This window comes from Pseudomonas sp. PsB (genome assembly GCF_043658375.1).
Lineage (GTDB): Bacteria > Pseudomonadota > Gammaproteobacteria > Pseudomonadales > Pseudomonadaceae > Aquipseudomonas > Aquipseudomonas putida_Z.
In genome coordinates, this window is record NZ_JBIGLU010000016.1 from 1 (window position 1) to 56,389 (window position 56,389).

51 protein-coding genes and 2 tRNA genes (1 of these 53 cut by a window edge) are annotated in these 56,389 nt (G+C 58.4%); 21 read left to right on the top strand and 32 right to left on the bottom strand.

Going from position 1 to position 56,389, the window contains the following annotated elements; translation table 11 throughout:
- Positions 1 to 76: transfer RNA gene (locus tag ACGLHT_RS18690), tRNA-Lys, on the top strand.
- A 175-nt stretch (positions 77 to 251) separates the two neighbouring features.
- Here the strand turns inward: ACGLHT_RS18690 and ACGLHT_RS18695 are convergent.
- The 3 genes from ACGLHT_RS18695 to ACGLHT_RS18705 all read right to left on the bottom strand — a co-directional run bounded on the left by ACGLHT_RS18695 (position 252) and on the right by ACGLHT_RS18705 (position 2,568).
- Entirely contained in the window at positions 252 to 1,547 is a 1,296-nt protein-coding gene (locus tag ACGLHT_RS18695; RefSeq protein ID WP_025337608.1) for an NAD(P)/FAD-dependent oxidoreductase, read from the bottom strand.
- A gap of 84 nt (positions 1,548 to 1,631) precedes the next feature.
- The gene (locus ACGLHT_RS18700; RefSeq protein WP_013970765.1) at positions 1,632 to 1,805 is read right to left on the bottom strand and encodes a DUF3094 family protein; all 174 of its coding nucleotides are present in this window, start codon (positions 1,803 to 1,805) and stop codon (positions 1,632 to 1,634) included.
- A 133-nt stretch (positions 1,806 to 1,938) separates the two neighbouring features.
- The gene (locus ACGLHT_RS18705; RefSeq protein ID WP_013970766.1) at positions 1,939 to 2,568 is read right to left on the bottom strand and encodes a DUF1780 domain-containing protein; all 630 of its coding nucleotides are present in this window, start codon (positions 2,566 to 2,568) and stop codon (positions 1,939 to 1,941) included.
- A 133-nt stretch (positions 2,569 to 2,701) separates the two neighbouring features.
- On the opposite strand from ACGLHT_RS18705, the gene ACGLHT_RS18710 reads away from it, so the two are divergent.
- Positions 2,702 to 3,409: an energy-coupling factor ABC transporter permease gene (locus ACGLHT_RS18710; RefSeq protein WP_274119798.1), complete on the top strand. Its 708-nt coding sequence runs from the start codon at positions 2,702 to 2,704 to the stop codon at positions 3,407 to 3,409.
- Between the two features lie 237 nt (positions 3,410 to 3,646).
- On the opposite strand, the gene yacG is transcribed toward ACGLHT_RS18710, so the two are convergent.
- From yacG to ACGLHT_RS18730, 4 genes are read right to left on the bottom strand one after another with little or no spacing between them, the layout of a single operon-like run.
- A complete protein-coding gene (gene yacG / locus ACGLHT_RS18715; protein WP_003260624.1) occupies positions 3,647 to 3,847 on the bottom strand; it encodes a DNA gyrase inhibitor YacG in 201 nt (66 codons plus the stop codon).
- Positions 3,844 to 4,467, bottom strand: coding sequence for a dephospho-CoA kinase (gene coaE, locus ACGLHT_RS18720; RefSeq protein ID WP_274119797.1), 624 nt, complete (start codon positions 4,465 to 4,467; stop codon positions 3,844 to 3,846). The genes yacG and coaE overlap by 4 nt, the downstream gene beginning before the upstream one ends.
- A complete protein-coding gene (locus tag ACGLHT_RS18725; RefSeq protein WP_274119796.1) occupies positions 4,467 to 5,333 on the bottom strand; it encodes an A24 family peptidase in 867 nt (288 codons plus the stop codon). Before ACGLHT_RS18725 ends, coaE begins: the two co-directional genes overlap by 1 nt.
- 2 nt (positions 5,334 to 5,335) lie before the next feature.
- Positions 5,336 to 6,544 (bottom strand): type II secretion system F family protein, encoded by a 1,209-nt coding sequence (locus ACGLHT_RS18730; RefSeq protein ID WP_274119795.1) that lies wholly within the window; start codon positions 6,542 to 6,544, stop codon positions 5,336 to 5,338.
- A 216-nt stretch (positions 6,545 to 6,760) separates the two neighbouring features.
- Here ACGLHT_RS18730 and ACGLHT_RS18735 point away from each other — a divergent pair, with 216 nt between their 5' ends.
- The 3 genes from ACGLHT_RS18735 (at position 6,761) to mobV (ending at position 8,622) form a co-directional block, all read left to right on the top strand.
- The gene (locus ACGLHT_RS18735; protein ID WP_085693101.1) at positions 6,761 to 7,171 is read left to right on the top strand and encodes a pilin; all 411 of its coding nucleotides are present in this window, start codon (positions 6,761 to 6,763) and stop codon (positions 7,169 to 7,171) included.
- A gap of 71 nt (positions 7,172 to 7,242) precedes the next feature.
- Positions 7,243 to 7,318: transfer RNA gene (locus ACGLHT_RS18740), tRNA-Thr, on the top strand.
- A 338-nt stretch (positions 7,319 to 7,656) separates the two neighbouring features.
- Positions 7,657 to 8,622, top strand: a complete 966-nt coding sequence (mobV, locus tag ACGLHT_RS18745) for a MobV family relaxase (protein ID WP_394520048.1) — start codon at positions 7,657 to 7,659, stop codon at positions 8,620 to 8,622.
- 1,071 nt (positions 8,623 to 9,693) lie between these two features.
- Here the strand turns inward: mobV and ACGLHT_RS18750 are convergent.
- The 4 genes from ACGLHT_RS18750 to ACGLHT_RS18765 all read right to left on the bottom strand — a co-directional run bounded on the left by ACGLHT_RS18750 (position 9,694) and on the right by ACGLHT_RS18765 (position 12,713).
- A complete protein-coding gene (locus ACGLHT_RS18750; RefSeq protein WP_274119793.1) occupies positions 9,694 to 9,978 on the bottom strand; it encodes a hypothetical protein in 285 nt (94 codons plus the stop codon).
- A gap of 182 nt (positions 9,979 to 10,160) precedes the next feature.
- Positions 10,161 to 10,373: a hypothetical protein gene (locus tag ACGLHT_RS18755; protein ID WP_274119792.1), complete on the bottom strand. Its 213-nt coding sequence runs from the start codon at positions 10,371 to 10,373 to the stop codon at positions 10,161 to 10,163.
- Between the two features lie 548 nt (positions 10,374 to 10,921).
- Positions 10,922 to 11,647 carry a hypothetical protein gene (locus ACGLHT_RS18760; RefSeq protein WP_274119791.1) on the bottom strand — a complete coding sequence of 242 codons (726 nt, stop codon included), beginning with the start codon at positions 11,645 to 11,647 and terminating at the stop codon, positions 10,922 to 10,924.
- A 49-nt stretch (positions 11,648 to 11,696) separates the two neighbouring features.
- Positions 11,697 to 12,713, bottom strand: a complete 1,017-nt coding sequence (locus tag ACGLHT_RS18765; protein ID WP_274119790.1) for a phage major capsid protein, P2 family — start codon at positions 12,711 to 12,713, stop codon at positions 11,697 to 11,699.
- A 356-nt stretch (positions 12,714 to 13,069) separates the two neighbouring features.
- On the opposite strand from ACGLHT_RS18765, the gene ACGLHT_RS18770 reads away from it, so the two are divergent.
- Positions 13,070 to 13,282, top strand: a complete 213-nt coding sequence (locus ACGLHT_RS18770) for a DUF4224 domain-containing protein (protein WP_274119789.1) — start codon at positions 13,070 to 13,072, stop codon at positions 13,280 to 13,282.
- Positions 13,283 to 13,801: 519 nt separating this feature from the next.
- On the opposite strand, the gene ACGLHT_RS18775 is transcribed toward ACGLHT_RS18770, so the two are convergent.
- From ACGLHT_RS18775 to ACGLHT_RS18795, 5 genes are all read right to left on the bottom strand, one after another.
- A complete protein-coding gene (locus ACGLHT_RS18775; RefSeq protein WP_274119788.1) occupies positions 13,802 to 15,586 on the bottom strand; it encodes a DUF927 domain-containing protein in 1,785 nt (594 codons plus the stop codon).
- Positions 15,583 to 16,593, bottom strand: a complete 1,011-nt coding sequence (locus ACGLHT_RS18780; RefSeq protein ID WP_274119787.1) for a toprim domain-containing protein — start codon at positions 16,591 to 16,593, stop codon at positions 15,583 to 15,585. The genes ACGLHT_RS18775 and ACGLHT_RS18780 overlap by 4 nt, the downstream gene beginning before the upstream one ends.
- A 462-nt stretch (positions 16,594 to 17,055) precedes the next feature.
- Positions 17,056 to 17,295, bottom strand: coding sequence for a hypothetical protein (locus ACGLHT_RS18785; protein ID WP_274119786.1), 240 nt, complete (start codon positions 17,293 to 17,295; stop codon positions 17,056 to 17,058).
- A complete protein-coding gene (locus tag ACGLHT_RS18790; RefSeq protein ID WP_274119785.1) occupies positions 17,292 to 17,423 on the bottom strand; it encodes a hypothetical protein in 132 nt (43 codons plus the stop codon). The genes ACGLHT_RS18785 and ACGLHT_RS18790 overlap by 4 nt, the downstream gene beginning before the upstream one ends.
- Before the next feature lie 252 nt (positions 17,424 to 17,675).
- A complete protein-coding gene (locus ACGLHT_RS18795) occupies positions 17,676 to 17,876 on the bottom strand; it encodes a helix-turn-helix domain-containing protein (protein ID WP_274119784.1) in 201 nt (66 codons plus the stop codon).
- Positions 17,877 to 17,992: 116 nt separating this feature from the next.
- On the opposite strand from ACGLHT_RS18795, the gene ACGLHT_RS18800 reads away from it, so the two are divergent.
- Positions 17,993 to 18,526, top strand: coding sequence for a hypothetical protein (locus ACGLHT_RS18800; protein WP_274119783.1), 534 nt, complete (start codon positions 17,993 to 17,995; stop codon positions 18,524 to 18,526).
- Here the strand turns inward: ACGLHT_RS18800 and ACGLHT_RS18805 are convergent.
- Positions 18,519 to 19,727 (bottom strand): site-specific integrase, encoded by a 1,209-nt coding sequence (locus tag ACGLHT_RS18805; protein ID WP_274119782.1) that lies wholly within the window; start codon positions 19,725 to 19,727, stop codon positions 18,519 to 18,521. The two genes, ACGLHT_RS18800 and ACGLHT_RS18805, sit on opposite strands and share 8 nt — an antisense overlap.
- Positions 19,728 to 20,060: 333 nt before the next feature.
- Here ACGLHT_RS18805 and ACGLHT_RS18810 point away from each other — a divergent pair, with 333 nt between their 5' ends.
- From ACGLHT_RS18810 to ACGLHT_RS18840, 7 genes are all read left to right on the top strand, one after another.
- On the top strand, positions 20,061 to 21,350 hold the full coding sequence (locus tag ACGLHT_RS18810; protein WP_274119781.1) for an integrase arm-type DNA-binding domain-containing protein: 1,290 nt from the start codon (positions 20,061 to 20,063) through the stop codon (positions 21,348 to 21,350).
- A gap of 272 nt (positions 21,351 to 21,622) precedes the next feature.
- The gene (locus tag ACGLHT_RS18815; RefSeq protein ID WP_274082495.1) at positions 21,623 to 21,856 is read left to right on the top strand and encodes a pyocin activator PrtN family protein; all 234 of its coding nucleotides are present in this window, start codon (positions 21,623 to 21,625) and stop codon (positions 21,854 to 21,856) included.
- Between the two features lie 300 nt (positions 21,857 to 22,156).
- Positions 22,157 to 22,363 (top strand): AlpA family transcriptional regulator, encoded by a 207-nt coding sequence (locus ACGLHT_RS18820; protein ID WP_253168138.1) that lies wholly within the window; start codon positions 22,157 to 22,159, stop codon positions 22,361 to 22,363.
- Complete coding sequence (locus tag ACGLHT_RS18825) at positions 22,360 to 22,695, top strand: hypothetical protein (protein WP_046854179.1); 336 nt, start codon at positions 22,360 to 22,362, stop codon at positions 22,693 to 22,695. Before ACGLHT_RS18820 ends, ACGLHT_RS18825 begins: the two co-directional genes overlap by 4 nt.
- Positions 22,696 to 23,063: 368 nt before the next feature.
- Entirely contained in the window at positions 23,064 to 23,222 is a 159-nt protein-coding gene (locus tag ACGLHT_RS18830; protein WP_274119780.1) for a hypothetical protein, read from the top strand.
- 289 nt (positions 23,223 to 23,511) lie between these two features.
- Entirely contained in the window at positions 23,512 to 26,385 is a 2,874-nt protein-coding gene (locus tag ACGLHT_RS18835; protein WP_274119779.1) for a DUF927 domain-containing protein, read from the top strand.
- An 88-nt stretch (positions 26,386 to 26,473) separates the two neighbouring features.
- Positions 26,474 to 27,328: a hypothetical protein gene (locus ACGLHT_RS18840; RefSeq protein WP_274119778.1), complete on the top strand. Its 855-nt coding sequence runs from the start codon at positions 26,474 to 26,476 to the stop codon at positions 27,326 to 27,328.
- Positions 27,329 to 27,529: 201 nt separating this feature from the next.
- Here the strand turns inward: ACGLHT_RS18840 and ACGLHT_RS18845 are convergent, their stop codons facing one another.
- The 4 genes from ACGLHT_RS18845 to ACGLHT_RS18860 form a co-directional block, all read right to left on the bottom strand.
- Positions 27,530 to 28,900, bottom strand: coding sequence for a hypothetical protein (locus ACGLHT_RS18845; protein ID WP_274119777.1), 1,371 nt, complete (start codon positions 28,898 to 28,900; stop codon positions 27,530 to 27,532).
- A gap of 431 nt (positions 28,901 to 29,331) precedes the next feature.
- Entirely contained in the window at positions 29,332 to 30,780 is a 1,449-nt protein-coding gene (locus tag ACGLHT_RS18850) for a hypothetical protein (RefSeq protein ID WP_274119776.1), read from the bottom strand.
- On the bottom strand, positions 30,725 to 33,319 hold the full coding sequence (locus tag ACGLHT_RS18855; protein ID WP_274119775.1) for a hypothetical protein: 2,595 nt from the start codon (positions 33,317 to 33,319) through the stop codon (positions 30,725 to 30,727). The genes ACGLHT_RS18850 and ACGLHT_RS18855 overlap by 56 nt, the downstream gene beginning before the upstream one ends.
- A gap of 628 nt (positions 33,320 to 33,947) precedes the next feature.
- On the bottom strand, positions 33,948 to 35,174 hold the full coding sequence (locus ACGLHT_RS18860) for a hypothetical protein (protein ID WP_274119774.1): 1,227 nt from the start codon (positions 35,172 to 35,174) through the stop codon (positions 33,948 to 33,950).
- 723 nt (positions 35,175 to 35,897) lie between these two features.
- On the opposite strand from ACGLHT_RS18860, the gene ACGLHT_RS18865 reads away from it, so the two are divergent.
- Positions 35,898 to 36,125, top strand: coding sequence for a hypothetical protein (locus tag ACGLHT_RS18865; protein ID WP_274119773.1), 228 nt, complete (start codon positions 35,898 to 35,900; stop codon positions 36,123 to 36,125).
- Between the two features lie 312 nt (positions 36,126 to 36,437).
- On the opposite strand, the gene ACGLHT_RS18870 is transcribed toward ACGLHT_RS18865, so the two are convergent.
- Positions 36,438 to 37,517 carry a hypothetical protein gene (locus tag ACGLHT_RS18870; RefSeq protein WP_274119772.1) on the bottom strand — a complete coding sequence of 360 codons (1,080 nt, stop codon included), beginning with the start codon at positions 37,515 to 37,517 and terminating at the stop codon, positions 36,438 to 36,440.
- Positions 37,518 to 38,096: 579 nt separating this feature from the next.
- Between ACGLHT_RS18870 and ACGLHT_RS18875 the strand changes: the two genes are divergently transcribed.
- Positions 38,097 to 38,324 (top strand): hypothetical protein, encoded by a 228-nt coding sequence (locus ACGLHT_RS18875; RefSeq protein ID WP_015268870.1) that lies wholly within the window; start codon positions 38,097 to 38,099, stop codon positions 38,322 to 38,324.
- 171 nt (positions 38,325 to 38,495) lie between these two features.
- Entirely contained in the window at positions 38,496 to 38,708 is a 213-nt protein-coding gene (locus ACGLHT_RS18880; protein ID WP_274119771.1) for a hypothetical protein, read from the top strand.
- An 89-nt stretch (positions 38,709 to 38,797) separates the two neighbouring features.
- Here ACGLHT_RS18880 and ACGLHT_RS18885 read toward each other — a convergent pair whose 3' ends face one another.
- Positions 38,798 to 40,075: a flavohemoglobin expression-modulating QEGLA motif protein gene (locus tag ACGLHT_RS18885; protein WP_274119770.1), complete on the bottom strand. Its 1,278-nt coding sequence runs from the start codon at positions 40,073 to 40,075 to the stop codon at positions 38,798 to 38,800.
- A 174-nt stretch (positions 40,076 to 40,249) separates the two neighbouring features.
- Here ACGLHT_RS18885 and ACGLHT_RS18890 point away from each other — a divergent pair, with 174 nt between their 5' ends.
- Positions 40,250 to 41,179, top strand: a complete 930-nt coding sequence (locus tag ACGLHT_RS18890) for a malate dehydrogenase (protein ID WP_274119769.1) — start codon at positions 40,250 to 40,252, stop codon at positions 41,177 to 41,179.
- A gap of 59 nt (positions 41,180 to 41,238) precedes the next feature.
- Here the strand turns inward: ACGLHT_RS18890 and ACGLHT_RS18895 are convergent, their stop codons facing one another.
- The 5 genes from ACGLHT_RS18895 to ACGLHT_RS18915 all read right to left on the bottom strand — a co-directional run bounded on the left by ACGLHT_RS18895 (position 41,239) and on the right by ACGLHT_RS18915 (position 48,835).
- A complete protein-coding gene (locus ACGLHT_RS18895) occupies positions 41,239 to 41,556 on the bottom strand; it encodes a DNA-binding transcriptional regulator (protein ID WP_075043684.1) in 318 nt (105 codons plus the stop codon).
- A 1-nt stretch (position 41,557) separates the two neighbouring features.
- On the bottom strand, positions 41,558 to 41,785 hold the full coding sequence (locus tag ACGLHT_RS18900) for a type II toxin-antitoxin system RelE/ParE family toxin (protein WP_394520010.1): 228 nt from the start codon (positions 41,783 to 41,785) through the stop codon (positions 41,558 to 41,560).
- 530 nt (positions 41,786 to 42,315) lie between these two features.
- Positions 42,316 to 43,269, bottom strand: a complete 954-nt coding sequence (locus tag ACGLHT_RS18905; protein WP_274119767.1) for an arsenic resistance protein — start codon at positions 43,267 to 43,269, stop codon at positions 42,316 to 42,318.
- Positions 43,270 to 43,554: 285 nt separating this feature from the next.
- Positions 43,555 to 44,808 (bottom strand): serine hydroxymethyltransferase, encoded by a 1,254-nt coding sequence (gene glyA, locus ACGLHT_RS18910; protein WP_003256308.1) that lies wholly within the window; start codon positions 44,806 to 44,808, stop codon positions 43,555 to 43,557.
- Between the two features lie 196 nt (positions 44,809 to 45,004).
- Positions 45,005 to 48,835 carry a GGDEF and EAL domain-containing protein gene (locus tag ACGLHT_RS18915; protein ID WP_274119766.1) on the bottom strand — a complete coding sequence of 1,277 codons (3,831 nt, stop codon included), beginning with the start codon at positions 48,833 to 48,835 and terminating at the stop codon, positions 45,005 to 45,007.
- Between the two features lie 248 nt (positions 48,836 to 49,083).
- On the opposite strand from ACGLHT_RS18915, the gene ACGLHT_RS18920 reads away from it, so the two are divergent.
- From ACGLHT_RS18920 to gdhA, 3 genes are all read left to right on the top strand, one after another.
- Positions 49,084 to 49,485, top strand: coding sequence for a hypothetical protein (locus ACGLHT_RS18920; RefSeq protein ID WP_024086234.1), 402 nt, complete (start codon positions 49,084 to 49,086; stop codon positions 49,483 to 49,485).
- Positions 49,486 to 49,775: 290 nt separating this feature from the next.
- The gene (gene ettA, locus ACGLHT_RS18925) at positions 49,776 to 51,443 is read left to right on the top strand and encodes an energy-dependent translational throttle protein EttA (RefSeq protein WP_015268893.1); all 1,668 of its coding nucleotides are present in this window, start codon (positions 49,776 to 49,778) and stop codon (positions 51,441 to 51,443) included.
- A gap of 315 nt (positions 51,444 to 51,758) precedes the next feature.
- Positions 51,759 to 53,099, top strand: coding sequence for an NADP-specific glutamate dehydrogenase (gene gdhA / locus ACGLHT_RS18930; protein WP_015268894.1), 1,341 nt, complete (start codon positions 51,759 to 51,761; stop codon positions 53,097 to 53,099).
- A 122-nt stretch (positions 53,100 to 53,221) separates the two neighbouring features.
- Here gdhA and ACGLHT_RS18935 read toward each other — a convergent pair whose 3' ends face one another.
- The 4 genes from ACGLHT_RS18935 to ACGLHT_RS18950 form a co-directional block, all read right to left on the bottom strand.
- Positions 53,222 to 53,719 (bottom strand): GreA/GreB family elongation factor, encoded by a 498-nt coding sequence (locus ACGLHT_RS18935; protein ID WP_024086235.1) that lies wholly within the window; start codon positions 53,717 to 53,719, stop codon positions 53,222 to 53,224.
- A gap of 67 nt (positions 53,720 to 53,786) precedes the next feature.
- Positions 53,787 to 54,143, bottom strand: a complete 357-nt coding sequence (locus ACGLHT_RS18940) for a hypothetical protein (protein ID WP_274119811.1) — start codon at positions 54,141 to 54,143, stop codon at positions 53,787 to 53,789.
- Positions 54,144 to 54,393: 250 nt separating this feature from the next.
- A complete protein-coding gene (locus tag ACGLHT_RS18945; protein ID WP_031324531.1) occupies positions 54,394 to 56,247 on the bottom strand; it encodes a DUF4105 domain-containing protein in 1,854 nt (617 codons plus the stop codon).
- A gap of 74 nt (positions 56,248 to 56,321) precedes the next feature.
- On the bottom strand, positions 56,322 to 56,389 hold the 3' end of the coding sequence (locus tag ACGLHT_RS18950) for a DUF3015 domain-containing protein (protein WP_003256313.1). The gene runs 421 nt beyond the window's last position; only the last 68 of its 489 coding nucleotides appear in the window; the start codon falls outside the window, past its right edge; the stop codon is at positions 56,322 to 56,324.

Below are 56,389 nucleotides of genomic sequence, written 5' to 3' on the forward strand. Positions count from 1 at the left end.
GGGTCGTTAGCTCAGTTGGTAGAGCAGTTGGCTTTTAACCAATTGGTCGTAGGTTCGAATCCTACACGACCCACCATGAAAAAAAGGGCATCTCCAATGAGATGCCCTTTTTTTTGCCAGAATTTTGGGCCTGCGTTGCAGGCCATCGCGACACAAGGCCGCTCCTACAGCAAGCAGATACTGCGCGGTCTTTTGTAGGAGCGGCCTTGTGTCGCGAAAGGGGCGCAAAGCGCCCCCAGCAATCTTAAGCGTCAGTGCAACTTCAACCTAGGCTCGGTACCCCGGCCAATCTTGCTACCCAGCATCATCAACGCCGTACGGAAGAACCCGTACAACGCCATCTGGTGCATCCGGTACAGCGACACGTAGAACATCCGCGCCAGCCAGCCCTCCAGCTTCACGCTGCCCATCAGGTTACCCATCAGGTTGCCCACCGCCGAGAAGCGCGACAGCGACACCAGCGAACCGTAGTCCTTGTACTCATAGGTCGGCAGCGCCTTGTTCTCCAGCCGCGCCTTCAAGCTCTGCGCCAGCATCGAAGCCTGCTGGTGCGCCGCCTGGGCACGTGGCGGTACGTTGCGGTCGCTACCCGGTTGCGGGCAGGCGGCGCAGTCACCGAAGGCAAAGATATTGTCGTCGCGCGTGGTCTGCAGGGTAGGGCGCACCACCAACTGGTTGATGCGGTTGGTTTCCAGGCCATCGATGTCCTTGAGGAAACCCGGCGCACGGATACCGGCCGCCCACACCTTCAGGCTGGCCTGGATCACTTCACCGTCCTTGGTTTTCAGGCCATCCTCGGTCACTTCACTGACGGCGGCGTTGGTCATCACCTTCACCCCGAGCTTTTCCAGGGTCTTGTGCACCGGCACGCTGATACGCTCTGGCAGCGCCGGCAACACGCGCGGGCCCGCCTCGATAATGGTGATGTGCATGTCCTTGGGCTGGATGCGGTCCAGGCCATAGGCCGCCAGTTCGTGGGCCGCGTGATGCAGCTCGGCGGCCAGTTCCACACCGGTGGCACCGGCGCCGACGATGGCCACGCTGATCTTCTCGCTCGCCACATCACCGGCATGGGCACGCAGGTAGTGGTTGAGCAACTGCTGATGGAAACGCTCGGCCTGCTTGCGGGTGTCGAGGAACAGGCAGTGCTGCGCCGCGCCCAGGGTGCCGAAGTCGTTGGTGTTGGAACCCACGGCAATGACCAGGGTGTCGTAGCCCAGGGTGCGCGCAGGCAGCAGCTCGCGGCCCTCTTCGTCGAGGGTGGCGGCCAGTTGAATCTGTTTGCCTTCACGGTCCAGGCCGCTCATGCGCCCCAGCTGGAAGTTGAAGTGGTTCCACTTGGCCTGGGCCACGTAGTTCAGTTCGTCTTCCGAGGAGTTCAGCGAGCCGGCGGCCACTTCGTGCAGCAGGGGCTTCCAGATGTGCGTGAGGTTGGCGTCGACCAGGGTGATCTCGGCCTGCTTGCGCTTGCCCAGGCTTTTACCCAGGCGGGTCGCCAGTTCCAGGCCGCCGGCGCCGCCGCCGACAATCACGATGCGATGAGTCATGGGGATATCTCATAAGGTTTACGGAATTCGTGGCCCCGGGGGCCGGCCGCAAACTGCACGAGGGGAGGGCGAGCGCGAAGCAGCTCATAGCACCAGTCCACTGAGCAGGCGGCTGATGAGACCCAACCCGATGGTCACGGCCACCACCAGCACAAGGAGCAGCCACGGCCGGAAGGGCCTGCGCTCGACTTGGTGCTGGGGGGCTCGCAGATACTCATCGACACGACGCTGATCTTCCGGATTCAGGCGGCTGGTCATGGTAGGGCCTCGTCAGGTAGACGTTTGTGACTGCGTAAACGCTACAGCGTTCACGCAAGCGCTTGAAACAAATGATAATGCTTTCTATCTCTGGCGCCGAGTGTACGCCATCGCAAACATTCGCTGCACTGGATCAAAGACTGATGCCCACGTCGAAAACAATGCTGCGGCCCAGGTTGCCGCGCAGGAAGTCCGGCGCGTCGGGGTGGGCGAACAGCACCCGGGCAAAGGTCGGCCCGACCAGCGACAGCGAGCGCCAGCCTTGGCGCAGGTATTCGGTGGGCGGCGGGAAGTGAGTGTTGAGGTCGAGCACTTCGCGCTTGAGGCTGGCGAAGGCAATGATGTCCAGCTCGTTCAGCTCCAGCCCGCGTTCCCGGTAGTTGTGCGCCTTCTTGCGCAAGGTCGGCGCCAGCCGCCCCAGCAGCTCGGTGGCACTGATGCGCCGCGGGCGCGCCTCGCGGCGTACAAGCTGCGCCAGGGAGAATGCACTACGACGGCGCTGCAGTTCTTCGCGCCATTCATCGTTGAGCCGGCGGCCCTCGTCGAGCACGAAAAACACCTCGAAGGCCGCATCGCGGAACAGTACGTCTGGCGGTTCTTGCCCGGCCGGGGTGAAGTCCTCGCTGCGGTAGGGGATGTTCAGCCCCTGCAACAGGCGTTGGCACACCCAACGCTCCCGCTCCCACTTGCGGGCGTTGGAGAGAAAGGCATTGGCTTGTTCCGCCTGGATGGTAAGCAGGCGCAGGTAGTCTGAGTCATCCATGCAGACAAGCTTAGCCGCTAATCGATGACGATAAGATGCTGTTTGTGCGCAGGAATCAGCCCGGTACCGGCGCACTGTTGCGCTACCCCTGCCAGATGAAACGGAGAATGGGTGTAGACTCGGCTTTATCCACATGGCTGCAAGGGGCATTCGTCAGGTGATCAGCGCGCAGGTGTTGTCCGGCACCACCCTTACGCTTGGCTGGCTGGGATATGTGCCGTTGCTGATCTGGGCGGTCAGCCAGGTACGCTGGGTTGAGCTGTTCACTGACCGGCGCCGCCAGCATCTGCTGTTTGGCACGGTGTTCTGCCTGTTTGCCTTGTGGTTGGTGCGGCGCGATTTCGATACCGGGGTGTCGTACCACTTCATAGGCATGACGGCGGTCACGCTGTTGCTGGACTGGCCACTGGCGGTGCTTGGCGGGTTCATGGCCCAGCTCGGCTTGCTGGCGCTGGGGCGCCAGGACCTGGCGGCGCTTGGGGTGAATGGCTTGTTGCTGGTTGGCCTGCCGGTGCTGATAGCCGAGGCGTGCGCGATAGGGGTCGAGCGCGCCCAGCCGCGAAACCTGTTTGTGTATATCTTCTGTTCAGGGTTCTTCCCGGCAGCCTTGACGGTGCTGGCTTGCCTGTCGGTCGGGCTGGGGCTGTTGTGGCTGGACGGGCGCTTCGCCATGCCGGAGTGGCTCAGCGATTTTGTCGGCTACCTGTGGCTGATGATGTTCCCCGAAGCATTCATCAACGGCACGGTAATCAGCGCGCTGGTGGTGTTTTGCCCGGAGTGGCTGGAAACCTTCAACCGGACGCGGTATCTGCAGGCGCCGTGGAAGGAGGATGATCGATAAGTAACCAGGCCTCCGCAGCAGCGCGATCCTTGCTTGTAGGAGCGGCCTTGTGTCGCGAAAGGGCTGCGAAGCAGCCCCGGCGATCTTTGAGTTAACGCTGAAATCGGGGGCCGCTTTGCGGCCCATCGCGACACAAGGCCGCTCCTACAGGTATCGCGCCAGTCTTGAGGCTTGTGGGGTCGCCTGTGGGAGCGGGCATGTCCGCGAAGAGGCCCGCACAGCCACTTGGCTATCGGATCAATGCCGCGGCTCCAGGTCCCCCGAGTACAGCTCGTCTTCAGACTCTTCCGCCCCCGGAATCTTGTGCTCCTCCGCCGCCCAGGCGCCCAGGTCGATCAGCTTGCAACGGTCCGAACAGAACGGCCGGAACGGGCTTTTCTCGTTCCATTCCACAGGTGCGCCACAGGTCGGGCAATCGACGGTCAATGGCTGGCTCATGGCTGGCCTCCTCGTAAAGTCAGGTAAAAGTGGTGCAGGCGGTCAATCTGCTGATGCAGCGTGGCCAGGTCGGCGTCATTGACCACCACATCATCGGCATGGCGCAGGCGCTCCTCGCGGGCCAGCTGGGCCTTGAGAATGGCCTGCACCTGCTCGGCGCTGGTGTTGTCACGCGCCAGGGTACGCGCCACCTGCAGCTCCTGCGGCGCATCGATCACCAGCACCCGCTGGGTCTTCTGGTACTGGCCCGACTCGATCAGCAGCGGCGACACATACACCGCATACGGCGACTCCGCCTTGGCCAGGTAGCTGAAAATCTCCTGCCCGATCAGCGGGTGCAGCAATTGCTCCAGCCATTTGCGCTGCGCCGGGTCGGCGAAGATCAGCTGGCGCAGGGCCGCACGATCGAGTTGGCCGTCCGCCTGCAGCACGCCGGCGCCGAAGCGCTCGACGATGCTGGCCAGGGCCGGGCGGCCAGGCTCGACAACCCAGCGCGCCGCCTGGTCGGCATCGACCAGGTGCACGCCAAGCTCGACGAAACGCTCGGCAGCGGCGCTCTTGCCGCTACCAATGCCGCCGGTCAGGCCGAGAATCCAGGGGGTAAAGGCCGCAGTGGTCATCAGAATCCAAGCAGTTGTGTGTATGAAGCGTATATTTCATCACCCCAGAGCACGGCAATCCACCCCGCAATCGCCAGATAGGGGCCGAACGGGATCGCCGTACCCATGGCATGGCGGCGCAGACGCAGCAGACACAGCCCAGCCAGCGCCCCGACCACCGACGACAACAGCAGGGTCAACGGCAACACCTGCCAGCCACCCCAGGCCCCGATCAGCGCCATCAGCTTGAAGTCGCCATAGCCCATGCCTTCCTTGCCAGTGACCAGCTTGAACAGCCAATACACCGTCCAAAGGCTGAGGTACCCGGCCACCGCGCCCCACAGCGCGCTGCTCAGCGGGATGTAGAGGCCGAAGGCGTTGACGATCAGCCCCAGCCACAGCATCGGCAGCACCAGCGCATCCGGCAGCAACTGGTGCTCGGCATCGATCAGGCTCAGGGCCAGCAGGCACCAGGTCAGCGGCAGCGCCAGCAAGGCCTCGGGCGAAGCACCAAAGCGCCAGGCCACCACCAGCGACAGCAGCGCGCTGGCCACCTCCACCAACGGGTAGCGCGGGCTGATGCGGGTTTTGCAGGCTGAACAACGCCCGCGCAAGGCCAGGTAGCTGATGACCGGAATGTTCTCCCATGCGCGAATTCGATGCGCGCAATGCGGGCAGCGCGAGGCGGGTAGCCACAGGTCGAAACGCTCGTGCGGCGTGATCGGCAATTCCAGCATTTCCTGCGCCTCACGCTGCCATTGTCGCTCCAGCATGATCGGCAGGCGGTACACCAGCACATTGAGAAAACTGCCCACCAGCAGACCGAGCACCGTGGCCAGGGTGAGAAAGTACGCCGGCTGCTCAGCCAGCAAAGTCCATAAAGTCATGTTCAGATCAAGCTACCCAACTGGAAGATCGGCAGGTACATCGCCACCACCAGGCCGCCCACCAGCAGGCCCAGGACCAGCACGATGGCCGGCTCCAGCAGGCTGGTCAACTGGTCCAGCGCCTGGCTGACCTGTTCCTCGTAATGACTGGCGGCTTTTTCCAGCATCTGGTCCAGCGTGCCGCTGGATTCCCCGATGGCCGTCAGTTGCACCAGCAGCGGCGGAAACAGCGGCTCAGCGGCCATCGCCTGGTGCAGCCCCTGCCCATTGGCCATGCCCTGGCGCAGCCGCAACACCGCCTGTTCATGCAGGTCGCCGCCACTGACCCTGGCCACCGTGCCCAACGCATCCAGCAACGGCACCCCGGCGGAGTAGGACGTTGCCAGGCTGCGCGCAAAGCGTGCCAGCGCCGCCTGCCCCAGCAGCGTGCCGAACACCGGAAAACCCAGCACCCGGCGAGATATCCACAGGCGCGCTGGCGGGTGCTGCCGGTAGAGCTGGCGCATGGCAAAACCCATCACCACGGCCATCACCAGCAACAGCGGCGCAAAGCGGCTCAGCCCTGTGGACAAGTCGATCACCCATTGGGTAAATGCCGGCAACGCCACGCCCATGCCAGAGAACATGCTCTCGAATTTCGGAATCACCTCCAGCAGCAAAATCGCCGACACCCCCAGCCCCGTCAGCAACAGCAGCAACGGGTAGATCATCGCCTTGCGCACCTTCTTGTGCAGCACCCGGCGCTGCTCCAGCATGCCAGCCAGCTGTTCCAGCTGCCGGTCGAGCGTGCCGGACTGCTCCCCCACCCGCACCAGGTTGCAGTACAACGCATCGAACCACCCCGGGTGGCGCTGCAACGCATCCGCCAGCCCCAGGCCCGAGGCCACATCCTGTTTCAATCTATCCAGCAATGCCGCCTGCGCCGCATCACAGCCACTGCGCCCCATCACCTCGAACGCCTGCAGCAGCGGCACCCCGGCCTTGAGCAAGGTCGCCAGCTGCCGGCTGAACCCCGCCGGGTCGGCCTTTGCCCGCCGTTTCGGCAAACTGAACGTCAGCCCACCGGCAGGCCGCAAACTGGCCACCTTGATGCCCTGGCGGATCAGCCCGGCACGCACATAAGCCGGGCTGCGCCCTGATGTTTGCCCGCTGACCGGCGTGCCGTTGGCGTCAGTGCCGTGCCAGGTGTAGAGGAGTGTGGATTGGGTCATGCAAAGGTCCTTTTTCTGCCCGTGCGACAAGCCTGGAAACAGCTTGCCGCGCCCATGCAAGGGCGTGCGTCCGAGATGCTCACTAGAGTAGTTCAGCGAAGACGACGCCCGAGCGGGCAGGGGTGACAAAAGGTGTCTGTTCAGGCCTACTGCGCCGCTGCCAGCCGGGGTCGAGCCTGACCTCAACGAGTACGCGTATCAAAAAGGAAAACGTTCATGAAAGGGCAACGCGGTATCACCCTGATCGAACTGATGATCGTCGTCGCGATCATCGGCATTCTGGCGACCATCGCCTTACCGATGTACACCAACCACCAGTCACGCTCCAAGGCCGCGGCCGGGTTGCTGGAGATCAGCGCGCTGAAGACGGCGATGGACCTGCGGCTGAATGATGGGAAGGATGTGCCGGATGTGGCCGCGCTGGGGGGCCAGCCGGCGACGGCGCACTGTGCGATCACGGCTAGCGGCAAGGCGGCGGATGGCACCGGGAGCATCGTGTGCACGCTGGTGGATGCGCCGGCCACTGTGCTCGGCAAGGCACTGACCCTGACGCGTTCGGCTACTGGGTGGGCGTGTACGACCAACATCGAGGAAGACCTGGCGCCGAAGGGGTGCAAGGCGCCTTGAGGGTGGGGCAATAAACTAGCGGAAACAGGGGTTTGCGTAACGGGTGCGAGCAGTGGTACGTTGCGCTACACGCCGGTGTAGCTCAGTCGGTAGAGCAGCGCACTCGTAACGCGAAGGTCGTAGGTTCGATTCCTATCCCCGGCACCAGTATTCATGCGGTCTGCAGCAGTTTCATGATCCTCGTAAAAATGGTCGTGACAGCAGCGTGACAGCAAACATCAATTGAGCCTTAGGCTCTGCCGCCGCTTTAAGTGGCACCAAAAGCCCCAATCAGGCGTCCTCTGATGGGGTTTTTTTGTGCCGATTTACTCGGCTTTTCCCAGCGCAGCTGGGCCCACTCATCGCGAAGCGATGTGTAGTGGGTTACACATCGTGGCTCTTGCGATGGGTGCTGCTCCAAGCGTTAACTGGTTGAAATACCAGTTAAAAGCGACGGAGAAGCGCTTATGAATTACGCGATCCTGAGGACGAAGAAACTGAAGTCCATGGGTGCAGTTTCACGTTCGGCCAGGCATACCCATAGGGAGCAGCCGACTCCGAACGCTGACCCCACGAAGACTGATTTGAACAGGACTGCCGGGGCAAAGGGGGTAGGTCAGATTTTGACTGTCTTGGAGCGCACCCTACCCCCGAAAAGGAGGAAGGATGCAGTGTTGGCCATTGAGTACCTGGTCACCGCGTCACCAGAGGCGTTCAAAAGACACGGAGGGCCTTTGAATGACATGGGGGACGGCTACTTCAAGGATGCGCTGAAGTGGCTCCGGGACAAGCATGGCAAGGCGAACGTGATCTCGGCCACTATCCACCTGGACGAGTCGACCCCGCACATGGTCGCCTACGTCGTACCGATGACTGCTGACAAGCGGCTCTCCTGCCGGGACTTTCTGGGAAGCCGCAAGAAGCTCACCGCGATGCAGACCGACTTCCAAGCAAAGGTCGGCGCCAAGTATGGGCTAGCGCGAGGAGTGAAGGGTTCCAAGGCGCAGCACGAGGCCGTGGCGTCCTTCTACTCGACCCTTGCTGCTCAGCATAAGGCGCCGGCCCTGAAATCTCGTGATTACGCGTCTGCGGCGCTGGGTATCAAAACGACTGCATGGAGAGAGGCTGAAGCCGTAGCCGAGGCCAACGCGATGAGCGCTACTCGGGCTGAGCGCACTGCGAAGGCAAATAGATCGAGAGCCCAGGCCGTGATCCGAATGGGCGAAGGTCTTGAACGACGTGCGGAAATTCTAGAGCGGCAAAGGCAGGCTCTCTCTCGTGACAGCAAGCAATTGGATGCCCAATCCATCGGCCTATCATTACTCCAGGAGCAATTGATCGAGGCCGGAAATAGCATCGAGCTTCTCAGGGCTCAAAAGGCAGACCTGGAGAGTCGCTTGATGCTCCTGCGTCAAACTCAGAAAAAAAAGATCGGACTGCACGGGGGGGACGAACATGTCCCATCTCGGTAGACCAGGCTCTATCGGCTCGAGATATTTTCTCACCAGCGAATGGGGGATATCGATCATCTGCTGAATGCACACTGGTAGACTGAGCTCACGCTGTAGGTGTTGCCGAAGCGCTCTCGGGGGCAACATCAGCCAGCTTGCGAAGAAACCGATCCTGCCTTGGTAGGATCGGTTTTTTTGCTTTCGCATTCCAACTGGACAGTACCTCAATCGCATCGAGCGGTTCGAGATGATGGCTACTTTGCGAGTGGTAGCAGCAAGAGTGCCGCAGCGTGATAGGCCTGATTTTTCGACCCCTCTGCTGGTATACGCGTTGTACGAAACGCCCCCCTGCATGTAGCAAAGTAAAATTTAGGTTGACCCATAGAAAGCCTGTCAGATTTGTCAGACTGTAGTTATTACCTTGATCTAACCCTTGTATCTCAAGGCGTTCAGCGTTTTTGGCGAGTGTCAGAAAGGTGTCAGCGGTCTGTCAGAACCTGACAAAACCAAGGTGTCAGATTAATTATTTGTAACTCATTGATTTATATGGGTTTTATTTCTTGCGTGTCAGATTTTCCACGAGTTTCCCACTCCGCTGTCAGGACGTTAAACCCAGAGAATACGCGGCCTCCAGCCGACTCTCTGACAGATATCCATGTTCTGACAGGGTTTTGAGGGTCAGCCTTAAAAACCTTTCCAGGGTGATCCCCAAATTCGCAGTGTCGCTGGCTTGTTGCTGGGCGGTTCACAACGGCAGAGCGGTCACAGCTCGACCATCAGCTCCTAGATCCCCACTCCATCGGTGAAGCGTCCTGGGCTGCTCAGGCGCTTGGCACTTGGCCGGCGCGCAGCGAGTGCACCTCCAGCCCTTGATTGATCACTGCTGGCCACCTGTTGCAGTTGCTGCAGGCCCTGCTCCCGGCTGCCGCGAATGATCACGTAGATGCGCTCGATGGCGATTGGTTGGAGGGCCTCAAGTAGCCTCAGCGCCTAGTCCAGACTCTAGGCGTGTACCTGGGCCATTCAGCGGCTGGCCGCGGAGTACCGTCGGCATTAGGATGCGAGGCGGTAACTCCGCGGCGACATGCTCAATTAATGTGGCACCTCCTCCACGGCCTCCACATAGCTGCGGAACACTTCGGTTAAGCGGGCGCAGGCCGAACCGTCGAGACGGTGGCCGTCTTTCAGGCCGAGCGCATAGCCAGTAGCCCGGCCTTTGCTTTCCCACAATGGACGTTCAGCGCCGCCATTCTGCAGCGCGATGGCTGCATGCTCGATGCTCTGCAGCAGGGTGGTGGCGTGGCGCTCGATGTCTTCGGGTAGGCGCAAACCGCGGAGTTCAGACAGTGCGGCAGTAAACGATTCGGTGTACGACAAAGTGCATTCTCCAGGTGTCACGCGTGAGGGGCAGGCATTGCGGCAACAAAACCCATGGGTGTGTTTCCCGACATAGCGGGGCGTGGGGGCAGGCAGAAAAAAGCCCCACGTCGTCTCTGATCGGGAGGTCTTTTTAACATAGCGTCGCTACTCGAAGAGGCCATCACTTGGCCACTATTCGACTAGATCTTCTCGCGGAAGTCGACCGGGGTCATGTAGCCCAGGTAGGCGCAGCTGAGCATCACGGCGACCGAGGTCACGCCGGCTTCCTCGCGGGCGTTCGCGATGCGGGGCAGTGTGATGACCTGATCCTGATAGCCTTTGTATGTGGTGGCATAGGTAAAGTCACCCTCGTCCAGATTATCGACGAAGGTGAAGCAGTAGTAATGGAACATGCGGGGTCTGTCCGTGAGGTGAGTGCCGGCGCCATTTTAGAAGAGGGCCGGCCAGGGAAAATCCAGCCAAGAAAAAAAACTGGCCGAGAAAAACACTTATCCCCCTCCCGCCGACGCGCTTTGCGTCGCGAAATTGTGCAAACAGCGAGGCATTGCAAATAAGGCCCCAGCCCAAGCCGCACACGTAGGCTGGCAGAGCATCGCCCTTTTCACACTGTGAAAGGTTTTGCAAAGGTGTGCAAAGGCTCGAGTAAGGATCAGCATCCCCCAAGGAGGCGAGCAGGTGTTCAATCCTCAATGAACATAGGGGTATGGCCGGATTTTTTTTTGCGTGCATGCATATTTTTGCTGCAGATCCATCCACGCCGCTCGAGGTCGTGAAAAGAGCTCAAAGTGCCGTGATTTCAGAGGTTGGGTGCAGAGAGGGGGGCGCGACTCTTTTCATTTCGTTGCACCGCTAGAGTCTGCGGTACCGGGCGAGGGCACCGAGGCCACGAGGATGGCCTCGGTTGTATTTGGCGTGGCAAATCTGCTCGCCAAGGGAAAGGTCATGATGAGGCGTGCATGCGCTGGAGCTTGAGCAGCTCGCCAGGGGTGTTCACCACCGCCTCTCCTGCGACTACCGGAGGCATGGATACCAGGGTGGAGGTGGGGGTACTGTGCTCCGATCCGGCGAACAGTTTCTCAAACTCTTTGGCGAAAGTTTTCCAGGTGAGCTCTTGCGTTTTTTCTGCCCTTTGCCGCATTCCGTTGCAAGCACGTAGCAAGCCATCGTGCTCTTCCAGGCCAGCAAGGCATAGCGCCTTCGATAGCGCAAAGATATCAAGCAGTTCCTCTCGCAAGCCGTTCCGTGCAAGTTTCTCGTTGATCTTGCCTTGCCAATAAGCCTTGTTGAGTGCGCGAGGTTCATTTACGAGCTGCATTCGAGCCTGGGCGACTTGCATGACCAAATCGTTTTTGATGCCTGCTCTCGACTCTAGAGTGGCGCGCATGGCCGCAGCCTCTTTTCTGAGATTGGCGGATCGCTCAATCTCTTCATTAATTTTGGCCTGATCGACAACGCCAGCCCGTGCCTGTTTACGCCATGAATCATCAGTACGGTCAGCCTGTCCTTCAAGGGCAGATGCTTTTTGGTTGATGCGCTCATCTTCCTCCGAAGCAGCGGTGAGCTGCTTTTGCAGGTTGATGTAAACTTCTTTGTTCGTCTCGAAACAAACTGCGCGTGCTTTCAACTCAGGTGGAAGAGTTTCCATCTCAAGATTGATCGGCTGCATGTGTGGTGATCCTTAAAGGTCAAGTTCTGGAAAGAGTTATTTAAGTGCGTTACATCAGTTCGACATTTTCAGCCATCGCGAATTTTTCCAACTGCTCGATTACGTAGCCCTCGTTCCGGCTGTTGTAATCCTCTACCCTGGAGCGCTTTGGATTCTCGAGCAGGTGGCGACGCCAGCTCGAATCTTGGTAGTAAATCGAAAGGTTGTCCCAGCTCGTAACCAGAACCGAATTGACAGGGAAAAATGGGACGCTGAAGCTTGGCAGTCCTCCGTATGTGGATGTTACCTGCGCGTCCTCAATGCGCTCTTTCTCGGTAGGAGTTCCAGCTTGTTTGGAGTACAACTTAGCCTTGTCGGAGGCGAGAAGATCGCTTCCAATGATTGCAATTAGATCACCTGCTTCGCGATACACCGGATCAATCATTTGTTTGACGTCATGCACCAGGGCGTCAAGGTTCGCATAGTCACCGCCTTCGCCCAGTTCAATCTTCCCGGCGGTCATGCCTTGGGAAAGGACTTGAGAGGCGATTTGCTCGCGAGCCTGTTGGAGCCACCCTTTGTTCACATCCTGGAGCATTGGGTATTCAGCAATGTCCGTGGATGTCGCGACATGAGTGCCATGAAAACCGATCATGATACGGTCTAGGGCGATCTGCTTTTGTACAGCTACGGAGTAGCGCTCGCTGAAGTCCTTGAACTTTGCCCATGCGTCTATTTTTGCATAGGGCAGAGCAACATCCGATTCAGTTGGTGCCAGTTCATAAGTGGAATTGGTCAGCGCTAAAAAGTCTTTTACTTCTCGATCTTTGACCTTGGTATCAGTACGGCCAGAGACCGGGCCGGCGACACCAAGGAAAACCTTATCACCTTTAACTTCACTTACAGGGATAAGGTTGATGCGCTCCAGGAACGCAGCATTTGCAGTTATTTTATCATTCAGCTCCTGCGCGATTGTGGGGTCAACTGCGAAATTGCGTGTGACGGTGTCGACATTGTAGGTGCTGGCAATGTCGCTCTGTAGTTGAATGTACTTGCTGTGAGCAGATGAGCTAATGCTTCGGGCCATTTATGGATGCTCTCAATATTGTGTTATGGGGGTATGCCAGTTCTTATTTACAGTGGAATTTTATCACAATACAATTGGTGTCCAGTCTTTTTGGGGCGGATCATGCGAATTAATTGTACGGAGTGTGGCGGCAAGGCGCATATTTCAAAAGTTGAGGAAGTTCCGCCGGCTTATGCGAAGATGACTTGCATTTGTCTTTCGTCGGACTGCATGCATGGTTTTGTCATGGAGCTGAATTTCTCACATACGTTAAAGCCATCTAAGCTGAGTGTGCCGGCTGGCCATATTATGGATCGAATTTCACGGCTTACCGATGATCAGAGAGCTATCGTTCTGCAGCAGTTGGAGTTTCTGGTATGAGTAGGGTGGTTCCGGGGGTTTTAACTTTTGAAGACTTACAGCACATTACTGGATATCAGCGGCGTTCGGATGTTGAGCGTAGTTTGGTGGAGCAGGGAGTTAGGATATTTCGAGGTCGATGCGGCCCCTGGACAACCTTAGATCTGATCAATAAGGCAGGAGGGATGATGCCCGGCAGTGATGATAAATATGACGCTGATATTCTGTGAACCAGGTTGGATTCGCCTCAAAGCGGCTCGCCAAGAGATTGTGGACGCTACGTACCTTGCCGGAAACCTCATGACCTGGCGAGCAAACTGACTCGTGGCTCGTAGAGCAACACTTTCTGTGCCTGTCAACAAAAACCACCGGCATCCCCTATTACCCGCGTCTGATTTCGAGCTTGTCAGGGATTGAGGTCGGTAAGGGGTAAACCGCTCTAAATCGGGGCGTGTGGCGGTGTATTCGCCTTCCCTGGCTTTTTTTCAAGGGAACCAGCAAGCATGCAGCCCCCTTTACTAAACAGAGTTGTGTTCCCTTTTCCCTATTCCATAGTCTATTAAGGGAACCTTGAAAGCCTCGTGCTAACTGGCTTATTCCCTCATTCCCTGCATTCCCTCTGAAAATATCGCCCCGGCAGCTACCATGCCATTAGGAGGCTTGTTGGGCTGCGCGCCCCATCTGTCTGGCGATTCAAGGGAAGCGTTCGGCGTGCCCACTGATGACACTAGGTCGGCGCGGCAAGCTGCTCACTGGCCAGAGCCTTCTTGATCAAGTTTTGCCGGGTCAATGACATAAAAACGGGGGCTACCTCCGCCTGGCATTTGGTATTTTTTTTGAGTCCGCTTCTGGCCAGCCTCAATGTCAACCTTAGCGAGCGCATCGGCGTTCTGAAGCGCCCGAATGATCCTCTTTAAATTAAAACCAGCCGCAGCCTCGGCGAGCCCTGGATTGTTGAACATGTAAAGGCGCTTCCCAAGATCAACCTCGTAGTAACCAGCGCGGTTGTGCACGGTGGTAGTCCCAGAGTTACGAAAGTCGGAGAAGCGGCTGTCTCCATGCAGGTCAATAAAATTGGCGATGCCTCGCAAGATTTGACGATCTTCTGCGCTTCCATCACCCATAGTTTGCAGCCATTCGTTGAACAGTGTTTGGCAACCCTTGAGGGCAGTACCTTTCGGCCAATTCAGTAGCTTTCGACGAATAGCCGACTCACCAGCGAGCGCCATGATTGCGAAGCGATCCGCCACCCGGCCAGCCTGCGAACTTTCGGTGGAAAATGCTTCCCGTACTTGCCGGAATGCGCTGTGCAGGTCTTCTGGATGCTGGATCAGCGACTCCACAAACGCAGGGCCAATGTGCCCATAGTGCTGGGTAACGGCATCGCTCACTACCCGGTGAAACTCTTGTCCCGTAAGCCCCTGTACGTCATCAAACGCGCGGTGTGTCCGTGTGCCTGCATTCACGTCCACCATGCGCAGCTCGGCCCCGGCGTGGGCATTGCTGCCACCAATGGCGGCGTGATCCGACAGTGAGCGCTCCCCGCTCGACAACGCCAGGACGCGCCAGGTCAATTTGGCGCGTCCCTCCCGCTCCCTGGTCATGGTGCCTTTGCCCATGCCGTTGGCGATGGCATACGCCATTTCCTGAACCCGCTTGGGGTCAGCCCGCTTGATTTCGTCCAGGATCAGAATGGTGTCATTGCGCGATGCGGCCTCGATCTCAACCCCCCCTTTCGACACGTCCCAGGACGCCGCGAAAGCTCCAGGATTGCCCCACACGGATGCTGCTAGGAGCTGGGCAAGCGATTTACCACTCGACGAATCACCCACCAGGTGGACGCCGCCCCCATTCACCCCCACCTTGGCGAGCAAAGGGCCTGCCAGGGCACAGCAGACCGACAGGATCAGCACTGGGTTGCCCACACACCGCACCGCAATCTCGGCCTGCCAGCCATCGGCAGTGCCCTTACTGTTAAAGATGCTGGCCGCTCTGCCCGAGTCCTGGAAACGCACGTTATCCCCGCCAATGACGCGAGAAGGCAGTACAAACGCTCCCGACTCGTGCCACCCTGGCTTGCCAGTGGTTGCGATCACCAAATCAGGGGACTGGTGACTGGCCAGGTAAGGCACGATCTGGCGGCGCTGGTGGTATTCGATGACCAGGCCGCGACTCAGTAGGGATTTCAATACCTCATCACCTTTGCTCCCTATCACCTCCCTTGGAATGACCAGCTCGATGTGCTTGCCGCGGTGGCTGAAGTTGACCAGCAACCCTATGCTGCCGTCCTCTGAGTTAATCGTTTCAGCCATCACATTGAGGGGGACACAAATCCAGTGGTCTACGGGAATAGCTTTCTCATCAGGCCCGCTTTGCTTCAAGCCGTGATACCAGGTGCCAGCCTTGTAGAACTTGCCCTCCACGGTGCAAGGGTCTTCGTAAACGGCGTAGCGGGGCCGCTCCAGCTTTTCGGATGCAGGTATTTGTGGCTCACCCACCAGGCTCAAGGCAGGTGGCTTTTCGTATGTGCTCATGGTTTGCGGCTCTTCTTGGACTGACCTGAAACCCAGAGGTGCAGGTCATTAAAATCGGATAGGTCGGAGGGGGCGTCAGTGGGCCAGTCAGGGAACACCACACGTGCATCGGAAGCCCGGGCGGCTTGATTTGCTGCGCGCTTGCCAGGATTGCCCGGTGTACCGCGGTCGTCGTCACCAGCTACGACAAGGTCAAGGGTGGAGCCGTAGCGCTCGCGCATGGCCATGGTCACTGCCTTGAGGTTTCCGGCATTCATTGCGCAGACCACTGGGCATCCGGTGGCTTGGTGCAGCGTGGCGCCTGTGGCCCATCCCTCGCACACGTATAGGCGGCAGCCTTCCGAGAGCTTGCCCAGCGGCGAATAGCAGCCTTGGACTCGCCCTCCCATCAAAAAGCGCTTGCTGCCGTCCGGCGTGATGATCTGCAGGTTCACCAAGTGCCCGTTATCACAGATAGGCACCACCAAACGTCCCTGGCCCAATTGGCGCACCAGGAACGGTTTCACCCCCTTAGCCAAGAGGTAGGTATGCAGGGGGTCGGCGGGCTTTGCCACTCTCCAGAGCTGTGCGGCTTCACGAGCAGCCTGGAGATGCTTTTCCTGCTGGAGCTCTTGTTCACGCAGACGCCAAGAGGCGCGCTCGCGTTCTGCCACGTGGTGACGTTCTTGCAGCTGCTGCGCATCGGCAGCCGTAAGCCTGAACAGACCCAGGCCCAGGCGCTCGTCCACTTCCTTGGCCGCATCCAGCTGTCCGCATCCGCGCAGATAGGCCAGCAGCGACACGAGGTCGCCACCATGGGCGCCACTATCGGCAAAGTCGTTCCACCGTCCGGTGTCGAGCGATACGCCGAAGGAACCGGCTTGCCTATCCGCGCGAGCAGTGTTGGCCGCGACCCATTCCCGTCCCTTGCGTGTGCCTTCAGGTAGCCACTCAGATAGCAGCGTTTCCGCTGCATTCAGGGCATAACGGGCAGCATGTCGAATCAGATCCACTGGACTTGGTTTCATTATGTTTTTCCTCCCCAACTACCTTTTTCCAGGCAAGCCGATCCCATCGACGCATTTCTGCGTTTTTGAAAAGCTTTCATCTTGAATTTCCTTAAGAGGGGAGCAGGCCGCGGTTCGTCCGGCAGCCTGCGTTATGGCTCACATCTAGGTGACCAGTCCTCAGTCTATTTTCTGGGGCGTCTTGGCACGGGGAGCCGGGCACGATGCTGCCGTAGCCAGGTGATCACCTCGGATGCAAACCATCGTTTGGCAGCTCTAATACCGGTGGCACATGGCTGTATGCTCGCGGGAAACGTGGGCTGGACAACAACCCTTCGTTCAACCGTGTAGGTTGCCAGCTTCAGGTAGGCGGCGATGTCCTGCGATGTCCACAGCTCGTCTTCTGCTGCCACTGCTGGGCGCTCAAGATGGCGAATCAGCTCCTGGATCGAGCTTGTCAGATTATCGAGAGTACCTTGGAGATCACTGCACATGGCCGGCCTCCTGAGGTTGAACGCACTGTTGGCGTGCCACATTACTCATCGACTGAATCACCATGGAGATGTCTTCTCCCAGCGCATCCAAAAGCGAAGCGATCATCTGGGGGGTGAAGGTCGAAGATCTCTGCACCTCACCGAACAGAATGCTCATCAACGTGATTGACTCCTGGGCGCGCTCGAGTTTGTGAAACTCCTCTTCGGACAGGCTGTAGGGACGATTCATTTCTTAACCCCCACGCGCCAGGCTCCGATGGAGCGGAGGGCTTCGAGATCCACCAGGTAGGTTGTTGGTGACAGAGTTAGCTGGCCTAGTGATTGGCCGGCTCGATCAAACAGGGAGATGGTGATCATGACGAAGCTCCTTGCGCTGCCGCAGGCTCATACGAAACAGATCGGGTCATCTCCGTTGGGACGAGGCTGGCCTCGGTGTTCATCAGCGGGTTAGAATTTGGAGATCGCATGGTTTTTCCTCAGAGTTCTGTGCGGTCAGTCGGGTCAGTGGTCGCAACACTGACTCGGCATTTCTCTCCTGTAGCCTGAGATCAACAGGCCCCAGCATCCATCGTTGCACTTCGCTTACGTCGACTACTCTCTTTTTCGCCATCACCTGGTGCCGTATTGGGCTACGCGCTCAATCCAGGTCTTGAGCTCACTGACCAAGATCAGGCGCCGGCGGCCAAGCTTGAAGGCTTTCAGCTCACCAGAAGCAATTGCCTCATAGATTCCTGATCTCGAGTGACTGGTTAAGCGTGCTGCTTCTTCCACGCTTACGGAAAGGGAGGGTAGGGCTTCGGGGTGCGTCATAGCTTCTCCTTGAACGTCCCGCCGGGACTGTACGATACTGTACCGGACGTAAGCATATTATTTGTAAGTAACACGATCTGCAAGCTTTTTGCTTTGTAGACGTTTTTGGGGGAGTAATGGCAAACCGGTCGAAAAAGGTTGTTCTATCCGCAAGGATCGATGGGTATCTCAAGGCTGGATTAGAGATGTATGCAGCCTCCAGGGAGCAGAAAATTGTCAAGGTTCTCGAGACGTTTCTGGAAACCGGCCTGGATGAGTCATACGTAGACAGCCCCTTTCACGACTCCAAACGAACGCTCCAAAGAATCACCTACCTGGACATGCTCAAGGCTGTGTGGTCTGAGGATGAAATTCTTTTCAAGGTGAGAGCTGGAGCGCTTGGTAGGGACTACGCCGGGGAGACAGCGTATAGGCAGGCGATGACCGCTATTGCGTGCTTCCCCGGGGAGGTCGATCTGTATGGCGACCTGAACGGATACATTAAGCAGTACGGCTATGAGTCGCCTCGAGAGTGTTTAATTGACCTCGAGCGGGTGCGAGCAGATTGGCATCTCATCGAGGACTATGTGGCGTTTCTCGAGAACAACAAGCCCTTCGAGCCTACGTTCGGGGACTATTTGGCAATGAGGGAAAAATCGGAGTCTAAATGAGCTCCACGGCTGCAGCCTTGCTGTCAGGTGCCAGGTGGGCATAGCGTAACGTCACCTGCAAGTCGGCATGACCCAGCAAATCCCTGATCGTGTTGAGGGGAACCCCCTTCATGGCCAGTTTCGAAGCAAAGGTGTGGCGTAAGTCATGCCAGCGAAATGCCGTTACCTCAGCGAGTTTCAGCACCGCACTCCAAGCCTTTCTGACGTTGTCCATAGGCCCCCCGGTCTGGCTTGGAAAAACCAACCCATGTGCCGGCGATTGTGCTTTCCATTCCTCGATGGTTCGTTGAGCTTCTTTGTTGAGAGGAATATGTCGGGTTTGGTCTGACTTGGCGCCTTCGCCGACCACCGTCAGCGTTTTTTGCGCAAGATCAATATCCTTCCAGGAGAGATTGAATAGCTCGCCACGCCGAAGGCCTGTATTGATGCTGATGAGGGTCATTGGCTTCAGATGGTCTGCAAAAGCGCGCAGCTTGAGATCAGGCAACTCGGTTTTCTGACGGCTCCTTCGCCACTCATTTGCGCTATCACGCTCGTTTCGTATACGTGCCTCCCGCGTATCCAGGGCATCGCGAAGCCTCCGTTCTTCATCCTGCGATAGGAATCGAACAGGCCCGCGAGTATCGAGCCTCATTGGCTTCAGTTTGGCCATGGGGTGAGCGTCCATGATCTCCCACTCAACCGCTTTAGTTATGGCTCCGCGAAGGGCGGCAAGCTTCCTGTTCGCGCTTGCGGGCTTAAGCCCGGCGGACAGCCATTTAACGCGCATCGCTTCCAGCTCTCGCTGGGTCAAATCTGTCAGAGGTTTACCCATAAGCGGGGCAAAGCTGTACTCAATCGCGTGGCGGGTTTTCTGATGAGTCTTCTGATGTGTCTCGAGCCACGGGTAGTAACACTCCACCAGGTAGGATTTCAGGGTGTGCGCCTCCCGACGCTTGTTCCTGCTGGCCACAAGTGGCGTTCCATGCTGATGAGCTTCAGCCAGCCAGCGCGCTGCCTCTGTCCTGGCTTGATCAAGGGTCATGACGCCAACGCGACCCAAGGTAGCGGCCTTGTTTCGCTCCCAAGTGACCATGTAACTGGCATGGCCACTGGGCAGCACCCGGATAGAGAGCCCAGGCTGGCTGGTATCATGAATACGGTAGATTTTCGCTTGAGGCTTAATGCTCGAGAGGGTTTTTGCGGTAATTTTGGTTTTCATGAGTGACGTCCGTGACAGCAAGGTGACAGCAAAAACGACTATACGGTGCTGTTTTGCCGGACTCAACCAGACGGTAGAGCATTGAATGGCCTGAGGATTCCCCGGTATGCTGGGGTTTTATAACGCCCTCGTAACGCGAAGGTCGCAGGTTCGATTCCTGTCTCCGGCACCAGAGTCCAGTTTCCAGAAGTCTATGACTGTCTACGAAACACCCCGCAAAGCCCGCCTAGCGCGGGCTTTGTTGTTTCTGTCTGTCTCGTTTTGACTCTGGGCATCTACGCGATTTAGGGATATGGTTAGGGATATCTCGGTTCGACAAGGAAACGTATCCCTATGGCGCGCACAGTGGTGCCTCTCACCGATCCCAAATGTGATGCGGCCAAGCCTCGGGAGAAGGATTACAAGCTGTTCGATGGCAAAGGCCTCTACCTGCTGGTGAAGCCGTCAGGGGTCAAGACCTGGCGTATGAAGTACACCAAACCTGATGGCCGTGATGGTTTAGCCACGTTTGGTAACTATCCGGCGCTCGGCTTGAAAGCGGCCAGGGAGCGACGCGCCCAGGCGCTTGAGCTTCTTGCTGCTGGGAAAGACCCCATCGAGCAGGCGCGCTTGGACAAACAGGAAGCGGTAAACGCCCGGTCGAATACATTCCGTTTGCTTGCTCAGGAATGGCATGCGGCTTGCGCTCGTAAGTGGACACCGGGTCATGCTTCCACCGTGTGGCGACGCATTGAATCCCACCTGTTGCCCACTCTCGGTGATCGTCCGGTCGCGGAGCTCAAAACACGGGATCTGCTTGTTCCGCTGAAAGCAGCGGAAAAACGGGATACCTTGGATACGGCTGCACGCCTACGCCAGTACATGACGGGCATCCTCCGTATGGCGGTTCAGCATGGCCATCTAGATTTCAACCCTGCGATCGATCTGCAAGGCGCCACGGCTACCCGCAAAACAGCGCACCGGCCTGCTTTGCCATTCGAGCGCTTACCTGAGCTTCTCCAGCGGATAGATGCCGACAGCGGGCGCAGCCTGACCAAGCTCGCGGTGCAACTGACCATGTTGGTGTTCATCCGCTCCAGCGAGCTCCGCTTCGCTCGCTGGGGAGAGATAGACATGGGGAGGCTGATGTGGGAAATCCCTGGCGAAAGGGTGGCTATTGAGGGTGTGAAGAACTCCCATCGTGGCTCCAAGATGAGCACTCCACACCTGGTACCGCTCAGCCGACAGGCTATAGAGGTGCTGGAGAAAATCCGTAACCTCACTGGTCGTTTCGATCTGGTGTTTGCGGGTGACCACAATCACTGGAAACCCATGAGCGAGAACACCGTGAACAAATCGCTGCGGCGTATGGGGTATGACACCAAGGCAGAGGTATGCGGCCATGGTTTTCGAACTATGGCTTGCTCCGCACTGGTTGAGTCTGGGCTGTGGAGTAAGGACGCTGTCGAACGGCAAATGAGCCACCAGGAGAGAAACACGGTGCGTGCAGCCTACATCCACAAGGCTGAGCACATACAAGAGCGTAGGCTTATGGTGCAGTGGTGGGCCGATTACTTGGATGCCAATCGCAAGGATGCAATTACCCCATACGATTTCGCCCATGGGCGGCTACCACCATCATGAAATAGATGGCATGCGACCGGGGGCGATGCTCGCCCTCTTCAATGGCGGTGTAGCAGGTGTAACTGGTGTAGCGGCAGGCCACAACCTGTTGAAATTATTGGGCAATGTCGTTGTTACACCTTGAATAGTCTCGGCTTAGACCCGGTGTAACACGGCGGAACAGTGTAACAGTCGGAAAGCCCAGCTCTTCCTGCTGGCAGCTCTTCGCTTGGACACAAAATCTCCACTTGGCGCGGGATTTAGCCCCAGGCATGGGGCGCGGGGGAGGATAAATGGTTGATACCCAAACATACGACATGCTTCTGAAACGTTACGGCAGCATGTGCTTACCGCTTGAGATCGTGCGACAGCACTATCTGCAGCATTTGGGCACATCTGCACTTCTCAGAGAGCTAGGCAAAGGGAGGCTAACGTTGCGGGTAGTAAAGGGCGACTGGGGTGGACGCATTCAGCGTGTGGTTTACCTTCATGATCTGGCTAGCTGGCTTGATCAAGGTGGCAACTGACCCCCCTTTGAAAGCAACGCAGCGCGCTGGCGTCGGTCACTACCGTTCGTCGGGTAGGAATGTCGTCAAGCTACGTCGTCGGTGCGCCCTAGAAGTTAGATGGGGATAACTCCAGCCGGCTAGAAATTCCCCTGTTTCTTTCCCCTGTGAATCGGCATAAATAGTGGGCCCTGTTCATACCAATACAGGGCACTAGCTATGACAACTCGTAGTATCGCAAACGCTACTTCTCCCACTCCATCAAATCCAGGCGCTAGCCTCGACGATACCAATCCACTTAGATTTGACCCAGCAACTCGGTTGATCCGCATAACCGATGTGGTCGCGCTGGTAGGTCTTGCACGCCCGACGATCTACAAGCTGATGAGCCAGCCTGAAAGCGGTTTTCCCCAGCCGGTCAAACTTACTGATAGCACCGCACGCGGTGCGCCCGTTGCCTGGGTTTTATCTGAAGTGTTGGATTGGACTCGTGCCCGCATTGCCGCTCGCAACAAGGTGGCGGCATGACACCTATCTTCCTACCACACACGATTCTCGATGCGGTCGGAGTACTTGAAAATGCTCGGCCTACAGTTGCCATGGGCCGTGATCGTCTGCGCGCCTTGCGTGATCGTGCCATTTCCGAGGGGGCACACGTTCTGCTCTTGGCCTGGCCGTCGCTGGAATGGGTGATGCTGGCCGTCGAGGTGCCATCGGGTGTAGTTATCGAAGACGCGCGGCAACTAATCCCCAACCTGCTGGCCAATCCCGCTGCCTTGGAGCACATGCGTTCAGAGTCTCGCAATGGCCAGCATCTAAGTTGGCTGTCTCTGGTCCGCCCCGTCGTCGCTAAGCACTAACGAAAACGCCCCCGGCTGCAACCGGAGGCGTTAGAGGTACATTCGTATGCCCCCTCAATCTATGACGTCGTGCGTGATCGCGCAAGCCTCGCGTATTGCTCTTATTAAATCGAGACGCTATGCTCCGTCTGTCGCTGCAAATTCAGTGACCGGGTTTGGCGACCCGATAAACAATAGGCGCACAGGCGCCCCCATATCGATTGCTGGCGCTTTTTTTGTGCCCGCATGTCTGCGTTATGGCGGCTGTGCGTGGGAGACCTTCGGGTCTGCCGGGTTCCTATTGTCCCGGTTCGCCAACCCGCGTACAGCTGCCACCCTTAATCGTTTGGCGACGATCCGTGGCAGCTCCTCAACAATAGGAGCTTCACATGCACGCCCTCAATCCGTCCAAAATTCGCGCCGCCGCGCACCGGGCAATGGCTCTCGCCGCTCTTCACGCAAACTCCAGTCTTGCTACCCGCCTCGCACGTTACAACCGACATATGAACATTGCCCGCACCCTGGAAACCGTCGGGGGTGCGCAATGAAATCTGCATTCCAGGGACTTGAGGGGCGTCTCCCCGAAGACCTTCTATCCGTATGCGCCACCAATGCTGCCGGTGTGCCAATTGATGCCATCACTGCGGCGTGTTCCCGCGTCGACGCCGTTTTGCACTTACTCATGGCGCAGTTCAATTCGGGTTCGGATGTTGAGAGGTTGTCTGACTCAGTAATAGCGAATGTTATTTGGGACGTCCAAGGCACCGTAGGGCTGATTCGGTCTTTGGCCTTGCACGGCGATAGGTCCACTTATCAACTGGTGCATGGGGATCGCAAATGAGCAAGCGCCCCAGCTTTTCCGAAGTCAAACACGCTTCCCTCAGGTCAATCGAGCGAGTCCTTTCTAACTGGTTGCCAGGCGGTAAACGGGTAGATGGCGGTAAGGAGTACACCGCTCCAAACCCTACGCGAACTGACAAGCATGCAGGTTCACTAAAGGTCAACTTGGCTAAGGGCACTTGGTGTGACTTTGCCACAGGTGACAAAGGCGGCGATTTGATTGACTTGGTCCGCTACCTGGATCGCGTCACTGACATAGATGCCTGCAACAAACTTGCGACCTTTCTCTGCGTCGCGCCAGGTAGCACAAGCATCAAGCCGCCCGGTGCAAAAGTCTCGAAACAGGACTGGACACCAGTGCTTCCCATTCCTGAGCAGGCGATGCAGAAGGTATTGCATACGCACAGGCAGCACGGTAAGCCCTCAAAAGTCTGGATCTACCGCGATGCCAGCGGTCAGCCCCTCATGGTGTTGTATCGTTTCGATTTGGTGCCGGATGAGAGTGGCTCGGCGCGCAAAGTGTTTGCTCCACTCACCTGGTGCAAACACTCGGGCAATGGCTCGCTTGCTTGGCGCTGGCAGGGCTTACCTGAACCACGTCCGCTGTTGAATCTTGATGAGCTGGCTAAACGCCCAACGGCGCCAGTAGCGCTGTGTGAGGGTGAGAAGGCCGCCGATGCGGCTGTCGAGCTGTTGCCCGAACATGTTGCCACCTGCTGGCCCAACGGGACGAACTCTTGGCAAAAGGCTGATTTCGCGGCACTAGCCGGGCGTGACGTATTGCTGTGGCCAGACAACGACGCTCCAGGCTTGAAGTGCATGGATGCCCTGGCCGATCACCTGCGGAAGCTTGGGGCTGCCTCGGTGCAGACAGTAGCCTTGGCGGTGTTCGGGCAACTCCCTGGGATGGATGGTGAGCGCCCCACTTTCGCGCCGGGCGGTGACTGGCGTGAAGGTGACGATGCGGCGGATGCTCAATCCAAAGGCTGGACAGCCCAACACTTGTCTGAGTTGCAACGCACCGGGGAACTGTTTGCCCACGCACCTGCAACCACCCCTACACCCACCAAGCAGAGCAAGGCTACTGGCCAGGCCAAGCCCCAATCCGAGAAGAAACCCGCCCCGGCCCCGAGCGGCTTTCGTGTCACAAAGGATGGGGTGTTCTATGCCGGTGAGGATGGCGAAGCACGACCGGTTTGTTCACGGCTAGAGATCTTGGCTCGCACCCGTGACGAAAAGGGCCACGGCTGGGGCCTACTGGTGGAGTTCGATGATCCGGATGGTGCCAACAAGCGCCTCAACATTCCGGCCAGGGCGATGGCGGGTGACTTTGGCAAGGAGGTGCTCGCGCCACTGGTCGATATGGGGCTGCGCCTGGCGCCCGTGCGTACTGCTCGCAATTCGCGCAACGACCTGCAGAGCTACCTGCAAGGCTATGACGGCTCCGAGCGCGCTCGCTTGGTCACTCGTCTGGGTTGGCATGGGGATGCTTACCTGGTGCCGGATCGGCAGATCGGTGCCAGCACTGAATACCTGCACTTCTACGAAGCCGGCGCCCAGCTCCCGCCCATTACTCAGGTTGGAACACTAGAGCAGTGGCAACAGCAAATCGGCACGTTGTGCGTGGGGAACAACCGCCTGACATTCGTCGTGTGCGTAGCTTTTGCTGGAGCGGTCCTGCATTTGCTTGGCCATGAATCAGGAGGTTTCCACCTCTACGGCGATAGCTCGGGCGGAAAGACCACCCATTTACAGGTGGCCGCTTCAGTTTGGGGAGGGCCACGCTTGGTGCGTTCCTGGCGTTCTACAGATAACGCGCTGGAGAGTATCGCGGCGGCACACTCCGACGGCCTTCTGGTGCTTGATGAAATCGGGATGTGCGATCCACGGATCATCGGGGAAACGGTCTACATGCTTGGCAACGGCACAGGCAAAGCCCGGGCGAATGACCGCGGGATGAGCGGGCGCCAGGTACAAGAATGGCGACTGCTGTTCCTTTCCACGGGAGAAAAGACCCTTGCGCAGCACATGGCCGAAGCAAACAAGGATTTGAAAGCGGGTATGGAAGTGCGGCTTTTAGCCGTGCCAGCTGACGCCGGAAAAGGGCTGGGGTTGTTCGAGGAGTTGCATGGTTTTGAAGATGCCGCTGCGCTTTCGGATGCGCTGAAATCCCGTGTGGCCAAGTCCTACGGATCACCAGCCCTGGCATTTCTGTCGGCACTGTGCGACCCGATCAGACTACGCGCATACACAGCTATGGTCCGCAGTACAGTGGAGCGCTTTACCACAGAAGCACTACCCATCAATGCGAGCGGACAGGCTCAGCGTGCTGCTACTCGATTTGGATTGGCAGCAGCGGCTGGAGAGCTGGCCACCGCCCTGGGCGTTACCGGGTGGCCGGATGGTTTGGCTCTCGACTCTGCCCGCGTATGCCTGAAGGCGTGGTTGGCTGAGAGAGGCGGCGCCGGGAATATGGAAGGCGATGCAGTTCTTGCCCGCCTCCGCCAAGTGATCGAGAGGTTCGGAGAAAGCCGCTTTACGCGTTGGGAGTCTGCTGCTGCCAAGGTCGATGAACATGGTCCACGCACCCTTGATCGACTCGGCTTTCGCAAGTCGATGGAGCACGGCATGGGTGAAACGGCACACACGACGACGACCTATTACGTACTCCCCGAGGCTTGGCGCTCTGAGATTTTCCGCGGCATGAACCTCAATGCAGTGAACAAAGAGCTGTTGCTGCGTCGAGTACTGGAGCCAGGAAAAGATGGCAAAGCCTCTACCTCTGTGCGTCTGCCCGGGCTTGGGCTACAGCGATGCTACGTTGTCGTGACGATCCCTGAACCGGCAGAGAACGAAGCGCAGGCCGCTTAAACCATCACCTCTAACCCATGAGGTAGCGATGGCAGCGAGCGGTCTTGCCAACCCGGTCTCAACACATTCCCATATTTAGGTATCGATCATGAATGAACTCAAAAAACAGCGAGATGAACTGATTGCTGAACGTGATGCGCTCGAGGCCAGTATTCCAGGTCAGCTCTCAGCTTGGCGAAACATGCCGAATGCTTGGCGCAACGGCAATTGTGTAGGTAGCCCCGAAGCAACGGCAGCAGTGGAAAAGATTTCCGCTGATGAGTGTCGCGTGCGTAGCATTTCTGCGGAATTGGAGAAGCTCGACAACGAGATAGGTTATCGTGAGCGCCTGGTAAATGCCGAGGAAATCAAGACAGAAGCCCGCCAGCTCATGTCTGATTCAGCTAGTGCGGTCTCCATGTTGGAGGGGAAGCGCAGACTCCTGTTTGGACGCCTCCAAGCAATTCAGAAAGATATGGAGCTGGCACTTGAAGCGGCTCGACAGGCCGAGTTGGACGCGGCAAATCTGTATGCACGAAGTATCGCCTCTGGTGACAGCAAAGGTGAAAAGGCGGCAAACACCGAGATGCAGAAAGCAAGTAACCAGCTCATTGAGGCGGATGAACACGCAAGGCGCCAAGAACTCTTGACGACTGCATTACAGGCAGAGATTGACTCGCTCGACGCTCAGATCGCACATGCTCAGAAGCGAGGGAACGAGGCGCAGAGCGCAGCTTTGGCTGCTATTGAGATAGCTCTTGGAGATGAGTGGAATCACTTGGGTGAGCAACTCGTAGTCGTGGGCGCTCGGATCCTGGCCGCCAATCGTCATCGAGGTGGAGCCGGTACGGCACTGTCAAGGTTATCGATTCCAGGTTTCGGTCCTTCAGCCAGAGAGCTGCAGCGAGACGACGTGCTAGAGCGCTCTAAAAATATCACCCTAGCAGATCTGCTGGACGCATAACTCCGAAACAGCCCGCAGAAGCGGGCTGTTTGCTGCTGCATAGTTAGCGCTCACCTTCGTGTAAATCTAACCAGAAAGCAGCTGTATCAAGTTAGCGGATGACTGGTTTCGGTCGACATATGCCTCTCATGGAGACCGCTGTCGACCCAGAGGTCAGCCGCTGAGAATACCTCGACACAGCTCGAAAGGTTATGATCTCGATTAAGCGTTTTTTTCATCAGTTAAGTAAGACTCAATAAACTTGTCGGCCGTTTCGTTGAATTTTAGCTTTTCAACAAGATAGCTCTCTGCTCCAGGTTTGTTGGAGTTTATGTAATTTATTGCACTAGAACGGATTTTTGGAATCGCAGAATATTTGGCTGACTCAAGGGCAGCTGAGGACCAGGCACCAAAATCGGCGGCTTTTGAAACGGCCACGATTAATTGGAAGCATTCATGATCAGATAGCAACTCGCTAAGTGCAGCGTCAAGTGAGTCAACCACGCCAGCGAATGAGTTTGCCACGCTAAAGGTAGATGAGCCTGCATCGGCGAGCAATTCAGTTATGTATAATGGGGCCAGCGTTGCCTTGTTCTGCGCCACAAACTTTATAGTCTGCTGTGAATACGGACGCTTTTTGATTAGATCTCTAATCTCAGCCTCAAAGGTGCCAAAAAGCTCTTCCGGTTTCAATTCCTTTGCTATTGACGCGAGAGCCCTGACAGGGTGCACAAGTTTCGTTTCACTGAGGGCAGAAGTAAGAGTGCCAATTTTTTTCGAGATAATTGAGCGTAGCCGTCCTATGCAGACGGCTGGCAGTCCAAGAAAGAGTTTCCCGTTAGCTGAAATAAGTTGAATAATTAACTCCCCGTATAAGGGGTCGTCTGCTTTTGCTTCGATGACTTTCTTTTTTATTTCAGAGGTAACCAAGGGTTTGTTTTCCTTGGCTAGGCCTAATAGAAAGCGCGAAGAATTCGAAGAGGTGTTAGCATCACCTGATGCTACTAGCTTTGTCAGGCGCGCTATTAGCTGGGGGAGCGCTTCATCGTGCAGTTTGGAAGTTTCCTCATTTGTAACTGCATTTATCTCAGAAATGTCTGTGTTTGGAAAGAAGTTTGAGTTTCCTAGTCTGGCCAGTATTTCGTCTACCAGTTGAGTAGTTGAAAGAATTGGGCGTGAGAGGAAGCGGCTTACTGTTTCGAAGAAAATGAACCTAGCTTCTTCAGCGGAGGGTTTATGACCGGAAGGATGGGCTGACTTATTCCGAAGAATGCGCAGCGTTGTCAGGAAAGCGCCATCCAAACCAGACAGTAATGACTTTGAAGTCAACTGATCGATCAGAAAGTTTTCATATACGTCTTGATTTGCTTTTTTTTTGAATGCCTCATCGGATATGGTTTTCGCCACAGTGTTAACCTTGGCCAGCTCTCCTAATTTGACCAGGATGTCATCAAAAAGCGCAATGTAACTTAGAACGATCGATCCTCTATATGCGCCGGCCATATAGCAGCTCATTGCCTCTCGCATATAGTCCCGAATCTCTGCATCGGAAATTGTCGCTATCAGTTCTTCCATGTCTGTCAGGTGAGCCATTGTGTCTCCAAGGCGCTGTCATAGCTTGAATAGGCAAGAATATCGCCTGCTGTGGTGTTAAGTGGTCTGGAAAGCGTATAGGTAGGCATGAGAGCCGTTCGGCACTCTACTAAATTCGTAGGGATTTTGGTAGCGTACTGCCACAATTGCGCCGTCGCATAGGAGATGATGGAATGTTTTCGCGGCCTGAGTTACACATATATCCTTAGGTTGGCATGAACAACTGCTTTGGCTAGGTTGCTCGCTGGTTGTCATCGGCGGCTATCAAGCCTAGACTGCCGCTCGCTAGCGTACGTTTCCGATGTTTTACGGGAGCGCTGTTAACGGCCAAAAGTTTTAGGTTAGATATGTGGGTGAATGCGCTCCAACTAGAAGACTGTAACTATTACATGTCTTCTGTCTATTGGATCGATGTGTTTGTATGAGGTCATTTACCTCGAAAGTTTGCTTGGTCTAGTGATGTTTCCTTGCACAACAATAGTAATTACTGATACCTCGGCTGGCGGCTGAGACTTTAGAATCGTGATGCTTTCAGCAGCTGGCCAGGGAGCTGCGGTTTTTGTTCTACAATCCAGCACACATAGCACGGCAATACGCTTTTCCTTGGCAACGGCATAACTAGCAGTTTGTTCAACATAGGCTTGGCAGTCTTCCAAGGCTTTGACTCCAGCTGGCAGCGACTTTAGCTCAATAACGATACCGCGATAGCTGAGGTCTGTGATGCCTCCTGAAGCCTTGGGGTGCTCGTCTAGTTCAGAGCCAATTTGAGGGTTGCGTCGAAGCTCCTTGCGAATCGCACTTTGGAATTGTGCCTCTGACCAAACTCCATCGAATTCAGCATCTTGGATCGCACGCCCCGCCACTCCCCCTAAGACAGTAAGTACTTGAAGCACATCACTGAGCTCGTTGCTTGCCACGAGCCCATTTTGACGTAGGGAGTCCCGAATTCTGAGGATTTTCTGGTCTACCAACTGGTAACCGGTTATGGGGTTTGACCTGACGTCTAGGCCTTCGATGAGGAGAGTTCGATGCCCTACGATAGCTACTGGTTGTTCTGAGCTAATTGGTTCGAATGCAGCTGAGTACTTGAACTCATAGGGTCGTGCATTCAATCCTTGCGCGAGTTGAAGGGCAGCGCGTCCTCGCTGGAAAAGAGTGTATGGAGGATCTCCCTCAGGTTTGTCGAAGACGAACTCTGAGAGCTCATAGCTGCCGCGCAGCTCCGTTGAGATAGGAGTTAATCTCAGTATTTCAGCAGATTCAGGCCATCGCGATACACGGACTTCGATTTCAAGGTCATGAAGCTCTAGAGGAGTGAGATGGTGAATACTTCCAGCTGATCGCCCATCTATTTGGAATTTTAGGAATGCAACTGAGAGCTCGGCGGGAGGCGGTGGTAATGTTTTCTCGTCATTGTATTTGGAAACTCTCTGTGAACCTTTTGAAAATACACCTACCGGTAAAGGGACAGCAGCGAGTGCCATGCAAAGTTTTTCAAAATCAGAAAGTGAGGTAATTCGAGGGAGCGAGTCAGACGCGATAACGAGGAGTTTCGAGGCCTCCTGCTTGCCATATTCATTGTGCCATATGCGGTATCGTTCACATGCACTGCGTAAAAAACGCTCCACTCCGTTACTGGCCGCGAGCACGCCTTCCCGCCATTCAGTAAGGCTAGCGATGAGTCGGAGAAGGCCGGCCAAGGCGCTGTAGGTAATTGCCGTAGCGGCCCTCCCATATCTTAGAGATGCTTCGTCCAACTCTGCACCAATGGCTAATAAATCTTCTGGCTTGAAAGGGTCTCCGGCCCCCAATGTCCTCAGAGCCTCAACTGCCCGGATCCGGCTGTAAAAAGTTTGGGAGATAACTGCGTCTGCTTTCATATTGTTTTTCATCCTCCTTGAGAAGAGCTTCGAGTTGTAGCCATTCAGTTTGTAAAGCTTCTTGAGTTGGCACATCCTCAGCAGCCACTGCGGCCTCAAACTGCGCGGCAACTACATGAAGTCTCCGATACCACTTGAAACGTCTTTTCGGAACCGTGTTTGGAATTGCATCCCAGGAAGATTGGATTGCCGCCACAGCTTGGGTCCAAGCACCGACACGAGTAAGTAACTCTACGACCGCCCCCGCCAGTATCAATCTCCCTGATTGTCGCTTAACCAATTTTACTAAGTCGTCGGCACGTTCGAGTGCCTTCGCGTCTGGAATTAGATGCACTAGGGTGACGGCGTTCTCTTCACAATGTTCATTCAGTTCTGGGTCGTCGAACGTGTATATTACTAATTCCAAAAAGTTTGAGGCAGAGGAAAGCGCTTTGCCCATTCGGGAAAAGTCGCGACTATAAAAACTGGCAGGTACTGTCATCAGAAATTTAATGAATCGATTGTCAAGGCCAGCCTGGAGTAGTTGAGGCGAAGAAAATCGGTCCAAGTGCAAGCGGATACACCGTATCAGAAAGTGATGCTCCTCCTTTTTGCTACTGTAATAGAAGATGAGGTTCAACAGAGCCTCACCGGCGCGCCGCTCTAAAATATCTGGCAAATCGATGCTGGACAGAGCGCTAGCGGCTGCCTTGTGCACCATCACATACGGGTCCTGCAAGAGTAGTACAAACGCCTCTAGTACAAGCTCTGGCAGGTCGGAAACGCGGGCTTTTTTCAACTCTCCAAGCGCTTGGCCCGCAGCCGCTCGTCGAAGAACTGAAGCTCCGACCAGCGATGAGTAGAGATGAGGAAGTACAATATTTAGTGTTGAAGGACTATCAATGAGGCAAGGAGTAGCTAGAGTGATTGTGGAGCTCAGTCCATCACGTTGCTCATCAATACTATTGAGAAATTCTACGTAGGAATGGACGAGCCTATCACTGCCCTTAGCTGCTGTTGCGGCTATCACTGCACATGATTTGCGGAGTTGATACAGAGTGTTCGCTGAATTTTGGGCCTCGAGATGATCGTTAAGGTTGGTTGCCGGTGTGGCATTTTGTTCAGCCTCAAAAGCTTCAATCCGAGTATCTAAAACAGCAGCCGTACCAAGTAAGGCATCAATATTATGCTTTCCAGCTGCCACTATTTCGTCTGGTTCGTTACTGAACGCCTGGACAACGAGGCGAAGAACCTTCTGGTTTTTAGAGGTGCCTGCGAGCTTGAGCAAACGCCTCAGAAGCACCGAATATACAGCATTGCTGGATGTTACTATTACGCTGTCTAGATCCTCATCAACGTGTATTGAGAGCCTCAATAGCTCTTCATAAATTGCAGTGAGTCGCTCCTCGCCATCGAGAGAAGAGCTGTCGAAAAATTCAGAAATTACTTCGTCTATTCTTTCAGGCGCGGCATAGAGGGCTAACGCGACGATACGTCTTAGATCACCGCAGACCATTCCAAGCTCCCGATCGGTCTGATCCTTTTCAAGTAACAAATGGGCACGAGCGAGCTTTGAAATCAATGTTCTAGCAAAGCTTGGAAGTAGTGCTTGGTTTTCATTATGTAGCACATGTAGAGCAGCTACACCCAGGCGAACTGAATATGACTGCCTCTGATCGAGGAGCCTCTGGATAACGTTACGGACAACTTCCGGCCACGACCTGTAGATTGCCTTGAGCGGCTCCGGCCTACTGATAGTAGTAGCTATATCGATCTGTGATCGGGGGCGCTTGGCATGAGCTATTAGTGCCGGTATAGCGCGCTCAACCTTAGCTGGTGCCACCATTTCTGGATATGCCATAACAATGTCTGCGGCAATTTCGACAGCATCATGTTTTGCAAGGCAGTCGAAGGCCGCTTCGGAAATTCGAGCTTTGTCTCCACAGACTTGCTGTATAACTGATAGCGCTTGCTCCTTGACGTTAATTTCGTTAGAGGTTGCAAGTTCAAAGAAATAATCAATCAGCGGAGTAGTGAATATTTCAGGTGCAAGCTTGGCTGTCTCTACGATGCGCGTCTTAACCTCATCCGATGGGCAGGCATCGAGTGTGTCGAGGTCGTCAAGAAGAGAGCAGCATGCAGCGCTTTGCCCGACTCTTAGAGCAGCCCTCTGTGCGATCCTTGCTCTGTGGGCTGACTCAGCCTGAGCTTGTGCTTTCCTTTTGGCCTCCTTATGCCTCTCTACGGCTCGGTCACGCTCATCAACTAGCATCAACAAATTTGGCATCTGAACCGCCAAGCGCTTGTCGCAATGAGCGCAATTGCGATCATAAAAATCAACAGCACTAGGCTCAAGATCCCAGCCTGCCATTCCAGACGCATGTGCATAGTCACAATCGACGCCAAGCATTCCTATCGGAAGACCTGTCATTTGTGCAATCAAGCCCACTCCGCCACGGTTGACCACTCGGGCATGAGAGCAATAATTATGAACAAGCTTGATAACCTCATTGTTGCGAAGGCCTGTCTCGACAGCTCGTTCGTATTCGTCTTCATTCATCTATTGAATCGCATCCCAGCTTGGTTGGAAGTGGCTCGCTGAGTGAACCTTTCACCACCGACTTTAAGAAGCTCAGTTTCGCGGGGCATCGTTTTTGGTCAGCCGTAGCTAATCCTATCAGAAGATCTTTGATGTTTGCTTCTGGCCGACTGAATCCTATCGGCAGCGGTAGCTTTGGGTCGATAGCCGCCAACGAGTGTTACACCGGGATCTGTTGTTACACCGCTAGGGCAAGAAGAGTGCATGAGCGTGTTTCGCTGTTTTATCCTTTAAAAACAATAAGTTACTCGATGTCGTTACACCCATTACACGTGTTACACCGATTTGGATTTGTACTTATCTAGCAACCCCATGCCCCCTAGTTGAGGGGTGCCTTCAGCGGCTGAACCAATTCCCCCTTCCCGATCCTAGAAGCTGCCGGGGACCCTGAGAGATGCGTTGAGATACGGGGCAGGAAACCCGCGGCTCTTCGTTAGCGAACGTCCTCTCAGCTTAGTGAACCGGTGAACTCGGTGAACTCCAGTGAATTGTGCAAATTTTCGAACGGCAACCGCGATCTTTACGGGGCGGGTAAGGATCGCGGTCGAGGCCGGCTTGCCTGGTAAGCCTTGGCAGGGGAGATCTGCTGTCAGTCTCTACCCAAGTCAAAGGCGAGCAAGGAGACAGTCACTTTACGTCCACTGTCCTGGGGGAGGGAAAACACATAACGGTCGCTCGTTTCATCCAGGCTGACCGGGCCGCTGAGATAGCGGGGATGACTTTTCACTAGGTCCCGCATTTTCTGGACCACTGCTGTGAAGTCGGCATTTCGGTTAAACATGACGATTGCCGTCTTGGTATCACGCCAGGTTAAGTAGCTGAGTAATTGGTCGATGGTGGCTAAAAAGCGTTTATCTCCACCCCATATCTTGAACTCAGCTACAAAGAGGTTGCCCTCTTCATGGCGTATAAGAACGTCCGTTTTACCTTGATAGTTGAAAGCCTCCCCTGTCGCTGTGCCGAAATGGGCATTAAGCGGTACCAGGAATAGGTCCCTGAGCGATTCTTCGTCAAGCTTCCTCGTGCGCGATGAGCTTTGCTCAATGCTCCGACCAGCTCCACGAACCAGGCCAAGAATAGTTTCATACTGCTTCATATCAAGCGTTGGTTCGGGGGGAATCGCTGGAGTCATCGGCGGTAGCTGGGGCACGACTTTTTGCTTGACCGTTGGCGGGATATAGCTGCGTGCATCCCCAGCCTTTTCTTTCAAACGAATGCCCAGCCCAGAGAGCTTTGAAGCATTTTCCTTTTGGGCGAGTAGCTTAGTGCGGCGGGCGTCTATCTCTGCTCTTACGGCATTCTCGATTTGCTGCTTGAATCCAGACCACTGGCGGCGATGCGATTCTAAGTATTTTTCAATGGACGCAAGCGTCGAATCGAGCTGTGCCTTGATGGTCTCAGGGGTGAGCGAGCGATCGGCTATGGTGAAGGCCAAATGTTGCTTGCGAACCTGGGCCCGAGGAGGATTGAAATCGAACGAGCTGGGACGCAGCTTAAAGATATCTGCTTCCCCTTGAAAAGGGACTTCGAAGTCGTACGCTTCACCAGGAACAGATCTCATCTGCCTGTCCCAGTGATCCCAGACCTCCACCTGCCGCTCATGCTGGGATGCAACGATCTCATCTCGAAGGAGAGTGGGAATTTCAACGTCGTATTTTTCCACAAAATACTGGACTAAAGCCTCGACATCAGTCTCCAAGAGCCTGCGTTCCGGCAGCTGGCTAACCTCAGTGCATGCGGCGTTTATCTGGGCTGAGATTGAGTGCGAACCATCACCGTCGCTAAAAAGGTAATCCCTCACTTCCCTACGGTTCATTAGCGTACCTTCTGGTGTTATCAAAGTGCCATCGAAGGTAGTCGCGATTCTGACGTGAATCAACGGTTGATCGGGTAGGGGGGAGCAACGCTTCTGAATCCAGTTGTGAGTCGCCACATCTCAAGGTGGATTTTCTTTTAGGGATACGTTTAGGGATACGTTGTAATTGTTAAACTGGTCTTGTTCATATTTTACTGGTTGAAATGATTATTTTTCGATTCCTGTCTCCGCATCAGACTGAGTTGGTGCGGTTCAGGCTCTCTAGCTCGGCTCGCCCCCTGCCGATCTTTGCCTACAGTTTTCCGCGACTATTCACACGACGCAGAACCTTGCATTAGAGCCCCCACAGCGATACCTTGCTCCAGTCGCGGCCAATTCCGCGACCGGGTTTGGCGACCCGAACGAAAAGGCGCAACGGCGCCCCGACCACGATTGCAGGCGCTTTTTTTTTGCGTCCGCAGTTTCGTGTAATGGCGGCTGTGCGTGGGAGACCTTCGGGTCTGCCGAGCTCCTTTTCCTCGGTTCGCCAACCTGCGTACAGCTGCCACCCTAACCGTTTGGCGACGGTCAGCGTGGTGCTTCAACCGAAAAGGACTGCATGCATGCCTACCTCACGTTCATCCAAGATCCTCGCATCCGTTCTCCACCCTCGCTCCTTGACGGCCCTCAGCGATCTCACCTCCAGCCAATCCCGCTCCGTCTCCGCCCAATCGGAGGCATGCCATGACTGACCAAGAACGCCTATCCACCATCCAAAGCTACGCCTGGACCCTCGAACTGCTAGGCGAAGCCCTGGTCCAGCACGACGAAATGCTGGAGTGCGAACACAACCCACACCTGAGCTTTCGCAACACTGCCGGTATCCATCAGGCGATCCGGATCATCAGCCGTTTGGCCAGCGAGCAGTGTGGGAAGGTGATGGAGCGAGACGGGCAGGGTCCTGAGAGTTAGGCAAGATCGTTGTTGGGTGGCGGGCCAGATATTGGCGACTGGCCCTCTGCCAAAGGTCGCTTGGGGTTTATTCCTGCCAGGTAGAGTATGGGGCTGCTTTGCAGCCCATCGCAGGCAAGCCAGCTCCCACAGGGACCGCGCTAATTCCTGGATATTTGCTTACCTGTGGCAGTGGGGTAGGCGCCGGGGTAGACGGCACGAGCTTCGCTAGTGTCGCGACTCTAGGGCATAGAATGTACGTCACCCGCGCTTCCCGTCACAGAGAAGACGCCTCAAACGCAGGTGAACGCGCCGTCACTGGCCTGGAACTGTCTAGCCACTCACCACGATGGGGTCATCCCCCGACGACACAAGTCCCACCTCCGTAGGGATTTGCAAATACTCATAGATCGCTCGGACTTTGCCCACAAACGCAGTATCCGCGCTGAGCAGCAGTTGAGCATGGGAGGCAATCGCTGCATGGGCGGCGTCGCTGATTGCGGCGATGTGGCGGTGCTCACGGTCAAGACGGTTGTCCGGCTTGTAGCCGATGACATTGAGCACGTTGTAAATGCCAGTCACCTTTTCATGCTGATGCATCTCACGACCGTAGACCGGGTTCACGGAGATACCTAGGAAATCCTCAATGCTGTAGCCCATGCCCTTGTAGCCCTCCAAGTCTTGGTACATAGCCCAAATCTTCTGGATTATGTTCGGCGCCTCAATATTGTTGAGTTGCTTAGGGCCAGCGCCGACCGCCTCTCGGTATCGGCTGATGCCTGACACCTCGCTTGCCTCTTCGATGTGCTTGGCCATTTCCTGGGCTGACAGGAGTGACACAGCATTGTACTGCTCTTGCAGAGTTTCGATTTGCTTGTCGATCGCAGCAGCAACCTCAGGGTGACTGTCGGCGAGTTCGTCCATCTGAGCCGAAAGGTGATCTATCAGACGCTGGAAAGCGTCGACTTGCTCGCTCGAGATGTCCTCGAAGCTACTGTCCTTTCGCCCGCCATACATCTTGAGCGTGCTTTGATGCGCCGACGCGAGCAACGCGTCGTAGACGGGTTCGATTGTCAGGTAGTTGTCATATGCCTGGCGGGCCGACAAGGTGCAGATCAGGACGCGCCCTGTCGGATTGAACGAAGCGTCTAGATCGTACTTAAAATGCATGGCGCTCAGATCGCAGAGCACCTGCAAGAACTTTTCAGGCTGCCCGCTGCGCTTGATTTCACGCAAGGTGTCATCGGAGTAAACCACCTGAAAACCACTGACGAGCCGCCTAAAGAAATCGGGATCCCTCTCCTTAAGCGCCATTGTGAGGACATTTTGATCCAGATAAACGGTCGCTCGACCGTCATAAAACGGCTTAGGCACATGCTCCATCATTTCTCTGCAACCCCATTCCAGATTCATCTAATCGCCACGCCTGCATGCCAGATCCTACAGGGACCGTGGTAATCCCGGGATATGTGCTCTACCTGTGGCAAACGGCACGGGCCTCGTTCGTTTTCTCTTTGTGAGCCTCGGTCACATATGGCAGCCAATCTGTGGGTAGCCATCTTCCTACGAAACGCACAGACCTTTCGTACTCTTGGAAACTTGCGAAAACAGCCACCCGGGAATAAAGTCCCCCCGTCGCCGAAGCATCGGTGATGCGACCTTGGCCGGTCGGAATCGAAAGGCGCATCAGCGCCCAGTCTTCATCGCAGGCGCTTTTTTGTGCCCGCGATGTCGCGTTATGGCGGTGGTGCGCGGGACACCTTCGGGTGTGCCGGGCTCCTTTCGTCCCGGTCGGCCAACCCGCGTACTGCTGCCACCTTAACTTGCTTGGCCGCGAGCGGTGGCAGTTCCATCACGAAAGGAACTCATGCATGACCACCGAAAATCCGTTACAGATCCTCGCATTCGTTCTCCACCGTCGTTCCTCGACGCCCCTCAGCGATCTCACCTCCAGTCAATCTCGCTCTGTCTCTGCAACAAGGGAGGCACGCCATGACTGACCAAGAACGCCTATCCACCATCCAAAGCTACGCCTGGACCCTCGAACTGCTAGGCGAAGCCCTGGTCCAGCACGACGAAATGCTGGAGTGCGAACACAACCCACACCTGAGCTTTCGCAACACTGCCGGTATCCATCAGGCGATCCGGATCATCAGCCGTTTGGCCAGTGAGCAGTGTGGGAAGGTGATGGAGCGAAACGGGCAGGACCCTGTTAGTTAGGCAGGATCATTGGTGAGTGGCGGGCCAGATATCACCCTTGTGGCTGGCCCTCTGCTCAAGGCCGCTATGGGGCTGCTGCGCAGCCCATCGCAGGCAAGCCAGCTCCTACAGGGGCCGCGTTAACTCATGGATATGTGTTTTACCTGTGGCAGGGTGCAGGTGGTGGTGTGGATGGCACTGGTACCTGAGCACGACAAGCTGGCTTACCGGAAGAAAGTGGATTTTGTTGTTTGGCGGATTCGAGGCTGGCGGATCGTTCTGGCCCAGGTGCGGGTTGGCCTTTTGCTCGGTGGCCGGAAGTATTTCAGATGCGTTGTTGGGGCTGCTGCGCAGCCCATCGCGACGCAAGGCCGCTCCTACAAGTACGGCGTGATTTTTGAATAATGGTCATGGTAAGTGGCGGTGGGGATAGCACGGGCTTCGCCCGTGTTCGCGAGTGAACTCGCTCCTACAGGAGTAGTGATGGCTTCAGATCACTGGGCACTGGCGTCCGATTCGTGCTCGTCGGCAAAGGCCATGAACATCTTCAGGTCGAGCACATCGAGTCTGATCTGGGCAATGAAGGCCGAGAAGGCCAGGTTGGCGGCGAGGCGGCGCATGTCGCTGGCCCAGGCTGGTACATAGGTCGGCGCTCGGAGCCAGCCAGACTCGAACAGCGGCGCAAGGCGCACGGTATCGGCCAGGCTCAGGCGCCCAGCAAACAGGTGGCCCACCAGCTCCGGGCGGTTGTCACGGATCGCCACGCGCAGCAGGGTATGCACGCCCAGCAAGCCGGTCAGGTAGGCGGCGTCCTTGGTAAAGGCCGAGCCACCACGCAGCTCGGCACCGCGGAAAATCCGTTGGGTGGAGCGGAAGGACTCTTCCGGCGACTGGCCGGCTTGCAGAAAACCTTCGAATACCTGGATGAAATCCGCGCCATCCAGAGCCTGCTGCACCGCGAGCACGCGCAGGGCAACACGGCGCAAGCGGTTGATGTCCATGCTGCCAGTGAACAACTCGGCCAGCGTGGCAATGCCCTCCTGGGTCTGGGTGGTGCGCGGCGCACCAAGGCCCAGGCACTTGAGGTTGGGCTGGTTGGCGCCATTCTGTGCGGTGGCCACATGCACGAAGGCTTCGTGCTGCAGCAGTTGCTGCTTGTCCAGTTCGCTGAACAGGGCGCTGGCACGCAACCGGATGCGGCTGCTCCCGGCGATCGCCTTGGCGGCCAGGGCCGGGTCCAGCACGATCCTGACCCGGCCGGCACCGAAAAAGCGGTCCAACTCTGGCTGCATCCAGGCGGCGAAATCCTCGGCCGGGATGTCGGCCTCGCTCGGCGGAATCTGGTCACCGCCGAGCAGGGCGTCGGTGGTCGTGAGGAAGAAACGGGCCGCGTCGAGCATGGTCAGTTTCTGCTTGGGGTAGAAAAAGTCCGGGCGGCGGTACAGCGCCGAGGAATATCGAGTAAATGCGGGCGTGCCGATGGCCCCCAGCATGCGCCCGGCAGTGGCATAGCTACGCGCTGTTGTGGCCAGGAAGTGCCCGGCCGGGTGCCCCTGATCGCACTGCCCGATAAAAGCCTCTAGTGCGGCAATGTCGGTGTTGTGGTCGCGTGGTTGCAGCACCACCTTGGGCAACTGCGCCTTGCCGGTGCGCCATTGCCTCAGGAATTCCTCTTCGATGCCGTCCGGCCAGGCCAGTGCCTCGAGCACGCGGATCTTGCGAGTCAGCCCTGGCAATGCGGAATCGAGTTCGGGCAGCGAGGCAGCACTCATGGAGGTGTCCTTGAGAGACCAGCTTTGATCGCAACAGCATAGTTGTTGCCGACCCGCTGCGCGGTAGCAGCGAGAGCCTCACATCACCTTCGAGTGGCCTTTTCGCCTCAGCGGGCAATACTTCTGTGTATTGCAGGCGTGTTCCTGGTGGCGCGCGCCGCTGGGAGGTGTCACGTGAACAAACTGACAATCGTGGGTGCCGGCATGGTCGGCGAGGCGGCGGCGCAGATCATCGCCCGGGAAGAGTTGTGCCGTGAGCTGGTGTTGATGGATGTGCAGGGTGAGTTGGCCCAGGGCAAGGCGCTGGACGTGTGGCAGGCGGCAGTCGAGTCGGGTTCCGACACCCGGGTTCAAGGCGGGGCCAAGGCTGACATGCTGGGAGGGTCTGAGCTGGTGGTCATTACCGCAGGCGTGCCGCGCAAGCCTGGGCAGTCGCGTCAGGACGTGCTGAGCATCAACCTGCCGATTATCGATAGCATCATGGCGGACATCAAACAGCATGCGCCAACGGCGACGGTGCTGGTGGTGTCGAACCCGGTCGATGTGCTCACCTATCGCGCCTGGAGCCTCAGCGGGCAGGGGCGCAGCAAGGTGTTCGGCCAGGCAGGGGTGCTGGATACCGCGCGCATGAAGTGTTTCATCGCCGAGCAGACCGGGTTTTCTGCCCGGGATATCACGGCGCTGGTCCTGGGCGGGCATGGCGACAGCATGGTGCCGCTGATGCGCTATTGCCAGATCGGCTCGGTGCCGCTGTCGCACTTCCTTTCCAGCGAGCAGATCGAGCAGATCGTCGACCGCACCCGCAAGGGTGGTGGCGAGATCCTGGGGCTGAAGAAGCTGGGTAGCGCCTGCGATGCGCCGGGCGTGGCGATTGCGCAGATGGTGGATGCGATCGCCAATGGGCGAAACCGCATCTTGCCGGCGGTGGCGATTCTGGAGGGTGAGTACGGGCGAACGGATATCGCCATGGGTGTGCCCTGTGTGCTGGCAGGGGAGGGGCTGGCGCGGGTGATCGAGTTGCCGCTGGATGCGCAGGAGCAGGTGATGTTCGACCATTCTGCAGATCAGGTGGCGCGGGATATTGCTGAGATGAAGGCTCTGTGAATGGGGAAATGCTTGATCGCCGACGCGCAGCCGGCGATCAAGCCCAATTGGACCTGTGGTCAGATCGCGGCCAGCTCCAGTGACAGCTCAGGATGCTTGAGGATCAGGCGCATCAGGCACAACACACCGCCTGGCGGCACGAAGCGACCTTGCTCCCAGTCACGCAGCGTCGCGACCGGTGTTGCAATACGCTCGGCGAATGATGCCTGGGTTAGCCCACAGCGTTCGCGGGCCTGGCGAACCAGAATCTGCTCCGGCGTGGTTACTCGCCCAGCGCCAATCTTGGCTTCCTTGAGCGCTTGGCGCAGGTCAGGCAATGGCTCACCCGCATCAGCCTCAATGGCCTTGGCAACACTTTCTATATCGATGTCACGCATTTCACACCACCTTGCTGATTTCAGCGGGGCTCATGTTGGCACGTTCAGCCTTCGCATAAACCGTAAGCAACAGCACAATTTCATCTTCATTCAGGTTGAAGTAGATCACCCGTGTGCCACCGGACTTACCAGAACCTGGGCGGGTCCATCGAACTTTTCGTGCGCCGTCCGCACCGGGTACTACATCCCCCGCGAGCGGATTGACCGCAATCCAGTCGATGAAAGCCACGCGTTCTTCGTCAGACCACAATTTGGCAGCGGCTCTTTGGAACGTAGGCGTTTCAATTACTGTATGCATATGAATGTACGGGATTCCCTTATAGCATGCAACGTTGAATACGGATGCTCAAAGGGCGGAACGGCGATGGGATGAACGCTGTAGCGTGCCAGGTCAACCCTGGCGCCAGCCACTGAACCCGCTCCCTGAGCTCATCGAGCACATGCTGCATGCGCTCGTCCGGATCATTCTCCAGACTTGGTAGCAGGGAGGCCTTGTCGGTTGATTTGCCGGATATGTCCGAAGTGGCGTTCGAGCAGATTTCTACTCGGGCGTTTGAGTGATCATTCGCCTCGCTGTGGCGATGTGAGGCTTCGACTTCTGGGATCTTGGGGCCGCGTCGCGGCCCTTTCGCGACACAAGGCCGCTCCCACAGGTACAGCGACAACCTCGAGATCAGCGCTGCACCTGTGGGAGCCGGCTTGCCGGCGATGAGGCCAGCGCAGGCATAACAGACAGTTGCTCTGGCGTGCGCTGGCGGTTCAGCGCACCAGCAGCGGCACTGCCCGTACGTAAACCAGTTCACACACCAGTTCCACCAGCGTCTGGGTAATCACCGCAGCGGCGGCCAGCCCGCGCATTTCTTCTGGCAGCGCCAGCGCCAATGGCAGCACCACCAGCGAGTTGCGCGTGGCGGCGCTGAAGGTTACCGAGCGTGCCTCGGTCACTGGCAAGCGCAGCAAGCGCGATGCAACGAACCCGAGCACCGGCGCCAACAGCATGAAGCCGATGTACACCGGAATCACCGGCAGCAAACGGTCGAAATCACGCAGCACCACGGCAATCTGCGAGGCGATCACTACCACCAGCACCAGGGCCATGGCGGGTACCGGCATCCACGCCCAGGCGTCGTTCCAGGTCGAGACCGTACGCGAGCGACGGGCGCCGGCGCTGGTGAGCACGGCAAGCGCCATAGGCAGCACGATCAGCAGCACGAAGGCTTCCACGAACGGGGTGATGGAGATGGCCACATTGCTGCTGTCACCCAGCATCAGGGCCAGGTAGAGCGGCAGCAGTGCCAGTTGCACCAACAGCAGCACGGGGGTGGCGGCCAAGGTCAGGCGGGAGTCGCCTTTGCCGATGTGGGTGAACACCACCACGTAGTCGATGCACGGTGTCAGCAGCACCAGCAAGGCGCCGACGAGTATCGCCGGGTGTGCCACCAGCCCACGCGTGATGGCCCATACCAGCAGCGGCACAAGGATGAAGTTGGCCAGCAGCAAGGCGCTGATGAAGCGGCGGTTGCTCAGGCCTTGGCGCAGGTCGAGGAAGGGGATCTGCAGGAACATCGCGTACATCAGCGCGGCGATAGCGGGGGTAACCAGCGCTTCCAGGAGCTGCGCAGCGTCGCTGGTCAGCAGGCCGAAGGCGACGGCGGCGAGCACGGCGACGAAGTAGATCGGGACCTGGTGGGTTTCGAGTTGCTCTCTGGTCAAGGTATGGCCTGTGCTTGCGGGTATCAAAGGGGCACAGGGTAATACGCGCTCCCAGCAGGGTGTCGCGCTTTTTTTTTTGTAGGAGCGGCCTTGTGTCGCGAAAGGGGCGCATAGCGGCCCCACGATTGCAGCTTCGCCACCGTGATAACCGGGACCGCTTTGCGGTCCTTTCGCGACACAAGGCCGCTCCTACCTGGATCGCGACAGTGCTGGAAAATTGCTTATGGCTCGACAACGAAAAAGCCCGGCACTAGGCCGGGCTTTTTCCTGTCAGGCAATCGCCAATCAGTTGCCGTAAACCGGCAGCTTCTTGCAGATGGCCTTGACCTTCTCACGCACGGCGTCGATCACCGCTTCGTTGTTCAGGTCAGCCAGGATGTCGCAGATCCAGCCAGCCAGCTCGCGGCACTCGGCTTCCTTGAAACCACGGGTGGTAACGGCTGGGGTGCCGAAACGCAGGCCCGAGGTGACGAACGGGGAACGTGGGTCGTTCGGTACCGAGTTCTTGTTGACGGTGATGAAGGCTTTGCCCAGGGCGGCGTCAGCATCCTTGCCGGAGATTTCCTGCTTGATCAGCGACAGCAGGAACAGGTGGTTCTGGGTGCCACCGGAAACCACGTCGAAACCACGCTCGATGAACACGCTGGCCATGGCCTGGGCGTTCTTCACGACCTGCTGCTGGTAAGCCTTGAACTCAGGCTGCAGGGCTTCCTTGAAGCAGATGGCCTTGGCAGCGATGACGTGCTCCAGCGGGCCACCCTGGGCGCCAGGGAAGACGGCGGAGTTCAGCTTCTTCTCGATCTCTTCGTTCTTGCGAGCGAGGATCAGGCCGCCGCGCGGGCCGCGCAGGGTCTTGTGGGTGGTGGTGGTGACCACGTCGGCGAACGGAACAGGGTTCGGGTACACGCCAGCGGCAACCAGGCCGGCAACGTGGGCCATGTCGACGAACAGGTAGGCACCGACCTTGTCGGCAATGGCGCGGAAGCGGGCGAAGTCCAGCACCTGCGAGTAGGCCGAGAAGCCGGCAACGATCATCTTCGGCTTGTGCTCGACAGCCAGGCGCTCGACTTCGTCGTAGTCGATCAGGCCGTTGCTGTCGATGCCGTACTGGATGGCGTTGTACAGCTTGCCCGAGGAGCTTACCGAAGCACCGTGGGTCAGGTGACCACCGTGGGCCAGGCTCATGCCCAGGATGGTGTCACCGGCCGACAGCAGGGCCAGGTAGACGGCGGCGTTGGCCTGGGAGCCGGCGTGCGGCTGGACGTTGGCGTAGTCGGCGCCGAACAGTTCCTTGGCACGGTCGATGGCCAGCTGCTCGACGACGTCGACGTACTCGCAACCACCGTAGTAGCGCTTGCCTGGGTAGCCTTCGGCGTACTTGTTGGTCAGGACCGAGCCCTGGGCCTCCATGACTGCCGGGCTGGTGTAGTTTTCCGAAGCGATCAGCTCGATATGCTCTTCCTGGCGCAGAGCTTCTTGCTGCATGGCTTCGAAGAGCTCGGCGTCGTACTTGGCAATGGTCAAATCACGGCTGAACATGGCGGTCCTCAAGGATCGGGGTGAATTGGGGGGGCATTCTAACCGATTGATCCGCGGCTGGCATATGAAGTGGCATCAAGTCGCGGACCAATGGGCTTCACGTTGCATCCCGCGCCGTTTCTGGGCTGGGCGGGAACTGGAGTTGACTCGCAGGTCCGTTTTTTGGGGCGCTGTGCGCCCCATCGCCGGCAACTGCTCAATGGAACATGAAGAGCTTCTCGTTGGCGAACTGCGCCTCGAACTGATGCGCCGGCATCGGCCGCCCGAACAGGTAGCCCTGCACCTCGTCGCAACCATGCTCGCGCAGGAACTCCAGCTGCTCGTGGGTCTCCACCCCTTCGGCGATCACCGCCAGGTTGAGGCTGTGGGCCATGGCGATGATCGCTCGGGCAATCTGCGCATCCTGCTCGCCTTCAGGCAGGCCGTCGACGAAGGTGCGGTCGATCTTCAACACATCGATCGGGAACTGCTTGAGGTAGTTCAGCGACGAGTAACCGGTGCCGAAGTCGTCCACCGCGATGCTCAGGCCGAGGTTTTTCAGGCTGGCGAGAATCTGCATGGCTTCGTTCACTTCGCGCATCAGGATGCTTTCGGTCAGCTCCAGCTCCAGGCACGCCGGTGGCAGGCCGGTTTCTTCCAGAATGGTGGCGATGCGCGTGCCCAGCTGGCCGTCGGAGAACTGCCGCGCCGAGATGTTCACCGACACCTTGGGCACGCGCACCTTGGCCTTGTGCCAGGCCTTGAGCTGGCGGCTGGCCTCGCGCAGCACCCAGTCGCCCACGTCCACCACCAGGCCCAGTTCTTCGATCACCGGGATGAATTCGCCCGGCGGGACCAGGCCGCGGGTCGGGTGGCGCCAGCGCAGCAGGGCTTCTGCGCCGGTCAGGCGCTTGCCGTCGCCACTGAACTGCGGCTGGTAGTAGAGGATGAACTCGTTCTGCTCCATGGCATGGCGCAGGTCGCTCTCCAGCTCCAGGCGTTCCAGAGCGCTGGCGTTCATCTCCGCCTGGTAGAACTGGAAGTTGTTCTTGCCGCGCTCCTTGGCGTGGTACATGGCGGTGTCGGCGTTTTTCATCAGCTGGCTCAGCTCGCTGCCGTCCTGCGGGCTGAGGGCGATGCCGATACTTGCGGTAACGAAGAACTCGCGGTTTTCCAGCACGAACGGCCGCACCAGGCTGCCGAGGATGTTCTCGGCCACGTGGATGGCGCGGTTGAGTGCCATTTCACGGGTAGCGCGCGGTTGCAGCAGCAGGGTGAACTCGTCGCCGCCCATGCGCGCCACGGTGTCGTCGTTGTCCACACAGGCCAGCAGGCGCTGGGCCATGTCCTTGAGCATGCGGTCGCCGGCAGCGTGGCCGAGGGAGTCGTTGATCGGCTTGAAGCGGTCCAGGTCGAGGAACATCAGCACCACCCAGGCCTTTTGCCGCTCGGCCTGCTGCAGGGCGTTGTACAGACGGTCCTGGAACAACGTGCGGTTGGGCAGGTGGGTGAGGGCGTCGTAGTAGGCCAGGCGGTGGATGCGCTGTTCGCTGGCCTTGCGCTCGCTGATGTCGGTGAAGAAACACACGTAGCTGGCCAGGTCGCCTTCGTCGTCCAGCACTGCGGTAATGCCGACCCAGGCCGGGTAGTGGTCGCCGTCGCGGCGCTTGAGCCACATTTCGCCCTCCCAGCTGCCGCGCTGGTAAAGCTGCTTCACCACGTAGCGCAGGTGGCCTTCCTGCTGCTCGTCGACGGTAAGCATGCCCGGCAACTGGTCGAGCACCTCGCTGACGGCGTAGCCACTGACGCGGCTGAACGCTTCGTTGGCCTGGACGATATAGCCGGCCGGGTCGGTGATGAGGATGGCCGAGGTGGAGTGCTCGAATACCGTCGCGGCCATGCGCAGGTCTTTTTCGGCGCGGCGCTGCTGGCTGATGTCGCGGCCCACCCCGAGCACGCCTTCGAAGCGTTCTTCATCGTCCCACACCAGCACCAGGCGCAGTTCGATGGGGATCTTGCGGCCGTCGGCGCGCAGGCAGTCGAACAGGAACAGCTGGGTGGGCAGCTGGCTGCGTAGCTGGGCCAGCTGGGCCGGGTCGCCCATGGCCTTGCTGACGCGTTCCATCAGGCTGTAGATACCGGTGAGCTGGGACGGGTTGGCGACGATCGACTGCCAGCCGTTGGCAAAGATCCAGTCGGCCTGGTAGCCCAGCACGCCCTGCACCGAGGGGCTCACGTAGTTGAGCTGGAGCAGCCTGTCGGTGGAGAAGATCACGTCGCTGATGCTTTCGGCGAGCATGCGGTAGCGCTGTTCGCTGTCGCGCAGCGACTGGCTGGCCTCGATCTGCACCGTCACGTCCTTGCCCACGCCGATGATGCGCGTCACCAGGCCATCGGCGTCGCGGGTCAGCACTTGTTCGCGGATGTCGTAGCAGCGCCAGCCGCCATCACGGTGGCGGAAGCGCAGCTGGCAGTGCAGCGGCTGGTCATGGCCGCTGTCACGCTGTTGCTGGCGCAGCGCCTGGTAGTGCGCGGCGTCCTCGGGGTGCAGCAGCAGCTCCCAGAAGCGGTCGCCCATCTGCGCCAGCTCGGTACGGTCGTAGCCCAGCGTCTGGCCGAGGTGGCGGTTGCTGAAAATCATCCGCTGGCTGAGCACGTCCTGCACGTACAGCTGGTCGGGCACGGTGCGCACCACGTCCGACCAGAAGCTTTCGCGCTCCAGCAGCGACAGCTCCACCTGCTTGCGGCTGGTGATGTCGCTGATGCTGAGGATGACTGCCTGGTAATCGCGGCGCTGCTGCGGCAGGCGGGCCATCAGCCACAGGTGCAGCTCGCCACCCAGCGGCGCCGGCAGGCGCACTTCCAGCTCCAGCAGCGGGCGCTGCTCGATCAGCGCGTCGATCAGCTGCATGCCGATGCTGTCGCGGCCATCGCCAGTGCCGTCGATCAGGCGCTGCCAGGCACCTTCGTGGCTATCGATGTTCAACAACTGGCGAGCCACCTGGTTGATCTCGGTGATCTTCAGCTCCAGCAGCAGCGAGCGGCGCAGGTTGGGGTCCAGGGCCAGGCTGTGCTTGAGCGCGGCGCGGTTGCGCAGGTGGTAGCGGTCGAGTTGGCCGGGCAGGCTGGACAGGTCGAGCACGCACAAGGCCACGCCGGTGCCTTCGAAGATTTCCTGGTAGCGTCGGCGGTCTTCCTGCAGCGCCCGTTGGCGGCGGCGCATGTTGATCAGGGCCAGCACAGGCAGCAGGGCGCAGAACAGCACCAGCAGGCATTTGCCGAGCAGCGCCGGCAGCAGCTTCTGCTGGGCCAGCTTGGCGTCGAACAGGCCGCGCAACTGCCAGGTACTGTTGTCGATGAAGGCCAGCATCACGCTTTGCAGCGGCTCGTTGCTGGTATCGGCCGGCGCATGGCTTTGCAGTACCTCGCCGTTGCGGCTGTTTTCCAGCAGCCACAGCGGGTGGCCGGCACCATCCAGGTGGAGGGTGAGGGTGCGGTAGTAGTCCGGCGACAGGCGCAGCAGCCAGTAGCCGCGGCCCTGTTCGGTGGCCTGGCGAAGCAGCAGGTAGACGGTGCGGTTGTCGCCCGAATTGGTGAAGAAGTACGGGCTGCCCTGGTTCAGCCTGAGCAGCTCGTCAAGCAAATGGCGGTCAGGGCTGCCGGCCAGGCTGTCGGCCTGCACCTGGCCGGTAGCGTCCAGCCAGGCCATGCTCTGCAGGGCCGGGAGGCGCTCGCGAAGGGTGCCCAGCAGGCTGGGCAAGGCCGAGGGCGTCGGCGCCTTGACGTAGGGCTGCACCACATTCACGGCCTGTTGCGCCTTGAGGGCCATGTTCAGGCTCAGGTGGTCGGCCAGTTCGGCGGTGGCGTCCAGGCTCTGTTTGCGCAGGTCAGCCTGGGTATGGTTGAACTGGGCGAACAGCTGCCACAGCAGCAGGCCCAGCAGGATCAGGGCCAGCAGCGCCAGCGCACCCTTGATCGACCCGCGCAGCGAGGCGACGGGCGCCTGTGGCGCGGAACGCAATGACGACGGATGAGTAAGATTGGTCAAGCGTTGATCCTGCGATTGGGCTGGCGATGGCAGGGATGGATCATGCACGGTGTGTGCCGGTGTCTGGTTGCCAGACCGCGGTGGCGCACTATAAGGCCGGACACCCGAAACGGGCTAGCATGCCTAGGATTATGGCAAAGTGCCAGCCGATGTGACCGGTGGTGCCTGCCCGGTGGTTCGGCAAGCCCCTGCAACCTGTGCGAGAATAGCGCCCGCTTCAAATGACAACGCATCGGAGATGTTCGGTTTTGGTTACTCACTTTTCCTCCAATGGCCTCGATTCCGCCTGCGGGCGCAGCAGTCAGACCCTTGTCAGCACTGCCGTGACCGAGGACGTATCCTGCAAGTCTTGCCAGCGTTCGCTGAGCAAACCCGAGGCGGCAGCTGTCGCCAAGAGCAAGAGCCCATCACTGGCCGAACTGCGCAAGACCGCCAAGGCGGCAGTTGAGCCGGCTGTTACCGTGGCCGAGGTCAAGCCGGCGGCCAAGGTTGTCAGCGTGCCTGCGGCCGCCAAACCGGCCAAAGCTGCTGAGCAGCAGCCGGCTCGTAGCGGTGGCTTCAGCGTGAAGTCCGCCTGGGCCGCGCGCCTGGCCGAGCAGGGCGACCGTTGCCGCTTGCCTCGGGGCAAGGCCAAGCAGCGTCACGTCTGAGTCATCTGCAGCTATACCGGCCCTTTCGCGGCTAAAGCCGCTCCCACAGGGATTATCACTGCCTTCGAGAACTGTGCAGTACCTGTGGGAGCGGCTTTAGCCGCGAAGAGGCCAGCACAGGCAATAGATTCCCCCCGATCCCACCCCCACCATCCGCCCCTCCTATGCAACGCCGCGCGTTGGCGTAGAATGGTCGACTTTGTTCAATGACACCCCGTAAATACATCCCCCTGGCCAGCGCGCCGGGGCGATCGTCGATGTCTTTACCTATCTGATTAGAGGGCTTGGTTTTGGCTCAATACGTCTACACCATGCATCGGCTGAGCAAGGTCGTGCCGCCGAAGCGGGAAATTCTCAAGAACATTTCCCTGTCGTTCTTCCCGGGCGCCAAGATCGGCGTGCTCGGCCTGAACGGCGCGGGTAAATCGACCCTGCTGCGGATCATGGCGGGCGTCGACAAGGAATTCGACGGCGAAGCCCGTCCGATGCCCGACATCAACGTTGGCTACCTGCCACAGGAACCGCAACTGGACCCGAACAAGTCGGTGCGCGAAGTGGTCGAGGAAGCGGTCAGCGTGATCAAGGACGCCCAGGCACGCCTGGACGAGGTCTATGCTGCCTACGCCGAACCGGATGCCGACTTCGACAAGCTGGCCGCCGAGCAGGCCAAGCTGGAAGCCATCCTGCAGGCCGCTGACGGCCACAACCTGGAGCGCCAGCTGGACGTTGCCGCCGACGCCCTGCGTCTGCCGGCCTGGGATGCACGCATCGAGCACCTGTCCGGTGGTGAGAAGCGCCGCGTGGCCCTGTGCCGCCTGCTGCTGTCGGCCCCCGACATGCTGCTGCTCGACGAACCGACCAACCACCTGGACGCCGACTCGGTGGCCTGGCTGGAGCGCTTCCTGCACGACTTCCCGGGCACCGTGGTAGCCATTACCCACGACCGTTACTTCCTCGACAACGTCGCTGGCTGGATCCTGGAACTGGACCGCGGCGCCGGTATCCCGTACGAAGGCAACTACTCGGGCTGGCTGGAAGCCAAGTCCGAGCGTCTGGCGCAGGAATCCAAGCAGCAGAGCGCCCACGAAAAGGCCATGAAAGAGGAACTGGAGTGGGTGCGCAAAGGCGCCAAGGCCCGCCAGTCCAAGTCCAAGGCACGTCTGCAGCGCTTTGAAGAAATGCAGTCGCAGGAATTCCAGAAGCGCAGCGAAACCAACGAGATCTACATCCCGGCCGGTCCGCGCCTGGGCGACAAGGTCATCGAGTTCAAGAACGTCACCAAGGGCTACGGCGACCGCGTGCTGATCGACAACCTGTCGTTCTCCATGCCTAAAGGCGCCATCGTCGGTGTGATCGGTGGTAACGGTGCCGGTAAGTCGACCCTGTTCCGCATGCTGATGGGCAAGGAACAGCCGGACTCGGGCAGCATCGAGATCGGTGAAACCGTGCAGCTGGCCTGCGTCGACCAGAGCCGCGAAGACCTGGACGGCGGCAAGACCGTGTTCCAGCAGGTTTCCGACGGCTCTGACATGATCCGCATCGGCAACTACGAGATCCCGTCGCGTACCTATGTGGGCCGCTTCAACTTCAAGGGTGGCGACCAGCAGAAGTTCGTCAAGGACCTGTCCGGTGGTGAGCGTGGCCGCCTGCACCTGGCCCTGACCTTGAAGGAGGGCGGTAACGTCCTGCTGCTCGACGAACCGTCCAACGACCTCGACGTCGAAACCCTGCGTTCGCTGGAAGAAGCCCTGCTGGACTTCCCGGGCGCGGCGATCGTGATCTCCCACGACCGTTGGTTCCTGGACCGTGTGGCTACCCACATCCTGGCGTACGAAGACGACTCGAACGTGGTGTTCTTCGAGGGTAACTACACCGAGTACGAAGCCGACCGCAAGAAGCGCCTGGGCGATGCTGCTGCCCAGCCGCACCGTGTACGGCACAAGAAGCTGGCCCAGTAAGCCGGTGTTCTGATGCACAAGAATGGGGCCCTTCGAGGCCCCATTTTTGTGCTCGGCTGGAAAGTGGTGTTGGCTTCTTCGCGGGTAAACCCGCTCCCACAGGGATGCCCATAGCTCTCGGGCTTGCGCAGCTCCTCTGTGGGAGCGGGTTTACCCGCGAAGAGGCCAACACTGATAGCGAATTTGTATACACTTATATAAAACGCACCAAATAATTTCAAAAAAACGACATTTCGCCCTATTCCGGTGCGATTGCTTCTTGGTACATTCCTGAAAAAAACCAATAAGTCCAATCCTCTTGGTGAGATGTCTACCATGATCGAATCTGTCGACAATTTCCTCGCGCGCCTGAAGCAACGCGATCCGGCCCAACCTGAATTCCACCAGGCTGTGGAAGAAGTGCTGCGCAGCCTTTGGCCATTCCTCGAGGCCAACCCGCATTACCTGCAGGCCGGCATTCTGGAGCGCATGGTCGAGCCCGAGCGCGCCGTACTGTTCCGTGTGTCCTGGGTCGATGACCAGGGCAAGGTGCAGGTCAACCGCGGCTACCGCATCCAGATGAGCAGCGCCATCGGCCCGTACAAGGGCGGCCTGCGCTTCCACCCGTCGGTCAACCTGGGCGTGCTGAAGTTCCTGGCCTTCGAGCAGGTGTTCAAGAACTCTCTGACCTCGCTGCCCATGGGCGGCGGCAAAGGCGGCTCGGACTTCGACCCCAAAGGCAAGAGCGACGCCGAAGTCATGCGCTTCTGCCAGGCGTTCATGAGCGAGCTGTACCGCCACATCGGCGCTGACCTGGACGTCCCGGCCGGTGATATCGGCGTGGGTGCCCGCGAAATCGGCTTCATGTTCGGCCAGTACAAGCGCCTTGCCAACCAGTTCACTTCGGTGCTGACCGGCAAGGGCATGACCTACGGCGGCAGCCTGATCCGCCCGGAAGCCACCGGCTACGGCTGCGTGTACTTCGCCGAGGAAATGCTCAAGCGCCAGGACAAGCGTATCGATGGCTGCCGCGTGGCGATTTCCGGTTCGGGTAACGTGGCCCAGTATGCCGCGCGCAAGGTCATGGACCTGGGCGGCAAGGTGATTTCGCTGTCCGACTCCGAAGGCACCCTGTACGCCGAAGCCGGCCTGACCGATGCCCAGTGGGATGCGGTGATGGAGCTGAAGAACGTCAAGCGTGGCCGCATCAGCGAACTGGCCGCGCAGTTCGGCCTGGAGTTCCGCAAGGGCCAGACCCCGTGGAGCCTGCCGTGCGACATCGCCCTGCCGTGTGCCACGCAGAACGAACTGGACGCCGAAGACGCCCGCACCTTGCTGCGCAATGGCTGCATCTGCGTGGCCGAAGGCGCCAACATGCCGACTACCCTGGAGGCTGTGGATATCTTCCTGGAGGCCGGCATCCTGTACGCCCCGGGCAAGGCCTCCAACGCCGGCGGCGTGGCCGTGTCGGGCCTGGAGATGTCGCAGAACGCCATGCGCCTGCTGTGGACTGCCGGTGAGGTGGACAGCAAGCTGCACAACATCATGCAGTCGATTCACCATGCTTGCGTGCATTACGGTGAAGAGGCGGATGGCAGCATCAACTATGTCAAAGGTGCGAACATCGCGGGCTTCGTGAAAGTGGCTGATGCGATGTTGGCGCAGGGCGTGGTTTGATCTGAGGCCGTTGGGGCCGCTTTGCGGCCCTTTCGCGACACAAGGCCGCTCCCACAGGGAATTGCGTACTCCTGTGGGAGCGGCCTTGTGTCGCGATGGGCTGCAAAGCAGCCCCCAGGTCCTCAATCTTCACCAAAAACCTCAACCACTTCGATCACCTGCTCCCCCACCGGCCGCCGCCAGACCACTTCATCCCCAGGCCCCGCCCCGAGCAAAGCCCGCCCCAACGGCGAACCCCAGTTTATCAACCCCCGCCCGGCATCCGCCTCATCCTCGCCCACCAGCCGCACCACATGTTCCTGGTCCTGCGCATCGACAAACCGCACCCGGCTGCCAATCTGCACCTTGCTGCGCGACGTCGCCGCCGGCACAACCTGGGCGCTTTGCACTCGCGCGCTGAAGTAGCGCAGGTCCCGTTCGGTATCCGCCAGTCGCTGCTTGTCGCCACGTTCACCTTGTGCCTGCAGTTCGCTGCGCAGGGTATTCAGCTCGGTCACGCGCTCCTGCAGCTGGCGCAGGCCACTGGCGGTCACGTAGTTGGGTTGTTCGCTGACCCGTCGCTCGACCGGCTGATCAGCCTGGGCGGCGGCCTGGTCTTCGTTGACGAATGCTCGGCTCATGCGTGGCCTCCTTTTGCAGGAGACCATCATCGCAGGCCGCCGGTTTCAAGGGATGTCCGTTTGCGACTCAGTTGTGGCGATAGGCGCGTGCGGCGTCGCGGTCCTTTTCCTGCTCCCAGTCGCGCTCGCGCTGGTCCCAGAAGCGCTCGTGGTACTGGCGCTGTTCTTCGCTGTTCTGCATGGCGTGGCACTGGCGAAAGCCGTCGTCCCAGCCGCTTTCGTACTGGCGCTCGTGCAGGTAGCGCGGCACGTCCTTGCGAAAAGCGCCGACCATCAGCCCTGCCGCCTGTCGGCCGCTGCTGCAGCCGTCCTGGAAGCCATCGGCATAGGCGGGGGGATAGCCCTGGTTGACCATCTGCTCGTGGGTGGTTTCGCAACCAGACAGCAACAACGCCATGCACACGCCGAACCAGTACCGCGACATAACCACAAAACCCTCCGGTTGATACTGGAAAGTCTAGGTGGCGATTTGTCGGGGGGCCGTCAAAACAGTGTCAAAGAGTCGGTTGGTTCACACAGGTTCTGCCCTGGCGCGGTCCTGTAGGAGCGGCCTTGTGTCGCGAAAGGGCCGCAGAGCGGCCCCAGGATTTCAGCGATGATGCAAAAATTGCCGGGGCCGCTTTGCGGCCCTTTCGCGACACAAGGCCGCTCCTACAAAGTCTGCGTAGGGCCGCTCAGTAGTGATACCACTTCAACTCCAGCATCACCTCGTTCTGCGCCGTAGCCAGGTGGCTGAACTCTCGCGAAGCACTCAACCGCAGGCCCAGGTTCTGGCTGATCTCCCATTGCTGGTTCAGGCTCACACTGCGCCGTACCTCGCCATTGGTGAAGTAGTCGCCCTTGGCCTCCAGCGTCATGTTGCCCAGCCCGTTGCGCCACAGCAGCCCGCCATTGAAGCCCGCCGCCGGGGCGATGAACTGGGCAAAATCATTGTGGTGCTCGACCCGCACCGTGCCCAGGGCAAAGCCCAGCAACCCGTCGGCCAGTTGCCAGGTGCCGCCGGCCCCGCCGTTCACATGGCTCACCAGCACTTCGTCATCATGCTTGCCCGGCACCCGCTCCAGCCCGCCGGCCACCTGCCACGACCAAGGCTTGAGCAGCTCGTTGCGCGGCGTCAGCGAGCGGATGGTGGCCAGGTCCAGGCGCTGCACCTGCCAGTCGTTGCCTTCGTACTGGCGCAGCTTCAGCTGCAGGATCTCGATCTGCGCCCCCAGCGGGAAGCCATAGGCGTTGTCATTCAGGTCGTGGTAGGCCATGCGCAGGCCGTACTCGGCGTAGGCGCGGTCTTCGCGGGTGCCCACGCCAAGCTGCCAGGTGCGCGAGTCATGGCCGTCCTCTGGCAGGCCCGGGCGCTCGATCTGCAGGGGCGGTGGCGGGTTGCTGTTGATCGCCCGCAGTAGCTCGAAGCTGCGTTTCGCCTGCCCAGGGTCGCGCTCCTGGCCATTGGCGCGGTAACGCTCCAGGCGGTACGCGGCATCCTGCACCAGCGCCTGGCGCTGGCGGGGGAGGGCCTTGAATTCGGGGCTCTGCAGTTGCCCGGTGTCGGCACTTACAGCCAGCACCTGGCGCTTTTCGTCGTGATCGAGCGGCTCGGCCCGGGCCAGCAGTTCACGTTCGCGAGAGGGGCGGTACGTCTCGCTGGCGACCATGCCGGACTGCTTCACGGCTTTCACCGTGTCGGTCGGGATGGCGGTCAGCGGGAACTGCGAGGTCAGGTCAAGGCCCGGCCGGGCCACCTGCAGCAGCTCCAGCAGGCGGTACGAGCAGTTCTCATCGAAGAAGAAGTAGTCGAACTGGATCTGCTTCAGCTCCCACACATGTTCGACCATGCGCCCGGTTTCTTCCGGGGTCAGGTCCAGTTGGTATTCCCACAGGTCGCGGTTTTCCAGGCTGCGGTATTCGGACAGTTTCTCCTGGTAGGGCATCAGCGCGAACAGGCCCGGGTAGCCACCCATCAGGCCCTTCCAGGCATACAGGATGCTGTTGTCGCTGCCTTCGATGTAGGCGCCGAAGTTGATTGCGTAGCTCAGCAGCGTGGTGTCGTCGCTGCGGGTGTTGGACTGGTCGATGCGCAGCAAGGTGTGGCCGAACATCGATGACGGGCTGTTCAGGTAGGCCGCCGGGAAGATCAGCGCCGCACTGTGTGGGTCGATCGACTGGTACCAGGTGGTGAACTCCTGGCAGTCAGGTTGCGGCAAGTCTTGCAGGTCGAGCTGTTCGCGCAGCCAGCGGGTGCGCGCCGGGAATACGCACTGGGCATGTTTGTCACCGAGGCTGGCCGGGGCGTACAGCGCTTCGACCGTGGCTTGCAGCTCTTGGTCGGGGTGGTGCGCGCCGTCCTCGGCAAGGAAGAACGCATCATCATCCACGTAGCTGCGCCAACCACCCAGCTTGGCGGTTTCGTAATGGCCCAGGGCAATCCAGTAAGGGGTGTTGGCCAGTTGCTGGACACGGCCTTGGTCCAGCACAGGCGCGGCATGAACAGGGGCGCAGGCACACAGCGCCAGAGATACGAAGCGTTTGAGCATGTCGGGCAACTACTTCTTAACGATGCCGAAAAAAGGCGAAACCCGCCCCGGGGCCGGGGCGGGAGGAGCTGCACTCAGGCCTCGGTTGCGTATTTGGCCAGGCGTGGGTCGTTCTTCAGAACAGCCAGGGTGTTGCTGTGGA

Bases quoted from the DNA above. Each gene is read 5' to 3' on its own strand.
- ACGLHT_RS18695 (WP_025337608.1), bottom strand. From the start codon at position 1,547: ATGACTCATCGCATCGTGATTGTCGGCGGCGGCGCCGGCGGCCTGGAA.
- ACGLHT_RS18700 (WP_013970765.1), bottom strand. From the start codon at position 1,805: ATGACCAGCCGCCTGAATCCGGAAGATCAGCGTCGTGTCGATGAGTAT.
- ACGLHT_RS18705 (WP_013970766.1), bottom strand. From the start codon at position 2,568: ATGGATGACTCAGACTACCTGCGCCTGCTTACCATCCAGGCGGAACAA.
- ACGLHT_RS18710 (WP_274119798.1), top strand. From the start codon at position 2,702: ATGGCTGCAAGGGGCATTCGTCAGGTGATCAGCGCGCAGGTGTTGTCC.
- yacG (WP_003260624.1), bottom strand. From the start codon at position 3,847: ATGAGCCAGCCATTGACCGTCGATTGCCCGACCTGTGGCGCACCTGTG.
- coaE (WP_274119797.1), bottom strand. From the start codon at position 4,467: ATGACCACTGCGGCCTTTACCCCCTGGATTCTCGGCCTGACCGGCGGC.
- ACGLHT_RS18725 (WP_274119796.1), bottom strand. From the start codon at position 5,333: ATGACTTTATGGACTTTGCTGGCTGAGCAGCCGGCGTACTTTCTCACC.
- ACGLHT_RS18730 (WP_274119795.1), bottom strand. From the start codon at position 6,544: ATGACCCAATCCACACTCCTCTACACCTGGCACGGCACTGACGCCAAC.
- ACGLHT_RS18735 (WP_085693101.1), top strand. From the start codon at position 6,761: ATGAAAGGGCAACGCGGTATCACCCTGATCGAACTGATGATCGTCGTC.
- mobV (WP_394520048.1), top strand. From the start codon at position 7,657: ATGGGTGCAGTTTCACGTTCGGCCAGGCATACCCATAGGGAGCAGCCG.
- ACGLHT_RS18755 (WP_274119792.1), bottom strand. From the start codon at position 10,373: ATGTTCCATTACTACTGCTTCACCTTCGTCGATAATCTGGACGAGGGT.
- ACGLHT_RS18760 (WP_274119791.1), bottom strand. From the start codon at position 11,647: ATGCAGCCGATCAATCTTGAGATGGAAACTCTTCCACCTGAGTTGAAA.
- ACGLHT_RS18765 (WP_274119790.1), bottom strand. From the start codon at position 12,713: ATGGCCCGAAGCATTAGCTCATCTGCTCACAGCAAGTACATTCAACTA.
- ACGLHT_RS18770 (WP_274119789.1), top strand. From the start codon at position 13,070: ATGAGTAGGGTGGTTCCGGGGGTTTTAACTTTTGAAGACTTACAGCAC.
- ACGLHT_RS18775 (WP_274119788.1), bottom strand. From the start codon at position 15,586: ATGAGCACATACGAAAAGCCACCTGCCTTGAGCCTGGTGGGTGAGCCA.
- ACGLHT_RS18780 (WP_274119787.1), bottom strand. From the start codon at position 16,593: ATGAAACCAAGTCCAGTGGATCTGATTCGACATGCTGCCCGTTATGCC.
- ACGLHT_RS18785 (WP_274119786.1), bottom strand. From the start codon at position 17,295: ATGAATCGTCCCTACAGCCTGTCCGAAGAGGAGTTTCACAAACTCGAG.
- ACGLHT_RS18790 (WP_274119785.1), bottom strand. From the start codon at position 17,423: ATGATCACCATCTCCCTGTTTGATCGAGCCGGCCAATCACTAGGCCAG.
- ACGLHT_RS18795 (WP_274119784.1), bottom strand. From the start codon at position 17,876: ATGACGCACCCCGAAGCCCTACCCTCCCTTTCCGTAAGCGTGGAAGAA.
- ACGLHT_RS18800 (WP_274119783.1), top strand. From the start codon at position 17,993: ATGGCAAACCGGTCGAAAAAGGTTGTTCTATCCGCAAGGATCGATGGG.
- ACGLHT_RS18805 (WP_274119782.1), bottom strand. From the start codon at position 19,727: ATGAAAACCAAAATTACCGCAAAAACCCTCTCGAGCATTAAGCCTCAA.
- ACGLHT_RS18810 (WP_274119781.1), top strand. From the start codon at position 20,061: ATGGCGCGCACAGTGGTGCCTCTCACCGATCCCAAATGTGATGCGGCC.
- ACGLHT_RS18815 (WP_274082495.1), top strand. From the start codon at position 21,623: ATGGTTGATACCCAAACATACGACATGCTTCTGAAACGTTACGGCAGC.
- ACGLHT_RS18825 (WP_046854179.1), top strand. From the start codon at position 22,360: ATGACACCTATCTTCCTACCACACACGATTCTCGATGCGGTCGGAGTA.
- ACGLHT_RS18830 (WP_274119780.1), top strand. From the start codon at position 23,064: ATGCACGCCCTCAATCCGTCCAAAATTCGCGCCGCCGCGCACCGGGCA.
- ACGLHT_RS18835 (WP_274119779.1), top strand. From the start codon at position 23,512: ATGAGCAAGCGCCCCAGCTTTTCCGAAGTCAAACACGCTTCCCTCAGG.
- ACGLHT_RS18840 (WP_274119778.1), top strand. From the start codon at position 26,474: ATGAATGAACTCAAAAAACAGCGAGATGAACTGATTGCTGAACGTGAT.
- ACGLHT_RS18845 (WP_274119777.1), bottom strand. From the start codon at position 28,900: ATGGCTCACCTGACAGACATGGAAGAACTGATAGCGACAATTTCCGAT.
- ACGLHT_RS18850 (WP_274119776.1), bottom strand. From the start codon at position 30,780: ATGAAAGCAGACGCAGTTATCTCCCAAACTTTTTACAGCCGGATCCGG.
- ACGLHT_RS18855 (WP_274119775.1), bottom strand. From the start codon at position 33,319: ATGAATGAAGACGAATACGAACGAGCTGTCGAGACAGGCCTTCGCAAC.
- ACGLHT_RS18860 (WP_274119774.1), bottom strand. From the start codon at position 35,174: ATGAACCGTAGGGAAGTGAGGGATTACCTTTTTAGCGACGGTGATGGT.
- ACGLHT_RS18865 (WP_274119773.1), top strand. From the start codon at position 35,898: ATGACTGACCAAGAACGCCTATCCACCATCCAAAGCTACGCCTGGACC.
- ACGLHT_RS18870 (WP_274119772.1), bottom strand. From the start codon at position 37,517: ATGAATCTGGAATGGGGTTGCAGAGAAATGATGGAGCATGTGCCTAAG.
- ACGLHT_RS18875 (WP_015268870.1), top strand. From the start codon at position 38,097: ATGACTGACCAAGAACGCCTATCCACCATCCAAAGCTACGCCTGGACC.
- ACGLHT_RS18880 (WP_274119771.1), top strand. From the start codon at position 38,496: ATGGCACTGGTACCTGAGCACGACAAGCTGGCTTACCGGAAGAAAGTG.
- ACGLHT_RS18885 (WP_274119770.1), bottom strand. From the start codon at position 40,075: ATGAGTGCTGCCTCGCTGCCCGAACTCGATTCCGCATTGCCAGGGCTG.
- ACGLHT_RS18895 (WP_075043684.1), bottom strand. From the start codon at position 41,556: ATGCGTGACATCGATATAGAAAGTGTTGCCAAGGCCATTGAGGCTGAT.
- glyA (WP_003256308.1), bottom strand. From the start codon at position 44,808: ATGTTCAGCCGTGATTTGACCATTGCCAAGTACGACGCCGAGCTCTTC.
- gdhA (WP_015268894.1), top strand. From the start codon at position 51,759: ATGATCGAATCTGTCGACAATTTCCTCGCGCGCCTGAAGCAACGCGAT.
- ACGLHT_RS18935 (WP_024086235.1), bottom strand. From the start codon at position 53,719: ATGAGCCGAGCATTCGTCAACGAAGACCAGGCCGCCGCCCAGGCTGAT.
- ACGLHT_RS18940 (WP_274119811.1), bottom strand. From the start codon at position 54,143: ATGTCGCGGTACTGGTTCGGCGTGTGCATGGCGTTGTTGCTGTCTGGT.
- ACGLHT_RS18945 (WP_031324531.1), bottom strand. From the start codon at position 56,247: ATGCTCAAACGCTTCGTATCTCTGGCGCTGTGTGCCTGCGCCCCTGTT.